We start from the raw sequence: 55645 nt of genomic DNA on the forward strand, positions 1-55645 counted from the left end.
CGCCTTTAGACGCGAGCCCGGAGCCCGTGGGTTATACCCTAAGAGCAAACCACCCTTTTTAAGGGTGGTTCTGATTTGACGCTGCGCGAGCCCCGGGCACCCCATCTTGCCCCTCAATCGTCGGTCGCGTACATAAAGTACGCTTCCCTCCTCTTTCGCGGCAACCTGAGGCACCCGGAGCCCGCTCGCTGTCGTGGCCGGGAAAGTGGGTCTTCCGTTCTTTTCACTAATCGGTCGATTCGTCCCAGGAGGCTTGAACCCGAGAGGGGTCGAGCATTTTGGGTCGTGGCTGTGGCGTTGTTTGCCGCGGATGTCCGCTTTGGGCGTATCATCGTGGGCATCTCGCAAAACCTCGTTGCAAGGGAGACTCATCCCATGTCTACAGAAAAGTCCTCGTCGCGCTCATGGATGTCCGATGCCGCGATCTATCAGATCTACCCGCGCTCGTTTAAGGATTCGACTGGTTCGGGTCTGGGCGATATCGCGGGCATTACCCAGCAGATGGACTATCTTGAGCGGCTGGGTATCGAGGCCATCTGGCTGAGTCCGTTTTACCCATCGCCTCTTGTCGATGGCGGCTATGATGTGGCGGACTACTGCGATGTCGACCCACGTCTCGGCTCGCTTGACGACTTCGATGACATGATCGCTGCGGCTCACGCGCGCGGCATCAAGGTCATCGTCGACATCGTACCCAACCATTCATCCAACCAGCACCCCTGGTTCAAAGCCGCTCTTGCCGCCGGCCCCGGATCGCCCGAGCGCGCCCGTTATATCTTCCGCGATGGTCGCGGCGAGCATGGCGAGCTGCCTCCCACCAATTGGAATGCCAACTTTGGCGGCCCCGCCTGGACGCGTGTTGCGGACGGTCAGTGGTATCTGCACATGTTTACGCCCGAGCAGCCGGACTTTGACTGGTCATGCCCCGAGGTTCACGCGTTCTTTTGCGATGTCCTGGCGTTTTGGAGCGATCGAGGCGTCGATGGCTTTCGCATTGATGTGGCGCACGGTCTCGCCAAGGATCTCGACCGCGATGACCTCGACCGGTGGCATCTCGCCGAGGGCGATGACATGGTTGACGACGGCACCCATCCGCTGTGGGACCGCAACGAGGTCCACGAGATCTATCGCGAGTGGCGCCGCGTGTTCGACCGCTATAATCCGCCGCGCAGCGCCGTTGCCGAGGCGTGGGTGCTGCCCGAGCGCCAGTATCTCTACGCGCGTCCCAGCGAACTTGGCCAGACATTCAACTTTGAGTTCGCCAAGGCCACTTGGACCTATGATGACATGCACGCTGCAATCGAGGAGGGCTTGAAGGCGGCCATCGAATCCGATTCCGCCTCGACCTGGGTACTCTCCAACCACGACGTGCCGCGCGTGGCGACACGCTATGCCCTGCCGCAAATCAAGGCGACGCGCTACCACCAGATTGCGCTCGACTGGCTCTTACGCGACGGGTCGTCTTATGACGAGGACCGTGAACTCGGCGAGCGCCGCGCGCGGGCGGCCCTTTTGCTTGAGCTGGCGCTTCCGGGCTCGGCATACGTGTATCAGGGTGAGGAGCTCGGCCTTTTTGAGGTTGCTGACATTCCGTGGGCTGCACTCGAAGATCCCACTGCGACCAATACGCACGGATCGAAGCGCGAGAAGGGGCGCGACGGCTGTCGTGTGCCCCTGCCGTGGGTGGCGGCGGACGATCCCGCGCAGGGCGGATCGTTTGGGTTTTCACCGGCGGACGCCGATACGGCGCCCCATCTGCCGCAGCCTGCATGGTTTTCCGATTACGCTGCCGATAGGGAAGAAGCGGACCCGACATCGATGCTTGCGCTCTATCGTGACGCCCTTTGGCTGCGGCGCAAGCTGCGCGGGCGCGCCAACGATCTTGCGTGGCTCGATCTTGACGGGCGCACTGGCCTTGCGGATGGTGCCGAGGGCACTGAGGGCGGCGTCATCGCCTATCGCCGCGACAACGGCTGGGCGTGTGTGACGAACTTCGGCGCAGCGCCCGTGGAACTGCCGGCGGGCAGGGTCCTGCTCACCTCATCACCGCTTGCAGACGGCAGGCTCGCGCAGGACAGCTCTGCCTGGATCATGCTCTCTGAGTTGTAGGGGTCTCTTGCGGCGAGTTTGCGTTTGCCTGCGCCTTCCGTGGTGGCTGATGTCTTCGCGAGGTTCGCGAGGGCGTTGCAAAACTTTTCAAAAAAAGTTCTTGCATAGGATGCGGGCATCACGTAAGATTAATCCTCGTAAGCGGACATGGCTCAGTTGGTAGAGCACAACCTTGCCAAGGTTGGGGTCGCGGGTTCGAGCCCCGTTGTCCGCTCCATTTGGGCGTTTAGCTCAGGGGGAGAGCGCTTCCCTGACACGGAAGAGGTCAGAAGTTCAAATCTTCTAACGCCCACCAAATGTTCGCAGCCCAGAGGCTTTGCCTCTGGGCTGTTTTGTTTTGCTACCAAGCACGCCGCCAAATAAGCCACCAAATATTGATCCAAGGTCCGTACGCGATGGTCTTCGCATCCCGTAGAGGTGCCGGCAGATTGCATACGTCCTGGCCGATCGTGACCGCAACATGTTGGTCAAGCATAATCTTTTGGATTCTTTTGGCGTGAGCGGCTTGGTTTTGGTAGGATTTGTCAGCGGCTTGACTAAGGGGGTTTTATAACTGCCATGCAGGTAGCCGTGTTGGTAACGTTTTACCGACTTGCCAAGAACCCCTCATAATTAATGCGTCTGCAAAATGACCAATTGCTTTGACCTGCTGAAACACTATATGTTGTGTTTGAACTAAAAAAAGAATACAGGATATAGATGCGTCTTTGTCGTATGATAGATGGCGGACAGAGAACGAAGACCTTATTCGTCCCATTTGGACACGCCTTTGAGCCGCTTGATCGGCCGCGAGGATTGTCCGCATGAGGACTTATGGTTTATCGAGAACACAGATTGCGCGACGGCGCCGCAAGACAGGGGCAAGCCCTGCCGGGCATCGTTTGGCTCTGAAGCGCAATGAGGCTACGACGCGAAAGAGGCAAGAGGATGAAGATCATCAAGCGCAGCGGCACCGAGGTTGTCTTTGACATCGATAAGATCGTCAATGCCATCCGCGCCGCAAACTTGGAGGTCGAGGAGAGCTCTCGTCTTACCGACCGCCAGGTGGTTTACGCGGCACAAAACGTCGCCGAGGCATGTGAGAACGCGGGCCACACCGTGTCGGTCGAGGAGATTCAGGATCTGGTCGAGGACGAGATCATGCGTCTCGACTGCTACGAGGTTGCCCGCCACTACATCATCTATCGCTATGTTCAGAGCCTGAAGCGCCAGAAGAACACGACCGACGACAAGATTCTGTCGCTGATCGAGTGCAACAACGAAGAGGTCAAGCAGGAGAACTCCAACAAGAACCCGACCGTCAATTCCGTTCAGCGTGACTACATGGCCGGCGAGATCTCCAAGGACCTGACTCAGCGTGTGCTGCTGCCCCAGGAGATCGTGGATGCCCATAATGAGGGCCTGATTCATTTCCACGATTCGGATTACTTTGCCCAGCACATGCACAACTGCGATCTGGTGAACCTGGAGGACATGCTCCAGAACGGCACTGTTATCTCGGGTACGCTGATTGAGAAGCCGCACAGCTTCTCGACCGCCTGCAACATCGCGACGCAGATCATCGCCCAGGTTGCTTCCTCCCAGTACGGTGGCCAGTCGATTTCGCTGACCCATCTTGCCCCGTTCGTCGAGGTGAGCCGTCAAAAGATTCGCGGCGAGGTCGCCCGCGAGCTCGAGGAGCTCGGCGTTTCCGCATCTCCCGAAAAGGTCCGCGAGGTCGTTGAGGACCGTCTGCGTGACGAGATTCGTCGCGGCGTCCAGACGATCCAGTATCAGGTCGTGACGCTTATGACCACGAACGGCCAGGCGCCGTTCGTGACGGTCTTTATGTATCTTAACGAGGCCCGTACGCCTCAGGAGAAGCACGACCTTGCCATGATCGTGGAGGAGACGCTTCGCCAGCGCTACGAGGGCGTTAAGAACGAGGCCGGCGTGTGGATTACCCCGGCATTCCCCAAGCTCATCTATGTACTCGAGGACGATAACGTTCACGAGAATTCCCCGTACTTCTACCTGACCCAGCTGGCCGCTAAGTGCACCGCCAAGCGCATGGTGCCCGACTACATCTCCGAGAAGAAGATGCGCGAGCTCAAGCTGTCGAAGGGCGAGACCGCGGGCAACGGCGACTGCTATACCTGCATGGGCTGCCGCAGCTTCCTGACGCCTGACCGTTCCGGTAACGGATTTAACAACGTGGCCAACGCGCTGAACTATGATCCGAACAAGCCCAAGTACTATGGTCGCTTTAACCAGGGCGTCGTGACCATCAACCTGCCTGATGTCGCACTGAGCTCGCATCAGGACATGGACAAGTTCTGGAAGATCTTCGATGAGCGCCTTGAGCTGTGCCACCGTGCCCTGCTGTGCCGTCATGAGCGCCTGATGGGTACGCTTTCGGATGCCGCACCGATTCTTTGGCAGTACGGTGCCCTCGCTCGTCTGAAGAAGGGCGAGACAATCGACAAGCTGCTCGTGGGCGGATACTCCACCATCAGCCTGGGCTATGCCGGCCTGTATGAGTGCGTCAAGTACATGACGGGCCACAGCCACACCGAGAAGGAGGGCACGCCCTTTGCCATGGCCGTCATGCAGCGCATGAACGACAAGTGCGCGGAGTGGAAGGCCGAAAGCGATATTGACTTCTCGCTGTACGGTACCCCGCTTGAGTCGACGACCTACAAGTTCGCCAAGTGCCTGCAGCGTCGTTTTGGCATCATCCCGGGCGTGACGGACAAGGGCTACATCACCAACAGCTACCACGTCCACGTGTCCGAGGAGATCGACGCATTCGACAAGCTCAAGTTCGAGGGTATGTTCCAGCAACTTTCGCCGGGCGGTGCCATCTCCTATGTCGAGGTTCCCAACATGCAGGACAACCTCAAGGCTGTCATCCGCGTGATGCAGTACATCTACGACAACATCATGTACGCCGAGCTCAACACCAAGAGCGATTATTGCCAGGTGTGCGGCTACGACGGCGAGATCAAGATTGTCGAGGATGACGGCAAGCTGGTGTGGGAGTGCCCCAACTGCGGCAATCGCGACCAGGAGAAGATGAACGTCGCTCGTCGTACGTGCGGCTACATCGGTACCCAATTCTGGAACCAGGGTCGAACCGAGGAGATCCGCGACCGCGTGCTGCATCTCTAATACCGCTCCGGGGCTGAACCGAGAGGGCCGCTTGGGCATTTGCTCGCTATTTCGGACAGTCCTGCGCAAGACGAAGGCCACATTAAGTGGCCTTCTTTGCGTGCGGAACTCATATCGAGCAAATGCCCAAGCGGCCCTCTCGGTTCAGCCAAGTTGACGTAGCTGAGATGCAGCGCGCGGCCTGCTCGCTCCTCGAAGTTCTTAGCGGAAATAATTCGAGCTGCAGCTGCGATTTACTTGCGATAGCGGTTGAGCTGCAACAAAGTTTTTATTGGACCTCGAACCCTATACTCGATGTTCGCTTCGTTCATTGAGTTACCCTTTGCATGAGGCCGGGACATATCGTCCCGCCCGCAGTTTCGCAGGCCGAAGGCCGAGAATGTTTGAGGACGGGATGATATGTCCCGGCCTCCCGGGAGAGTTACCTATGAACTACGCGAACATTAAGTATTTCGACATTGCTGATGGGGAAGGCGTTCGTACTTCTCTGTTTGTGAGCGGGTGCCGTCGCGGGTGCAAGAATTGCTTTAACTCCGTCGCGTGGGACTTTGCTGCGGGCGAGCCGTTCGATCGCGCCGTCGAGGACAAAATTATCGAGAGTCTCGATCATCCCTTTATCGATGGCCTGACGATTCTGGGTGGCGAGCCCATGGAGCCCGAGAATCAGGCGGGGCTTGTTGACTTTATCGAACGCGTGCGTGCGGCCTATCCCGCGGGGTCGGGCAAGACCATTTGGTGCTTTACCGGCGACGTGCTCGAGGAGCTTATGCCGGGTGGTCGTCACCATACCGAGGCGACGGACCGTATCCTTGCCTGCCTCGATATGTTGGTGGATGGCCCGTTTGTTCAGGATCTGTACGATATCTCATTGCGCTTTAGGGGCTCGAGTAACCAGCGTGTGATCGATATGAACGCTACGCGCGACCGTGCTGAGCGCGAGGGCGTTGCGCTTTGTGATGCGGTTGAACTTTGGCGTGATGATCCGGTCTATTCGACCCATACTATGTAGCTTGTGGTCGATGCCAAAGGGCGTGGTACCATAGCGCGAACGTGAAATCGGAAAAGTGAGGCCCAGATGGTCGATCAGGAAAAAGTCGAGGCCGCCATTAAGCTGTTGCTTGAGGGCATAGGCGAGGACCCAACTCGTGAGGGCCTGCTGGAGACCCCGGCGCGCGTTGCCCGTATGTATGGTGAGATCGCCGGCGGTATGGACCAGAGTGCCGAGGAGCACCTGTCCAAAACCTTTGCCGTCGCTTCGAACGACTTGGTTATCGAGCGCGATATCACGTTTTACTCGCTGTGTGAGCATCATCTGCTGCCGTTTTATGGCAAGGCCGCGATCGGCTATATCCCTAACGGTCGCGTGGCGGGTCTGTCTAAGCTCGCTCGCACGGTTGAAGTCTATGCCCGTCGTCTGCAACTGCAGGAGCAGCTGTGTGCGCAGGTTGCCGACGCCCTCATGGATTATCTCGCTCCCCAGGGAGCGATTGTGCTCATGGAGGCTGAGCATATGTGCATGACCATGCGCGGCGTGCAGAAGCCCGGCACCAAGACCGTGACGCTCGCTCGCCGCGGCGTCTTTGAGACCGATCCCGCGCTCGAGGAGCGGTTCTTTAGGATGCTGGGCCGTTAGCATGAGGGTCGTCAACGACTTTACATCGAAGACCGATGAGGGGACGTCGCGTCGCGGCTTTATGGCTTCGGGCCTGACTCCCTTTGGTGCCATGCCTCGCATTGATTACATTTGTGCCAACGGGCTGTTCCGTCGGCACCTGGGCAACATTGCACAGTTGGAATCGGGGCGCATCTTCTGCCGCCACGGCATTAACCATCTTCTCGATGTCGCTCGCATTATGTGGATCAAGAATCTCGAGGAACAGCTCGAATTTGACCGCGAGGTCATCTACGCCACGGCACTTCTTCACGATATCGGCAAAGATGAACAGTATGAATCGGGTATATCCCATGATGTTGCAAGCGAACGCGTCGCTGATGCGATTCTCGGCGGCATGCCCGATGATGTGGCGTTTGATCCGGCCGATGCCGCAGCCATTAAGACGGCCATTCTGGGCCATCGAAAGCTGCGCGTGAACAGCCAACCGCTTGAGCGTCTGCTCTATGCAGCCGACAAAGCGTCGCGCGCCTGCTTTGCATGCCCCGTGCGCAATGCTTGCAACTGGAGCGATGATAAAAAGAACCTGTCGATTCGCGTGTAGTTAGTTGCGCGGTCGGGGTTCTAAACGAAGGAGACGATCGCGATGAGTAACAAGAAACTGCCCGAGAATGCAACCAAGACTGAAGGCGCCGAGCTCGCCCGCCGTGGAAGGGGCGAAATATCCACTGCAACGGCGGTGCCCCACGTGAGCTATGACGATCTTCGCCATGCCGATCGCATTACTATCGACGGTCTCGAGGTCTTTGCCAACCACGGCGTGTATCCCGAAGAGAACGCGCTGGGCCAGAAATTCATCGTGTCCTTGGTGCTCTATGCCGACTTGCGTGCAGCGGGAGAGCACGATGACTTGGACGCCTCGATTGACTATGGCTCGGTGTGCCACGATGTCGATGGCTATCTGCGCGAGCATACGTTTAAGCTCATCGAGGCTGCAGCCGAGGGTGTGGCCTCGATGCTGCTACGTCGTTACCCCCTGCTGCTTGGCGTGCGCGTTAAGCTCGATAAGCCTTGGGCGCCCGTCGGTCTTCCCCTGGCAAGCTGCGGTGTCGAGATCGAGCGCGTGCGCTAACCGGTTCTAATAAATCTCTATGGGTGGCTGCTTGAGCCGCTGTGACAGCGCTCTATTGTTGGGGCAGTACGTGTCGAGCAGGGCGTGAAACCGCTGATTGTGGCTTGGCTCGAGCAAGTGGACGAGCTCGTGGGCGACAACCATGTCGAGGCATTCGACGGGATAGGCGGCAAGTTCTCGTGCGATGCGAACGGCGCCGGATTTGGGCGTGCATGAGCCCCAACGCGTTTTCATGCTGCGTACGGAAACGCGGGAAACGGCGACACCCATTGCGATTTCGTATGCGTGCACCATATCGCGTAGCGCCGATGTGACTTCGGACGTATAGAGCTGGTCGATGTGGGCTTGGAGCTCATCGGACGTTAGGCCGTCGAGGATTGCGTGCCGCTTTGGCTGTGGGCTTTCGTCCGATTCATCGGTACCCATAAAACATGCGAAGGTGGCCTGTTTGGGCCGCGGTGCGGGTGATGCAAAGTTGTGATCGAGCGCATCCTGTACCGTGACGGGCTTGCCCCAAAGTGCAATGATGGACGAGGGACTGAGCGGCTCTCGCGCCGTCGCCTGACGTCGCTCACGCTGGGCAAGTCGGTTGACAATCCAGGCACTGTTGCGCTTTACAAACGCTTCGATGCGCTCGCGGCTGGCGCCGAGCGGTGCACTGGCGTGGACCTCACCACTCGATGTGACGCGTAGGTTGAAGTTCTTGACGCGCTTTTTGGTAACTACGACGGGGATGGGCGTCCCATCCGGTCGGGATACGGAAATCGTAAACTGCTGCGTCAAAAGCGGTCCTTCAGATTGGGGACGGGCCGGCATGTCGACCGTTCGGCATGCCGGCCCGCTCAAGGGATGTGAAATTAATAACGCTCGAAGAAGGCAAGCGCGTTGTCGCTGCAGAGCTTTTGCATCACGGTCTTGCCAAAATGCTTGGAAAGCATGTTCTGGAACTCGGGCATCTTGCTGGCATCGGAGAGGAAAGCGGGCACAGTGGCGCCGTCCCAGTCGCCGCCGAGCGCGATGACGTCCTCGCCGCCCAGGTCGAGCCAGTGCTCGATATGTGCCGCCAGCTGGTCGAAGGTGACGTCTGCGGCGGTCTTGTCGGTTGCGCCGTTGGAAAGGAACTCGCTGCAGTAGTTGAGGCCGACGATGCCACCCATGTCGCGAATGGTGCGGAACTGGTCGTCGGTAAGGTTGCGTTTGGCGCCGCAAACCGCACGGGAGTTGGAGTGGCTGGCGACGAAGGGACGCGTGGCGCGGGCGGCGACCTCGTCAAAGCACTCATCGTTGAGGTGGGAGACGTCAAGTACCATGCCGGCGTGCTCCATCTGCGTAAGCGCCTCGATGCCGGCGGCGGTGAGGCCGGCGTGGGTGTCGTGGCCGCTCGCGAGCGGTCCCTGCGCGTTCCAGCTGAGTGATGACATGAGTACGCCCAGGCTCTTGAGCACCTCGATCAGCGCGGGGTCTTCGGCAAAGAACGTCGCGTTTTCGATGGTGTGGATGCAAGCGACCTTGCCGTCCTTGAGCGCAGGGCGAATGTCTGCCGCGCTGCGTACGTTGACCATGCGGTCGTGGTTGAGCATTGCCTGGCCGCTCATGTGTGCCATGATCTGCGCCTGGAAGCGCGCAGCGTGGGCGGTGGGAATCTCATCGGGGACAAACGTGGCGAAGCACTGTGCCCACGGCGTGTTGCCGATCTTTGCGAGCGAGATGGCGCAGGCGTTGCCCTCGATGAGGTCGAAATCTTGCGGATGCGTTTCGTCGCCGGGGAAATAACCGTCGGTGCCGGCGGTAAAGCGCAGGTCGAGATCGAGCGTGGCCCAGCCGATGCGGTCGGCGGTGTCGCAGTGTAGGTCAAATACGGGATATGCCATGGTTCCTCCGGTTGCAGCGTTTCTTTGCAAACTGTCTTTGAATTGTATGACTAGGGTATAGTTAGCGCCATATGTTCACGGCGGCCCGCGTTGTGCGCCGCCCTTATCACGGAGGTTACCATGTCCAACCAGGGCAAGAAGGTCAAGACTCATTATCGCGGCACGCTCGACGACGGCACGCAGTTCGATAGCTCCTACGATCGCGGCGAGCCGCTGGAGTTCACCTGCGGCGCCGGTCAGATGATCAAGGGCTTCGACGCCGCTGTTGTCGACATGCAGGTGGGCGAGAAGAAGACCGTGCACATTCCTGCTGCCGATGCCTACGGCGAGCACAACCCCGAGATGGTTATTACCTTCCCGGCCGAACAGGTTCCCAACATCGAGCAGATCGAGAAGGGCATGAAGCTTTTCCTGTCCACGCCGAGCGGCATGCCCGTCCCCGCCGTGGTCATAGACGTAACGCCCGAGGCCGTGACGCTCGACGCCAACCACGAGCTGGCCGGCAAGGACCTCAACTTTGATATCGAGCTCGTTGAGGTCGAGGATTAGAGTATGCCTGAACGCTTGGTTTCGACGACATGCTTGGGAAATCTCAACGATCCGTCCTATGAACTCCTGCTTCGCCGGAAGTTGGGCGGCGTCTTTGAAGTTGACGAGCTGCTGCTCGATTGGGACCAGGCTGATGTATGCGCGCTTGTGGGCGTGACGGAGCTGGGGCGCACGGTCGATGTTCGGCTGGATGCTGCCGACGGCGGTCGTTTTACCGACGGCGACGTGCTCGCCATCGACCGTTCGGGCATGGTGCCCGTGGCGGTTGTCGTGCGCCTGCGCAGTGCCGAGGTTTATTTGGTCGAAGTTGACCGCATGGACCCGATTGCGCTCGCGCATGCGTGCTGGGAGATCGGCAATATGCACGCGCCGCTTTTCCGAGGCGATTCGGACGAGTATACCGTGCGCATGTATACGCCGGTGCAGCCTGTTTTGGGCCGCATGCTCCGGGGCGTCGAGGGCGTTCGGCTCTCGGTGGTTACCCGTGAACTCGATGCGGACCGGCGCTTTGCGTCGAGTGCGGCGGATGCCGTCGTGAGCATGGCTCCCGACTTTACCATCGTAAAAAAGACGCGCGGCTAAGCGCGTGTATACGCAAGGCGGGCTTTGAGGGGCGACCAATCAAGGTCCGTCTTGCTGTTGATAGGAGGCTTTGGGGAAGCATATGGGTCTTGAGGGAATCAAGCTGATTGCATGCGATTTGGACGGCACGTTGCTGCATCCGGGGGAGCACGAGCCGCGTTCCGAGGCCTTTGAGCTCATCGATGAACTGCATCGTCGCGGCATCGTGTTTATGCCGGCGAGCGGTCGTCAATATGCGAGCTTGCGCTACCTGTTTGCCCCGGTGGCCGATGAGCTCGCCTATGTATGCGAAAACGGAGCCCTAGTGATGAACGAGGGGCGTGCCGTTGTCAAGCGTTCCATGGAGCGTAGCCTTGCTATGGATATCGCGAATGCCGTGGTTGCGTATCCCCATGCCGACGTGACCCTTTCGTGTGAGGGACACCTCTACACCATGAGCGGCAACGATGCGTTCGTCGACCATTTGCGCTATGAGGTCCACTGCGATGTGGCGGTGGTCGACCGTCCTGAGGACATCGACGAGGACGTCATTAAGATTGCCTTCCAGACGCCCGAGGTGGATCAGCCGGCGGCCCTGGAGTATTTTGAGCGCCTCTTTAGCGACCGTGTCGACGTGATGACGTCGGGAACCGAGTGGACGGACTTTATCGGCTTTGATTCGGGTAAGGGTTCCGCGCTTGCCGATTACGGTCGTGCCCTGGGAATTTCGCCCGACGAGATGATGGCGTTTGGCGATAACGAAAACGACCGCGACATGCTCAACGTCGTGGGCCATCCTTATCTAATGGAGAGCTGCAATCCCTCTATGCGTGGCATCAACGACCGCGTCCGCTACGTGCGCACGGTCGAAGAAGAACTGCGCCGCCTGCTCGCCGAGTAGATATATGTGGCATGCCTAGGAATCTCTTTTTGCTGCAGAGTGCAGAAAGGTGGATTTTAAGGCATGTCCCGAACATCTACCGGCAGTCGGGGCAGAGACCCTCGAAGATGGTGTAGTGCGACGTGACGTGCCAGCCGATTTGCTCGGATGCCTTGGCGTCGAGTTGGGCATCGAAGGGGAGCGGTACGTCGATGACGCGGCTGCACGAGGTGCAGATGATATGCGCATGCGGCTCGATCGTGCGATCGAAGCGGCTGCCGCCCGGCGTCTTGATGGAGAGAATCTCGCCGGCGTCGGCCAAGAGATTGAGGTTGCGGTAGACCGTGCCGCGGCTGATTTTGTCATCCTGCGCGCGCACGACGTTGTAGATTTCGTCGGCGGTGGGATGGTTATAGCTTTGGCGCACGGCGTCAAGAACCAGCTTTCGCTGCCTGGTATTCCTTCTTTGCACCGCCATGCGCCTCGCCTCTTTTCTATCAACGGTCGTAGGTAAATGATACCGTATTTAGCACACAATACTAATAACGAGGCGTGAAACCGTCTTCATTGGCAAGTGGGGCTCGGGCCTGGGCGTCTACGAGGCGAAAACGCGTTCCCATACGCTCGTAGGAGGCATGAAGCGCCTCGAGATGAGATAGGATATTTGCCGGAGCCCCCTGTATCTCCATCTCGACTGAGCCGTCTTCCATGTTACGCACCCAGCCGGTGAGCGCGCGTGCCTGCGCGAGGTTGGTGTTGGTAAAGCGAAAGCCAACGCCCTGGACTTGCCCCGCCCAGCGCAGGAAATAGCGCAGGGGAGTGTCTTGAGTGGCCTCGTCGCTTGCGAGCACAGTAAGCCTGCGGCGCAGCTCGAGCTCGACGTTTGATGGTTTTTGAGGCTCTCGACTGCCGCCGGTGACGCTGGAGAAGAACGTATCGAAGAGACCCATAGCTATGCCTGCTTGCCTGCGTCGGCTGGGAAGGTTATGCCGGCCTGCTGGCGCACGGCATCCATGATGCGCAGTGAGACGAGTGTGACATCGCGGTAGTGGCCAAGCTCGTGGCGTCCCGCCGGGGTCTCCCAAATCTCTTCCTTAACGTTATCGATGCCGCCGATGGCGGTGATAAAGTCTGTGAGTTCGTATTCCATAGTGTTGCTCGATTTGGGCAGGTCGAGCACGCGGCCGTTGTCTCCCTGTTCGCGCGGTGCCTCGGTCGCCGAGCCGCGTACGACGTCGCCGCGATAGTCGATGCGGACGTTGCGGGGCGTGGACAGATGGTCGATCTGGATAGTGCCACGCTCGCCTTCGATCTGCGAGGGCAACAGGTCGTTCGTTATTTTGGAGTGCGCGAGCTCGACGGAGATACGGCCACCGCCGTAGCTGGCGAGGATGGAACCGCAGCCATCGATGGGGCCGTGCGTGAGCTGTCGCGTGGTGGGATCGAGCAGGGTGGTCATGCTCGTAAGGCCGGAGGGCATGCCAAAGATCTCGACCATGGGCTCGACGGTATAGACGCCAATGTCCATGAGGGAACCCGATGCCATATTGCAGTCGAAGATATTGGTGGCGCGTCCCGCGAGAATCTCGTTGTAGCGCGAGGAATACTTGCCAAAGCGCAATGAGGCGCGGCGGATGGGGGCGATCTCGCCCAGGGCGTCCTCGATGGCGTGGAAGGCGGGATCGTGGAGGGGACGCATGGCCTCGAGGGCCACGACACCTGCTGCCTCGGCAGCGCGGAAGACTTCCAGCGCCTGCGCTTCGGTGGCGCAGAAGGGTTTCTCGACGATGACGTGCTTGCCACCGGCGATGCAGGCAAGGGCCTGCTCGTAGTGGAGCGCATTGGGGCTGCCGATGTAGACGGCGTCGACGTCGTCGGCGGACGCAAGCTCGTCAAGTGCGGTGAAGTTACGCTCGCCGCCGTGTTCGGCGGTAAAGGCGGCGCCGCACTCGGCATCGCGCGAGAGCGTGCCCACAAACGCGGCTTGGTCGTTGGCGTTGACGACCTGGATAAAGTCGTCGGTAATCATGGATGTGCCGATGGTCGCTATACGCAGCATGTATCCCCCTCGTGCCGTTCGGTTTACAGGATGAGTGTAGCGCGAGGGGGCAGGAAATAGCGTGCGAAAACGCCGTTACAGGTCGCTCTCGTTAAAGCCGGTATCGATATCGAGGTTGCTGCCGTCGGCCGCCGTGGTGGCGAGCTCATCGCAGCGCTCGTTGAGCTCGTGGCCGGCGTGACCCTTAACCCAGATGAACTCAACCTTGTGCTTGCTTTTGGCGGTGAGTAGGCGCTCCCACAGGTCGCGGTTCTTGACGGGCTGCTTGTTGGCGGTTTTCCATCCGCGCTTTTTCCAGCCGTCGATCCAGTGCTTGTTAAAGGCGTTGACGACGTACTGCGAATCGGAATGGACCTCGACCTCGCAGGGGCGGTTAAGTGCCTCGAGCGCCACGATGACCGCCATGAGCTCCATGCGGTTGTTGGTGGTCTTGGCGTAGCCGCGCGAAAGCTCGGAGGTGAAGGTCTTGCCGGCGGGGTTGGTGTATTTGAGCACGGCGCCGTAGCCGCCGCGTCCCGGATTTGATCGGGCCGAGCCGTCGGTATAGATGATGACCTTCACGGGCTTCCTTTCGTTGGGTACGTTTCGTGTGAGTGACCATTGTAGCGCCATGCCCGCCGGGGGCTAGCAATCTACGATTTCTACCCCGTCTTCCGACAGTTAGTTGGCATGGATGATGCGGTTGAGCTCGTCGAGGTATTGCTGCAAGAGGGGAGAGGGCTTGCGCTCGTCGTGCATGATATAGCCTACGTGCATCGTTGGGGCGTCTGCTAACGGGATCGATGCCATACCCCATTGCATTTCATTGGAGAGGACACCGGTCGACAGGGTGTAGCCGTTCGACGTGATAAGTAAGTTAGTAAGTGTTCCGCGGTCCGAGATTCGTATGTTGCGGTCGCAAGGGATATAGCTAAAAGGTTCCTCGGCGTAATAGAAGGAGTTTGAGGTTCCCTGCTCAAAGCTGTAGCGCGTATATGGTGTGAGGTCGGCAAGGGACAGCTGCGGGCGGCGGGCAAGCGGGTGGCGCTCGCTAACGAAGACGTGGACCGTCGCGTTGAATAGGGGATGGAAGCTCGCGCGCGCATCGGCAAAAGCCTTCTGCAGAACGCGGGCGTTAAAGTCGTCCAGATAGAGGATGCCGATGTCGCTGCGAAATGCGCGGACGTCATCGATGATCTGCGATGTGGTGGTCTCGCGCATGATGAACTCGAACTTGCTGTCGCGGCAGCGCTCGACTACGTTGACAAAGGCCTCGACCGAAAAGGCGTAGTGCTGGGCGGAAATGGCGAGGCGGGCTTGCGGGGTACCGCCGTCCTCGTAGCGGGCCTCGAGCATGTCGGCCTGCTCTACGACCTGGCGTGCATAACCCAAAAGCTCGGTGCCGTCGTTGGTGAGCGTGACGCCGCGGCTGGAGCGCGTAAAGATCTCCAGATTGAGTTCCTGTTCCAGGCTTTTGACGGCGTTTGAGATGTTGGACTGAGCGGTATAGAGGCGCTGAGCTGCGGCGTTAATTGAGCCGGATTCTGCCACGGCGATAAGAAAGCGAAGCTGCTGGAGGGTCATCGGCGCCCGTCCTTTCGATAGCTATCTAAAAAACCGATAACAGGTTAGCGCTTTTAAGTGATTGACCGAGGGAAACAATGCTCGTACTATTCAAAACACACAAAGGCGGTAGGTAATTAAGCCAACCACGGAACCGGGATGCGAAAGGAGGCCCGCATATGAATTGCTTACCAAGACGAATGCCGGGCTCCTGTTTGCGCCCGTCGGCGTGATCAGGAGACAGCGACTTACTTCTCTCTTTTTATTTACTTTTGTTCGATCAAGGAGATCATCATGAGCCTGTTCATCAACAACCCCGAGCACACCTTTGGTTTCGATACCCTGCAGCTTCACGTTGGCCAGGAGAGCGCCGATCCCGCATCCGACTCCCGCGCCGTGCCTATCTACCAGACCACGAGCTATGTGTTCCGCAATTCCCAGCACGCCGCCGACCGCTTTGGTCTTGCCGACGCCGGCAACATCTACGGCCGTCTGACCAACTCCACCCAGGGCGTCTTCGAGGACCGTATCGCCGCACTCGAGGGTGGCGTGGCAGGTCTTGCCGTCGCCTCCGGTGCCGCTGCCATCACCTATACCCTGCAGGCTCTCGCCCAGGCCGGTGACCACGTGGTCGCCCAGAAGACCATCTACGGCGGTTCCTACAACCTGCTGGAGCATACGCTCTCCCAGTTTGGCGTCGAGACCACGTTTGTCGATGCCCATAACCTGGAAGAGGTTGAGGGTGCCATCAGGGACAACACCACGGTCATCTATCTCGAGACGCTCGGCAACCCCAACTCCGACATCCCCAACATCGACGCCATCTCCGAGATCGCCAAGAAGCACGGTCTGCCGGTTGTCGTCGACAACACCTTCGGCACCCCGTATCTGTTCCGTCCGCTGGAGCATGGTGCCAACATCGTCGTTCACTCCGCAACCAAGTTCATCGGCGGCCACGGCACCTCGCTGGGCGGTGTGATCGTCGACGGCGGTAACTTCGATTGGAAGGCGAGCGGCAAGTATGCGCAGATCGCCGAGCCCAACCCCTCCTACCATGGCGTCTCGTTTGCCGAGGCTGCCGGTCCCGCCGCCTTCGCAACCTATGTCCGCGCTATCTTGCTGCGTGACGAGGGCGCCTGCATCAGCCCGTTCAACGCCTGGATCCTGCTCCAGGGCACCGAGACTCTGTCGCTGCGCGTTGACCGTCATGTCGAGAACACCAAGAAGGTCGTTGAGTTCCTGGCTGGTGACAGCCATGTCGCCAAGGTGAACCACCCGAGCCTGTCTGAGCACCCCGATCACGAGCTCTATCAGAAGTACTTCCCCAACGGCGGTGCCTCGATCTTTACCTTTGAGATTAAGGGTGGCCAGGAGGCCGCCTGGAAGTTCATCGATCATCTGCAGGTGTTCTCGCTGCTCGCCAACGTGGCCGACGTCAAGTCGCTCGTCGTGCACCCGGCTACCACCACGCACTCCCAGCTCTCTGCCGAGGAGCTCGCCGAGCAGAACATCACGCCCTCCACGATCCGTCTTTCCATCGGTACCGAGAACGCCGAGGATATCATTTGGGATCTGAAGCAGGCCTTCGCCGCGCTGGACGAGTAAGGCGACTTGTGCAAGGACCCCTTGCGACTCGATAGGTATAACTGCATAAAATGCCTGCTCAAGGCGCCTGTGCGAACAATGGTTGCACAGGCGCCTTTTTTGCATAGAGCGGGTGCAAAAACAGGGTTTTTGACACGCTTTATGCATTTGAGTTGTGGAAAACTCCTGTTGAGAGGATGTGAGTTTTACGCAATTGACGTGCGCCTTTTGAGTAAAACCGCAGGTCGCGATTTGCTCGGGGTACTATGCAGCGCGATCGAATCACACGCAGCTCAAACGCAGCAAAAACGCACTACGGAGGTTTCCAGCTACATGAGGATCGATTCACGAAAACCGAAAGCCGCCGCCCTTTCCGCCGCTCTGACCGTGGCACTTTTGGCGGGCGCCGGTGCAACTGATGCCCACGCCGCAACACTGTCCGATACGGTTGGATCTACTCCGTCCGAGACGACGCTGGTACAGCCCGTTGACTATCGCGGCGATGGTTATGGTTCCATGCAGGAGTGGAACGCCTCGATGGAGGCCAAGCGCGATTCCCTGGAGATGCGCGCTCAGATCATCATGAACATGTACGGTGACTATGCCACCGATGACGAGCGCGCTGTGCTGCAGGGTTGCATCGACGGCGCGGGTAGCCTGTTGACGATGGGGGAGGTTGACGCCAAGTCGACCGAGCTCGATGAGCTGCGCATTGCGCTTGAGGATGCCAAGCGCAATGCGCTCGAGGCTGCCGCCGAGGCGGAGGCTGCCGAGGTCGCCCAGGCTTCGTACTACAACGCCGGTTACACTCCGTCCTACGCGTCTGCCGCGTCCTACGCGAACGGATCGGGCCTGACGCGCTCTGCGGGTGTCAATAACTACAACGGGCGCCGCGAGACCTATTACAGCAGCAATGTGCTTTATCACTATCGCACGGGCGAATGGACTCAGGATTCTGAGGGCTTCTGGCGCGATTCCGACGGCTATTACGTTGTTGCCGCGGGCGATATGGCCCAGGGCTCGACCTTTACGGGCTCCAAGGGTGATTGCAAGGTCTATGACTCCGGTTGCGCTGCCGGAACCACCGACTACTACACCGGTTGGTAATTTTTCTGCATCACGGATATTTGGCGGACGGGCGTCTTTACCGAGCTTTAGGGCAACGTAAGGACGTCCGTTCTATGTATGCGTTTGAGTTAACAGAGCCCTTACCGTGGCGGTACGCTGGGCGTATGGATGCGGGGCACACTGGTTCTTGAGAAATAAGGTCTTTCTCTTGGAGGAAGTGGTCTTGTGAATGCTCGAGATATTGCCGTTGCCGCCGTCGCGTTGATGCTTGGTTGCCTTGGTCCTACGGCCGCGCTCGTCGCGGGTATGCAGGGGTCTTGTGGGGCTGCCTCTATCGTGGTTGGCGTGTTGATCGCGGCCGCGCTGCTGGGAAGTGCGGGTGTAGCCCTTTGTCGCGACGATGAGGACGAGGTGCCGGGGTCGCAACGCTAACTGTTGTGAGATCGGCCGCCGATCGTAGACGAAGATGAAGGCCGCCGCAGGGGGGAGGTTCCCTTGCGGCGGTTTTGCTGTTAAGGCTGTTGAATGCGGCGCGTCGGCGCTACCAGCTTTTCTCGATATCGCGAATGCGTCGATAGAGCCATTCGTTTTGCGGTGCCTGGATATCGTGTTTGGCTGCGAGGCGGCAGATGGTGCCCGCGAACTCATCAACCTCGGTTTTGCGCCTTGCGATGCGGTCTTGAGCCATCGAGGGCATACCGGCGGGGTCGATTCCCTCGATGAGGTGCACCATTTGCGTCAGGTCTGCCTCGGTCAGCTCAACGCCCTCGGCGTTGGCGACCGCAAGCGTTTCGCGCATGGCGGAAACAAAGCAGCGACGCTGCTCGGAGCCCGGCTCCGTGGCGCTTCCGTAGGTCCCGCCGTAGGCCATGCAGGTTTGGTTGATGCCGTCGTTGAGCATGAGTTTGGCCCACATGCGGTGCGCAATGTCGCGCTCGACGGTATGGGCGATGCCGCAGCGCGTGTAGAGCTCGTCGATAGCGGCGACGGTCGCGGGGTCCGTGCCGGCCGCCGCGCCAAAGCGGATCTCGCCCGCATTGGTAAAGGTGAGCGCGCCGTTGAGGAACACGGCGTCCATGCCCTGGCAGATACCAAGAACGGTATGCTCCCAGCCAAAGCGTTCGGCAATCTTTTGCTCGCTCGTAATGCCGTTGCATAGCGAGGCGATGAGCGTGTTGGGTCCCACGACGCGCTCCATAGTCTTGAGTGCTTGGTCGAGACCGGTGGTCTTGACTGTCAGGATGACCAGATCGGCGGGCGTCGCCTCGCTGGCGCGGACGGACGTGAGATCGCAGGGCTTGCCGTTGACAGTGAGCGCATCGCCCGCGTGACGCTCAAAACGGGTGTCATCCATAACGTATTCGACGGCGTCATTGCCGAGGGCCTTGGCAATCATGCTGCCGTAGAGCAGGCCGACGCCGCCCTTGCCGATAAAAGCGACCTTGTTGATCTGCATGTGAATCATCTCCCCATGTAAAAGGCGCCCGCGTAAGGGGCGCCTGATGGATTGTATGCTGCCAGGGTGATTGGTGGGTGCGCGGGGCGGCTGTTATAAAAAAGAAACGTTTGCCTGGACGCTACGCTGCAGGGCAGACCGCAAAGACATGCGCGTGGTCATGCCCGGCTCCTTTCATCGGGCTTTTTGCTGATGTTAAAGCGGTGCCGTGACAGCTCGATTTCTGCTGCGTTACGATACGTTCTCGATTGCGATTCAACGATGTTTCGGCTGCGTGACCATTGTGTTTCGCCTTGCCGGGGCGCTGATGGCGAAGGGAGGGGCCGTGCAATATCGCGTTGACCCCAAAAGCGGCAACCGTATCTCGGCGTTGGGGCTGGGCTGCATGAGGTTTCCCGGTGTGCCGGGACGCCCGGATGCGAAGGCAGCCGACGCCATCATTTCCCGTGCGGTGGAGCAGGGGATTAATTATCTGGACACCGCGTATCTCTATCCCGGTAACGAGGCGTGCGTGGGCGCCTCGCTTGAGCGCTTGGGGCTGCGTGACCGGGTGTTGCTGGCGACTAAGTTGCCGCATGCTTCGTGCAAGTGCGCGGAGGATTTCGATCGGTTCTTCGACGAGCAGCTGCGTCGCCTGCGGACCGACCATATCGACTATTACCTTATGCATAACATTACCTCGCCCGCCCAGTGGGAGCGCGTGGTGGCACTGGGCATCGAGGACTGGATTGCGCGCCAAAAGGCTTCGGGGCGCATTCGCCAGATCGGTTTTTCATACCACGGCAGCGCGGCGGACTTTCTCACGATGCTCGATGCGTATGAGTGGGACTTTTGCCAGATCCAGTACAATTACGCTGGAGAGCGCTATCAGGCGGGAACGGCGGGGCTCATGGCCGCCGCCGAGCGAGGCCTAGCGGTGTTTGTGATGGAGCCGCTGCTGGGCGGGCGTTTAGCGGGCAAACTGCCGCCACGGGCTCGCGCTGTGCTCGATAGTGCCCGTGACCCGCATTTGCGCACTCCTGCCGCCTGGGGTCTTTCGTGGGTGTGGAATCATCCTCAGGTGACGATGCTGCTTTCGGGTATGACCGATACCGCGCAGGTTGATGAGAACGCGGTGTTGGCCGATCGGGCCCTGCCGGATTCGATGACAGCTACTCAGCTCGATGCCATCGCGCACGTGCTGACGGAGTTTGAGAAATCGAATCGCGTGCCCTGCACGGGATGCGGCTACTGTATGCCGTGTCCTAAAGGCATCAACATCCCTGGGTGTTTCGCCGCCTACAACGCAAGCTATGCGCACAGCTGGTTTACGGGCCTGTCGCAGTATTTTACGGCGAGCGCGGTGCGGACGAGCGAGGCCAAGCTGGTGAGCAATTGCGTCAAGTGCGGCAAATGCGCGCGCCACTGCCCACAGCATATCGATATCCCCGAGCGTCTCGATGACGTGCGCCGACGCTTCCAGCCTGGACCCGTGACGGCAGTGCTTAAGGCCTTCGGCAAAACGCGCTCCTCGTGACCCTTTTATAACTTGCGGTGGAATAGTTCCTGTTTGCGGCAGAATAGGGCTTAAACAGGGACTATTCCACCGCAACTGAAGGGGGCTGTCGTGGGCCATCGGGATTCATGTAATGATTCGCGTGGGGTTCGTTGGGGCATTTTGGGCGCTGGGCACATTTCTCATCGATTTGCATCGTCGCTCAAGAAGGTCGACGGGGCACGGCTGGTGGCTGCGGCCGGTCGCACTCCTGCACATGTCGAGGAATTTTGCCGAGCGTTTTCGATCGATGCTGCGCATGGCCATGCCTCGGCCGACGATAACGGCGATGCGGCTTATGACGCGCTGATTGCCGACCCCGATGTCGACGCAATCTACTTGGCTCTTCCGCATGGCATGCATACGCGTTGGGCCTGTCGCGCGCTGCGCGCCGGAAAGGCCGTGCTGTGCGAAAAGCCGGCCGTTTTGAGTGAGGAAGAGGCTCTCTCGATTGCCTCCACCTCTCGCGAGCGCGGCGTGCTGTTTATGGAGGCGATGAAGAATCGGTTTTGCCCGATGCGCGCTCGCGTGAAAGACTTGCTTGCGTCGGGTGAGCTTGGCCGTATTGTCTCGATTGAAAGCGTGCAAAAGCTCGATTACGGCGAGTCTCCTTCGGGCTATCTGCTTGATCCGTTGCAGGGCGGCTGTCTATATGACATGGGCTGTTATGCGGTCGGTTGGTTTGAGGATTTGCTCGCGGGCGCGTGCGAGGTTTCGTCCCGTGAAGTTCGCTGGCGTGACGTATCGGGCGGTCGCGTCGATTGGGCCGACGAGATCCATATGAGCGTCGGCGGTATACCCATTCATATGGTGTGCGACGGCAAAGCAACATATGAAAGCCGCTTAACGATTGCCTGTGAGCGGGGCTCGTTGGAAATCGAGCGTCTCCATCGCCCCGAGCTCGCCCATGTGAAGTACTCCGACGGTCGAGTACTCGAAATCGATGCACCATTTGAGGTCGATGATTTTTACGGTGAGACATCGCATGCGACGCAGCTCATTCAGGCGGGGAAACTCGAAAGCCCCATCATGTGCCTAGCCGCCACACAGCGCTGTGCGCACATCATCGATGCGATTCGCTTGAAACTTTAGGGCGTGGGGGCATGGCGCCAGCGCTTGGAATGCCTGGAGGCCTTTGCTCTTGATGCCCCTTTTATAACTTGCGGTGGAATACGGTCTGTTTGCGCCAAAATAAGGCACCAATAGACCGTATTTTTCCGCAACTGATGAGGAGGGAGCTGGAGATGCTGACGATCGGGTGCCATCTTTCGACGACGAAGGGCTATCGGGCAATGGGGGAGACAGCGTTGTCCATTGGCGCCAATACCTTTGCATTCTTTACGCGCAACCCGCGCGGCGGCAAGGCGAAAGACCTTGACATGGATGACGTGGCGGCCCTGCGCGAGCTTATGGAGCAAAACGACTTTGGCCCGCTCGTGGCTCATGCCCCGTATACCTATAACCCCTGCTCAGCCAAAGAGCGGGCGCGCGAGTTTGCCCTGGAGGCCATGGCAGAGGACCTGCGGCGCATGGAGGCGCTGCCCGGCAACTACTACAACTTCCATCCCGGTGCGCATGTGGGGCAGGGCTCCGACGTCGGCATTCAGATGATTGTCGACACCCTGTGCCAGGTGATGTTTGAGGGCCAGCAGACGACGGTGCTGCTCGAGACCATGGCCGGCAAGGGTACCGAGGTGGGCCGCAGCTTTGAGGAGCTGGCGTGCATTATCGAGGGCGTTGCCGCCAAGTGCCCAGAGCTGTCCGATAAGCTGGGCGTTTGTTTGGACACCTGCCATGTGAGCGATGCCGGCTACGACATCATCCATGATCTGGACGGCGTACTCGACGAGTTCGACCGCGTGGTGGGTATCGATCGCTTGCATGCCGTACACATCAACGATTCGAAGAACCCTTGTGGCGCCCATAAAGATCGTCACGAGTGCATCGGCAAGGGATACCTTGGCAGCGAGGAATTTGGTGGCGGTATGCAGGTTATGCAGAATATTGTATCGAATGGCCACTTGCGTTCGCTGCCGTTTATTTTGGAGACTCCGAACGAACTTGCAGGTTATGCAGGTGAAATTAGACTATTAAGGTCATTGCAGCAGTAATGACTGTCACAAAGTAGAGTATTCCATTCACGTTATGGGTTTGTTTCAATCAGTTTTCTCATTGCAGATTCGTAATTCCGGGTGCATAATAGCCAACAGTTTTTGCAGACCTCTGAATCAAACGAGGTCACCGGAAGGAGACTGATTATGAAGCTGAAGAAGCTTGGCGCATTTGCCGCCACGGGTGCTATGGCACTCGCCCTTGCTCTGACGGGCTGCGGTTCGTCCAACGCCACCTCTGGTTCTGATGCCGGTTCCAGCAGCTCTGACGACGCTAAGGTCGAGAAGGTCGACGGCTCCAAGGAGTACGCGCTCGTCAAGGACGGCACGCTGACCGTCGGCACCTCTGCCGAGTACGCGCCGTTTGAGTACAAGGATGACAACGGCGACTACCAGGGCTTTGACCTTGAGCTCATCAAGGCTATCGGTGACAAGCTGGGTCTGGATGTCGAGTACGTCAACAATGACTTTGACACGCTGGTTCCGGGCGTCGCTTCGGGCGCCAAGTATGACGTTTCCATCGCGGCTATCACCGACACGCCCGAGCGTGAGAAGGAAGTCACTTTCTCTGATTCCTACTACATGGACGATCAGGCTATCGTGACCAAGGTCGATAACACCGACATCACGGCCGACAACTACAGCGAGAAGCTCAACAACGCCGACGCTACCATCATCGTCCAGTCTGGCTCGACCGCCGAGGCCTTTGCCCAGGAGAACTTCCCCAAGGCCAAGATCGTCCCCTACAAGGACGCCACCGAGTGCTTCAGCGCCCTGCAGTCCGATAAGGGCGACGCCGTAGTCACCAACCGCTCCGTTGCCAGCCAGCTGACCGCCGAGCAGTTCAACACCTGCCAGACCATCAAGCAGATCAGCACCGGCGAGGAGTACGCCGTCGCCATCAACCAGGGCAACACCAAGCTCAAGGACGACATCAACCAGGCTATCAAGGACCTGACCGACGACGGTACCGTCGACGCCCTCATGGCTAAGTACAATATCAAGTAAAATAACTACTTGATTGCGCGCGGGCCCTTTCCGTTTTGGCGGAAAGGGCCTTTGCGCTTCTCTTGACGGAGAGCGTTTCCGTCTCGTTTTGCCGGCAACTTCTACGATAGGAGCCACCTTGTCTCGACTGAACAAAGGGGCCGCGGAGCAGCGTTTTCCACTGCCCTCGATGCTCCAAAAGCTGGCCTGTGCCCTGGCTGTGGCGCTCGCCCTGGTATGCGCGGGGGCCTGCGTGCCCACGACCGCTCAGGCGCTTGAGACCGCAAAGATTACCGCCCGACCCAACACCGGTTCGGGCAGCGATGTGGTCGGCGGCACCGAGACGCGCATTACCTGGGAAGTTCAGGCCGATGCCGACGAGGAGCTGAGCGGTCTTTCCTTGACGTTTGTCGACGGCACGACGTTTGGTACCGATGACACGCGATTGACGATGCTCTCGGGCGAGGACCTCATGGATCGTACGCCCATGAAGCCCACGTGCAAGGCTGACGGCCAGACGCTCAAGATTGACTTTGGCGAGACGGCGCCTGCCGGCGGCTTTTTCCGTGTCGAGGTTTACGGCGTGACCTTCCCCGTCGAGGGCGGCGATGAGGCCTTTAGCGGCACCTATACGCTCGCCGACGGGTCGACCAAGAAGATCTCCAAGATTCCGTCGGTGGAGATCAAGGGCGTGACGGCCTTCGATAACTTCCTGGCTGACCTTAAAGAGCAGCCGTGGGTCGAGGCGTGGAACTCCAATATGTTCCTGCGCCTGTTCCTGAACCCGGTCATTTTGGTCCAGAGCCTGCCGATCGTCTTCAAGGGCTTCCTTATGTCGCTCTCGATCGTGCTTGTGGCGTTTCCGCTGGCAATTCCCTTCGGTTTTGCCCTGTCGCTCATGCGCATCTCTAAGTCGCGCATCCTGCGCTGTCTTGCCGGCATCTATGTGAATATCATTCGCGGTACGCCGGCGTTCCTGCAGATCTATATCGCGTTTTTCGGTCTGCCGCTGGCCGGTGTCAAAGTGGACGACTATGTGCTGGGTGTTATCGTCATGGCCATGAACTCGTCTGCGTACTTGTGCGAGATCTTCCGTGCCGGTATTCAGTCGATCCCCAAGGGCCAAAACGAGGCTGCTCGCTCGCTGGGCATGAATGCCTTCCAGACGCTGCTCTATGTCATGATTCCGCAGACGTTCCGCAATGTCCTGCCTACGCTGACCAGCGAGTTTATCTTGCTCTACAAGGACACGTCGCTGCTTGCCGCCGTGGGTGTCGTTGAGATCGTCATGAACGCCCGCACCATCGTGGCCACGACGGGCTCCATCACGCCGTATGTGGTTGCCGCTCTGTTCTATCTGGTCATTACCCTGCCGCTTGCGCGCTTGGTGAGCGGTCTTGAGGCGAGACTTCTGGGTACGACCGAGACCAAGAAGAAGCGTCCCACCAAGAGCGCCGGACAGGTTGTCGCGACGCCCGCCGATCATATCGCCGGTCTGTAAGGAGGTCCTGTCATGAGTGAAACGAATTCCAACGAGGTCGTTGTCAGCATCAAGAACCTCCAAAAGGCTTTTGGCGATAACGTGGTTCTGCGTGATATCGATCTGGACGTGCACAAGGGTGAGGTCGTTGTGGTCCTGGGCCCCTCGGGCTCGGGCAAGTCGACGATGCTTCGCTGCATCAATCGCCTGGAGCATCCCACGAGCGGCTCGATTGTCGTTGAGGGCGTGGATGTGTGTGCCAAGGGCGTCGACCTCAATAAGGTACGTACGCACTTGGGCATGGTGTTTCAGCAGTTCAACCTGTTCCCGCACCTGTCGGTCAAAAAGAACGTCATGCTTGCGCAGCAAAAGGTGCTCAAGCGCAGTAAGGAAGAGGCCGAGAAGATCGCCATCGAGGAGCTGACCAAGGTCGGCCTGGCCGAGCGCATTGATTTTATGCCGAGTCAGCTTTCGGGCGGCCAGCAGCAGCGCGTCGCCATCGCCCGCGCCCTGTCGATGAACCCGCACGTGATGCTCTTTGACGAGGCCACGTCGGCGCTCGACCCCGAGCTCGTCCGCGATGTATTGGGCGTCATGCGCGACCTAGCACGTGACGGTATGACTATGATCGTGGTAACGCATGAGATGGGCTTTGCCCGCGATGTCGCCGACCGCGTCGTCTTTATGGACGGCGGCGTCATTGTGGAAGAGGGTACGCCGAGCGAGGTCTTCGACCACCCCAAGAGCGAACGCACCAAGGCGTTTTTGGGCAATATCTCGTAGCGGCGCGTCGAAGTTGTCGATATAACAAACGGGGACCGGATAGTATCCGGTCCCCGTTTTTGTTTGGGTATGAGCGACTGTTGTTGTGCGGTGCTCGGCTGTCAGTTGCCTTGCGACTTTCTGACGGCTTCGTTAGGCCAGCTCCGCTCCCAGGGCCTTGCAGACCGCTTCGCCCTCATCGTCGGGGGCGTCGTAGCAAATGACGGAATCGACGACGTTGACGCCTGCCTCGTCGGCATCGGCCTTCCAGTTGTCCATCCACTCGCCCTCGGCCCACGAATAGGAGCCAAAGAGGACGACCTTCTTGTCGCCGAGAGTCTCCTTGACCTCGTCCCACATAGGCTGGAACTCGTCATACTCAAGCTCCTCGGAACCCATGGCGGGGCAGCCGAAGGCAATGGCGTCATAGCTGGCGGCCTTGTCTGCGGAGAAGTCGGCGCAGGAGATGACCTCTGCCTCGGCGCCGGCACCGGTTGCGCCCTCGGCAACGAAGTTTGCCATGGCCTCGGTGTTGCCTGTACCGCTCCAGTAGACGACTGCGATCTTGCTCATATGTCTTCCTTTCGGTTGTGCGGCGTGCGGCCGCGTTTTGTATGCTCTATCGGGTTGCCTGGACAAGTTGTCCCAGGGTGCAGCCCTGTTGATAGATGTAGGTAAGGTATTGCGTGCATGTGCGATAGGAATCGAAGGTCGTGAGCGCCTGCTCAACGTTTGTGTATACCTTCCATGCGCCAAAGACCTTATAGTTTTCGCCGTGCTGGACGATAAACTTATGGACATCTTCGTAGGGATAGCCCAAAAAATAGCCAATTTCGTGGGGGAACTCGCACATGCACCCCGTATCGCAGTGCCTATTTCGCGCGAGTGCGCAGACGCTGCCGTCATAGGCGCTTTCTGCGGCATTGCTGCTTGCCAGCGTGATGCGCGCGGCGAGATGCACCAGTGATGCGGGCAGGTTGTGGACATCGTAACCTTCGGCGGCAAGCGCCGTCGTGGCGCGGGGGTCGGAGAGGTATCGCATGAGGTCCGCAGGGCGGTACACATAGATGAGCGCTCCGCAGGGGCGCCAGACCAAAACGCTCATATGGATCCCGAGTGGCTGGAGCTCGCGGTTGCATTGGGCTATGACGGCGAGCAGGCGAGAGCGTCGCCCTTCGATATGGGCGGCGCCGGGTTTTCCGTTTTGGTTGGCGTAAACGCCGGGATAGGTAAAGAGCGATGCCGGCTTGATACCTGCGAGCGTAGGGGAGCAGTTGCGCACGACAGCCGTTTGGTATGTTGGGATGTCAATGGTTCGAGTCACGATGCCCCTTTCGGGTCCTCAGTTGTTAGCCTAGGAAAACTTATACACGAAAGTAAGCCATGGTCAACAAAAAAGTTTGAAGAGGGAAACTAATTGACCGAACAGACATGATTTTGGGTTAAGATGGGGACACCCCATGGGGGTATCTAGATAGGGCTACTTGAAAGGGGAACGCATGAGTGACTTGCTCAGCCCTGCGAATCTCATCGTGCTGGCCGTCATTGCCGTCGGCATGTTTTTTGGACTGCGTCGCATTGCCGCTTCGACACATGGGAAGAGTTGTTGCAGCGATGGTGCGAGCGGCAAGAAGGCCAAAAAGGTTGTTGTGGTGGATACCGATGCGTCACATTATCCCTATAGCGATGAGCTGCTCATCGGCGGCATGAGCTGTGACGGCTGCGCTCAGAACGTAGCCAATGCCCTCAATGCACTGGATGGCGTGTGGGCAACGGTGACGTATGCGGACCACACGGCACGCGTGCGCTCTAAGCAGCCGGTTGATCGTGATGTCCTCGAGACGGCCGTGAAAGACGCGGGCTACTACGTCATGACGCTGTAAGCGTCGCTCTGGATGCGCTTCCTTGGCTAGGCTCGTCCGCGCAGTTCGATGTCTTGGATGCCGTCGAAGTCGATGGCGATGTCTCGGAGCTTGAGGAGCTTGAAGGCGGGGAGCGCCTCGTCGAGGATGCCGGTGCGGCTGCGATAGCCGTATGTATCGTAATAGGTGACACGAACCAAGTCGCCACGTTTGAGACCCTCGAGTTTTTTAGAAAGCACGAGGGCTTTTTCTTCCGTGAGCTCACGTTTTGGCTCGATGGTGATTTCCTGCTTGCGCACGAGTTCGTAGTATCCCGTGAGGGCGGCAAAGGGCATAAACTGTGCGGCGCGGTTGGCGCGCACGGCACCGTTGGCAGTGAGGTTGGGGTCGGCGGCGCGGCGTCTGCCCTCGGGGTCCGCCAAGCGCTCGAAGGCGGTCGGCGGGCGCACGGGCTGTTGTTTGGGTTTAGGCACGGTGTCCTCCAACTTGTTCGTTGCGTTCGCGCGCGGTGGCGCCGGCGGTAAAGCTTAATCCCTTGACGAGCGCGTTCTTGCCGTACTTGCCTTTCACGGCCAGGACGGTGCGCGCCAGGTCGCGCTCGCGCTCATCGGCCTCGATATCGCTGAATAGATCGATGGTGGCAAATTCCTCGGGCATGAGGTTGCCAAATCCCAGGTTGATGCGCTTGACCGGTCGTTTGGGATCGACAGTCTGCGCCCAGAGCTCATCGAAATAGCCCATGATCTTCTTAAACGAATTGGTACGCTCGCTCAGCTTTCGCGAGGCGTTAGAGTGCGCAAAGAGTGCGGCATAGCCACCGCGCGGTTTGCCGCCATGCTCTCCCACAAAGATGCCATCGATTGCCTGCGCTTCGCGCACCAGGCGACGCCGTTCGTCATCGCGCTGGACGGGCTTGGGCGCACGGGGCGCGAGCTCGGGGCCGGCGGTTGCGGTGGGTTCGATACTCGATGTGCTCGAGCGCAGGTGCCCGCATCCGTCCACATACTGCGCTGTACCGCTGGCGTCGAGGCGGCGTATGTCGGCGCGTTCGCTCGCGTAGCCCACAAAGAGCGAGATGCTGTCGCAGACCACGTGCTTATCGACCAAGTCTAAAACGGCGTTGTCGACCATCTCGCGCAAGACGGTATAGGCCTGTTCGTAGGCATAACCCTTCGAGAGCACCTGTCCTGTGGTGGTCGAAGTTGCTTGCGGGCGATAGGCTTGGATATCGGCGATGGTTGTCGGCTCGCGCCCGAAGGCATGGTCGATGAGATATTCGGCATTGACGCCGAGCTCGTCGTAAAGCAGGTTTTCGTCGAGCGCCGCGACGCCCATCAGATCGTAGACGCCGTATTTCTCGAGGCGGGCTGCCACGCCGGGACCGATGCCCCAGATATCGGTGATGGGACGATGGGGCCAGATCTCCTTGCGAAAGGTCTCGTCGTCGAGTATGCCGATGCGGCTGGGTACGTGCTTGGCGGTAATGTCGAGCGCTACCTTGGCCTGGAATAGGTTGGGGCCGATGCCGACCGTCGCCGTGATGCCGGTGCGCGCGAGGACCTCGTCGCGCAGCGTGCAGGCGAACCCTTCCGCATCTGTGTGATAGAGGTCCAGATAGGGCGTCACGTCGATAAAGCATTCATCGATTGAATAGACGTGAATGTCTTGCGGACTTACGTATTCCAGATAGATGCCGTAGATTTGCGCCGACACCTCCATATAGTGCTGCATGCGCGGTACGGCCGTGATGTAGTCGATACCATCGGGAATCTCGAATAGGCGGCAGCGATTGTGAATCCCTAAGTCCTTCATGGCCTGCGTGATGGCGAGGCAGATGGTCGTGCGCCCGCGCGATTCGTCGGCAACGACCAGGTTGGTGGTGAGCGGATCGAGCCCACGGTCGACGCACTCGACGCTGGCATAAAACGTCTTGAGGTCGATGCAGATATAGGTGTGCTGCTCGTGCGCCATCCGTGTCCTTTCATCAAACACATGTTCTTATCGAATACCTGTTCGATAATACCCGCTCGTCCGGACGTCGTCAAAACCTGTCAAAAAGGGACTGGTTTGTTTTGGTAGGTATGGTCGTGCGGTTGGATCGGGTTTTAACGCAGCTCTAAAGAGTGCGAAACAGCTCGGAAAACCTCGCTTCGTAGCATGAGCCTAACGATTGATACCGCCTATACGCACGGAAGGGTTGTGGAAAAGATGGTCAATTATGGGTTTGGTATGCCGACGCGCCTTGTTGCGGATGGAGACGTGGCTCGCTGGTGCGGACGATTGGTCGCTCACTACGGTGGCACCAAGGCGCTGGTCGTGTTGGGCGGTGACAAACATACGCACGATGAGCTCGTCTCGGCGGCGCTCGGCTCGCTTGATCGAGCTCTACTCGAACGCGTGCTTTTTCGCTGCGGCTTGGTCGGGGGCGATGGGGGAGACGATTTGGTCGATGAGGCCGTAGCCCTGGCGACCGACGAAGGCGTGGACTTTGTCCTGGCGATTGGCGATGCCGATACTGCCGGCTTTGCGCGCGAGCTCGCGCGTCGCATGGCGGCGCTCGATGCCGGCGAAGACGGCTTTGTGCCTTATGGATGCATTGTCTCGGAGGGCAAGGTGCCTGCTGTCGTGGGCACCGGCGAGGTTCCCGTTTTTGCCATTATCGCGCCCGAACTGCTGGAGGGCATCGGGTCTCCTCTGCGTGAGTTACTCGGTAGCGTCTGCGCCGCGGCCTAATATTTGCCATAAAAGGACGGGTTATTTTTGGTTGGTAAAGCGTTTGACCTGCCAAAATAAGCCTGTCCCTTTTTGATCGGTTGCCGTTTGGGGGCCGATTGGCAACGCTCGCTGATTGTAGTCTTGACCTGCGCTAGAATAGTGGCATCTGAATGTCCGGGCGCATGGAGGCGTGCGCCCGTATGCTGAGGAGGACTCTATGGCAACTGTTGCCGCACCTATCGATGCTACGTCGACTGCCGCTTGGAAGGCACTCGAGGCTCATCAGGAGAAGCTCGAGGCCGATGGTATCGACCTCAAGGCCTGGTTCGCTGCCGATGCCGAGCGCGTGAACAAGCTGAGCTTTGACGCCGGTGACCTGCACTTCGATCTGTCGAAGAACCTGGTGACCGATGAGACCGTCAAGCTGCTGTGCGATCTTGCCCGCGAGGTGAAGCTCGAGGAGCGCCGCGACGCCATGTTCTCCGGCGAGCACATTAACACCACCGAGGACCGCGCCGTCCTGCACACCGCGCTTCGCCGCCCCGCAACCGAGAGGGGCCAGCTCATCGTCGACGGCCAGGATGTCGTCGCCGACGTGCACGAGGTCCTCGACCGCATGTATGCCTTCGCCGAGCGCGTGCGCTCCGGTGAGTGGAAGGGCGTTACCGGCAAGAAGATCGAGCACCTGGTGTCCATCGGCATCGGCGGCTCCGATCTGGGCCCGGTCATGGCCTACGAGGCTCTGCGTCCCTATGCCGACGCCGGTATCGACTGCCGCTATATCTCCAACATCGACCCCAACGACCAGGCCGAGAAGCTTAAGGGCCTGGATCCCGAGACCACGCTCGTGATCATCGTCTCCAAGACCTTCACCACGCTCGAGACCCTCACCAACGCCCGCGAGGTCAAGACCTGGATGCTCGAGCAGCTCAAGGCCCAGGGCGCCATCGACGGCTCCGATGAGCAGAACGCCGAGGCCGTGGCAAAGCACTTCGTCGCCGTTTCCACCGCACTCGAGAAGGTTGAGGCCTTCGGTATCGACCCCGCCAACGCCTTCGGCTTCTGGAACTGGGTCGGCGGCCGCTACTCCGTCGACTCCGCCGTGGGCCTGTCGCTGATCGTCGTGCTCGGTCCCGAGCGCTTCCAGCAGTTCCTCGAGGGCTTCCACGCTATCGACGAGTACTTCTGCAACACGCCGCTCGAGAACAATGCCGTTGCGCTGATGGGCCTGCTCAACGTCTGGTACGTCAACTTCTTCGGTTCCAAGAGCCACGCCGTGCTGCCGTACTGCCAGTACCTGCATCGTTTCCCGGCCTACCTGCAGCAGCTCACCATGGAGTCCAACGGCAAGCATGTCCGCTGGGACGGCAGCTCCGTGACCTCCGACACCGGTGAGATCTTCTGGGGCGAGCCCGGCACCAACGGTCAGCACGCCTTCTACCAGCTGCTGCACCAGGGCACCGTGGTGGTCCCGGCCGATTTCATTGCCTTCGCCAATACCGCCAACCCTGCGACCGACAGCGGCCAGGACGTGCACGAGCTGTTCCTGGGCAACTTCCTGGCCCAGACCAAGGCGCTCGCCTTTGGTAAGACGGCCGATGAGGTGCGCGCCGAGGGCACGCCCGAGCAGATCGTCCCGGCCCGCTGCTTTGAGGGCAACCGTCCGACGACCTCGATCTTTGGCGACACGTTGACCCCGTTCGCACTCGGCGAGCTCATCGCCCTGTACGAGCACATCACGTTTGTCGAGGGCACGGTCTGGGGCATCGACTCCTACGACCAGTGGGGCGTCGAGCTGGGCAAGCAGCTTGCCAAGCAGATCACTCCAGCCTTCCATGACGACGCCGCCAAGGCCGAGCAGGACGCTTCGACCCAGGCGCTCATCGAGTTCTACCGCGCTCACCGCAAGTAGTCGCTGCTGTTAACGCATCGCGCCTTATAGTCAGGGGCCCGTATCCCATCGGATGCGGGCCCCTTTGCTTTGCCGTGGCCCCGGGGCGCACGGCCTTTAAGGATCTTCGCCGGAGCGTCGCGTGCTGCGAGGGCCCTGCGTCTAGAGCTCGGCCTCCGCATGGCCTCGCTGCGCCTCGGGCAGCTCCCCGTAGAGCGGATGGTCTTCGAGCCTAAAGCGCTCGACCTGTTCGGGAGTGCAGCCGCGCACAAAGAGCCACGAGCGATCGATCGGCGTCGCCATGAGCGTGCTGGGCAGCGCGTCGGCGCGGTCGGAAAACACCCGGGCGCTCTCGGGATCCTGGAACGCCAGCACCAGATGCGTGTCGCAGTTGCCCATGATGGAGCGTGCGCGTGCCTCGCCATAGAGCGCATCGAGCTGGTTGGTCGACTGCAGCAGCAGCGTTGCCCAGATGTTGCGGCTTCGGATAATCGAGAGCACGTTGTCGATCTGGGGGATCTGCAGATTTGCGAAGTCATCGAGCATAAAGCGCACGGGCACGGGCAGGCTGCCGTCGGGCTGCCTATCGGCCTCACGAATGAGGCCCATAAACGCCTGCGAAATAAAGAGGCCGGTCAGCGGATCGAGATTGCGGTCAATATCGCTCACGGTTACAAACAGGGCGCAGGGGGTGTGTCCCATGGAAGCGAAGTCCACCTGATGGCACTCACGATAGAGCTGTGCCGCACCGTCGAATCCCAGACACATGACCTTTTCGGCAAGGATGCCGACGATGCTCGCGTGCATGCGCTCGGCATTTTGCGTAATGGCGTAGCGCCGCCATAGCGAGAGGGCATAGCTTTGGGGGTCGGTCGTGATCAGGTCGTCAAACAATCGACCTGTGGCACCGTCCTGCAGGTGCTCGATCAGCTTGATGACCGAGCTGATCGTCTGCTCGTCGGCGGGTAGCTGTTCGGTGACGTAGGCGATAAGACACGACAGCAGGTTTGCCGCCGCATGATCCCAAAAAGGCTGGTTGTTGTCCTCGATGGGGCAGATGGCCTTTGCCACCGAGAGGATGTCCTGCTGGTTGGGCCTGCCGTCCGCCTTGCGGTGAATGTGCCTCAGGGGGTTGTAGCCGCAGCGCTCGATGCCGGGCGCAAGGGCCGGGACGGTGTTGAGGTCGGCGAAGTTGAGACATTGCACGCGGTAACCGTGGGCTGCCAGCACGGGTCCCACTTCGCGACAGAGCGTGCCTTTGGTGTCGAGCACGATGTAGCTTGCGTTCATTTGCAGCAGGTTGGGCTTGAGGACGTTTCGGGTCTTGCCGGCTCCCGAGGGGCCGATCACAAGTGCATTGTTGTTGAGTCCCGTTTGGCGGGTGTCGCAGGAAAGCGTTCGATCCTTGGCGAGGATGGTGGACGATGCGGACTCAGATGCGGCGAGACGGCTGGCGAGGTTAGACATGGGCGACCTCCTTGGTGGTCGAGAGGATTTCGTGGGCAAAGCCGAGCTCGACGGCGCGCTCGGCCGAAAGGTAGGTGTCTTTTGCAGTGAGGGACTGGATGCGCTTGGGCGTGAGGCCGCTGCGGTCCGAGAGGATTTGCGTGAGGGTCTTGCGGGTCTGCATGAGACGCCGGCTGGTTTCCTGCAGCGCAAGTGCCGAGCCGCCTGCCCCCTGGGGGATCAGCGGGTCGTGAATCATGAGCTCTGCATGGGGCGCCATACGGCGATCGTCGCCGCCCATAAAGATCACGGCGCCCATGGACGCGGCGAATTCCAGGCAGACGGTGCGGATGGGGCACGATGCGAGGCGCATGGCGTCATAGATCGCAAGGCCCGATCGCACGCTTCCGCCGGCGCTGGCGACAAATATGGTGATGGGGCGGCTGGAGTCGGTGGCATCGAGCAGGCGGATCTGCTGGCATAGGTCGTGGGCCATCGGGGTTTCGATGTTTCCCATGACGGAGAGCTCACGACGGGCGAGCATCTCATCGTAAATGCTGGTGAGCGTGATGCCTCGGGCGGATTCACGCATGGTGAGGGGGCTGATGATGGGGGAATGATTGGTGTCCATGAGGACTCCTTTCTGTTGGTTGTGTTGTGGAATAGGATTGTTGCCCGCGGAGGGGCTGGCGGGCTACAGGGTTCGTCCGAGCCTGAGATCGAGCTCGGTTGTGGGGCAGGCTGCCTGTTCGTGCGGCTCGCAAGCGCCAAGGGCTCCAAAGCGATAGAGCGTTGCGGCGGGCGTGGTGTAGGCGAGCCGCAGCTGATGCTCGACAGGGGCACATCCGTCATTTTTGTAATGAGCCGCGTAGTACTGCGCGATGCTGGCGTTCATCTCGCTGCCATTGCGATGGCGCTCAAACTGGCGTCTGCAGGTCTCGATGATCTTTGCTACCGACTTGGGTGCCGTCGCGGGAACAAGGGCGAGATAGCCCTCAAATAGCTCGTTGATGCTCGGGAGGCACAGCAGGTCGATCAGCGTCCTTATGGCTGCTCCCTCGGCAGAAAAATGCGCGGTCATGCGGTTATATCGGTTGCGGTCGACGATGGCCGCATGGGGTCTTGGAGTTTTCTGCCCTGTGGTCCCGGGCTTTTGCCGCGCCTGTGTATTGAGCTCGACGTTGCAGCGCTTGAGGCCGTCCAACGGAAGGAACAGTGCGGTGCGCAGGGTGTTCCGCTTGCTTTCGAGTTCATGACGCTCGTCGGGTTCCCATTCGAGCTTGAGTTTCGTGTCGAGCGCCGTAAGCATATGGGCTAGGCAGCCTACGGTAAGAACGTACGAATCGTTGTCGCGTTTTGGGGCATAGGGGTCTGTCAGCTTGCGAATGTCGGGGTCGCCCATGATCTTTGTACAGCGCTTCAGCAGTTGAGGGTGGTCGGCCAAGATCGTCGCGAGCGGTAGCGACGCGTAGTTCTTGATGGTCGCGGCGGCAAAGGCGGCGTCATATTCGTTTGCATATGCTCGCTCAATGCGGGCATCCAGAATGCTTTTCTTATCGCCGTCTTCAGCGCGGTGGTTTGTCATAGCTTCTCCAATCGGTTGATGTTCGTGCTGTTTGTTGATGTGTTGGTTGTCGTGAGTGATGTGCTTGCCGTGGGTGATGTGCTGACGTTGGGGTGCTATGCGGTTTTCAATGAGCCCGTGAGGCAGTTGCTGCAGGGGCGGGATGGAACGGCCCATGCAAGGCGGAAGGCATCGTGCTCAAAATCGAGACAGCAATGCCCTGGGTGCCTCACATGTGGCAGTTACCTCATTAAGTTGTCATTGCGTTTGGGGTTGTACTTTGCCGATCTTCTTTCTCTTACACGCTAAAAACTGAAATTTCATATGCTCGATCTACTTAAAACCGCAACGGCGGTCTTTTATCAACTTATATGTCGGAACGCGTCTTTGCAAGTACTTTTTTGCGTTTGTTTCAAATGGGGTGGTTTTGCAACCGTCACGCGCCACGCTATGCGAACGTGCCCCTTTTCTGTTGTCGGTCGGATACGATGAGTCGCGTGACGTCGTCAGAGGTCGAATTCGACCGCTAACGACGTTGTGCAGCTCATCATTTCTGGCCGCAAACAGTAAAGGGGCATGAGGGTGTATTGAGGGGGGATGTCTTGCTGTCGGCATCCGCGTGCGGTGCCATTCGCTGTCTGTAAATATACGTTTACAGCTAATTTCATACCACTTGTCGGAATGCGGACGCTGTCCTTGTATGTCGGGCGTACATTGAACGTGGTATTTCGCGTGAAACCACGAATCGGTTGTCAGTCCTGAACAAGGAGGCCCAGCATGACACTTGCCAAACCCATCAATAAATACATCGACTATATCGATGCCCCCGAGGACACGTTTGAGCAGTATGTCGAGAAGGCGTTAAAGTACAACTTTCGCTGCGTATTCGCGAACCTTCAGGAGTACGAGACGGGCCGCGCCATGCTCGAGGGCTCTGACATCATCCTTGCCGGCGCCATCGACTTTCCCCAGGGCACTATGACGCTTGAGGAGAAGCTTGCGAGGTTTGAGGAATACGCTGCGTGTGGCTTTACCGAGATTGACTACGTTTTGAATCAGGGGTCGATCGAGAACCGCGATTTTGATGCCATCGAGCGCGAGATGACTACCATTGCTGATTTTTGTCGCGCGCATGGCATCACTGACAAGGTAATCGTCGAGATGTGCAAGCTGGACGGCGACGACGCCGCCAAGCGCCGTGTATGCGAGATCGCGCTGGAGGCCAAGCCGGGATTCCTTAAGACATCGACCGGCAGAAGCTTTGGCGGTGCTAAGCTCGAGGACGTGCGGCTGATGCACGAGGTGCTCGGCGATGCCGTGGCAATCAAGGCGGCGGGCGGTATCCATAATTACGAAGAGGCTTGCGCATTCATCGAGGCCGGCGCCAGCGCGTTAGGCGCATCGGCGGGCATCGCGATCGTCGAGGGCGCACCGACGGATGAGCGTCGCTAGCAGACGTATTTGACCTGAGCGATAAAGCTTCACGACCACACGCCGTTCATGTTCGAGACAATATGACTTTTTGCCCGTTGTAAACGGAGTCGCGATGGGTGTTCTGTATGATGGCTCAGACAAGGTTGTTCAATGACAGGGAGGCATATATGGCAATCAAAGCCATCGCGATGGATATCGACGGTACGCTCACCAACGATCAGAAAGTGATTAGCCCGCGTACGCGCGAGAAGCTGCTCGCGGCGCAGGAGTCGGGCATTAAGCTCATCTTGGCTTCGGGCCGTCCCGCATGGGGACTGCACGCCTTGGCGCAGGAGCTCGACCTTCAAAACCATGACGGTCTGCTGGTTGCCTTTAATGGCGCGCATGTGGTCGACGCTCAGACCGATGAGGTCCTTTTTGACCAGGCTATGCCGGCTGACGAGCTGCACCGTCTGATTGATCACCTGCGTAATTTTGACGTGATCCCTATGATTTCGCTCGGTCGCGATTTGCGTGTCGTGGATTCGTATCACTGCATGATCACGCTGCCTGACGGCTCGCAGAAAAACATCGTCAAATACGAGCGCGATGCGTGCGATCTTAAGATTCGCGAGGTGGAGAGCCTGCATGAGGTCGCTGATGCTTATCCCGTGGACAAGCTGCTGACGGCGGGCGATCCGGCCTACCTGCAGGCGCATTACGAGGAGATGTATGCGCCCTTTAAGCAGACGCTTTCGGGCATGTTTACGGCCGACTGGTACTTTGAGTACACGGCGCCCGGTATCGACAAGGCCCGCGCACTCGAGGGTGCCCTGCCCAAGCTCGGCATCGATGCCAGTGAGGTCGTATCGTTTGGCGACGGCCAGAACGACAAGTCCATGATTGAGTGGGCCGGCACCGGTGTTGCCATGGGTAACGCCGTCGAAGAGGTTAAGGCTGTAGCCCAGATGGTGACCGCCGATAACAACGAAGATGGCATTGCGGTGGCGCTGGATAAGCTGCTGGGTTAGAATCGCCGATTAATGCATGGCTCGGGCGCCTGCTTGCGGGCGTCCTTTTGCTAGGGAGGGTGCCGTGTCCGCATTTCCGTTCGACGCCGTTATCTTTGACATGGACGGCGTCATTGTCGATACCGAGTATTACTACTTGGGCGAGACTGCCGCGTTTGCCAAGGAGCTTGGACTTAATCTGACTCAAGAGGAGTTGAATGGGCAGGTCGGTACCTCGCATCAGTTCTTCCTGCATATGCTGGTCGATTGGTTTGAGCGCGCCGGTAAGGGACACTTCACTGGCGAGGAGGCGTTGGCCCGTTGGGACGAGTGGGCGCATAAGCGTCCGCGTGACTATCAGGCTTTGATTAACCCAGGCGCCGTGGATACGATTCGAGAGCTGCCGCGCCGTGGCGTTCGCGTGGCGCTTGCCAGCTCGTCTCCCATGGTTAGCATCGAGGAAGTGCTCAACGCATGCGGGCTGTCTGATGCCTTTGAGTATGTGGTGAGCGGCGAGCAGTTTAAGGAGAGCAAACCCGAGCCCGACATCTACCTGCATGCGCTGGACCTGCTGGGGCTGCCCGCGAATCGCTGCTGCTGCGTTGAGGATTCGGTGCCCGGCATCACCGCTGGCAAGCGAGCCGGCCTGACAGTCATTGCCAAGCGCGAGGAACGCTTTGGCTTTAGCCAGGATGCCGCGGACAAGATTATCGACCAGCTGCCGGAGCTGCTCACGCTTTCTTAGGAGCGCGGTAGTTGCGCGTTTTTCGGGTCTGATGAGTAAATAGCCAACATTTTGGTGCGACACCTAGCATACTTTAAGCTAATGCGGGCTTAAGGGCTTGTTGAATGCCCCTGAGCCCGCTTTAGACTTAATCGTGCTTGGAGAGGGTATATGCCACCGACTGAAGGGCTAACTGACGGTAAAGCAGCGATACCGCTGTACCAACAGGTTATCGATATCATTAAAAACGAAATCAACTCCGGCGCCTACAAGGCAGGCGCGCGGATACCCAACGAATTCGAATTGGCTGAGAGCTATAAAGTTGGCCGCGTTACCGTGCGACGTGCTATTGAGGAGCTCGTCCAGCAGGGCTATCTAACGAAGCGACAGGGGAAAGGCACGTTTGTCAATGCCCCCAAGCTCAAGCGCAAGATTCGCCAGAAGGATGACGTTCAGAGTTTTTCGGACGCATGCCGCGTTAACGGAATGGAACCGGGGGCGTGTGTCATTTCGAGAAAGATACTGCCGGCGGATTCCACCGAAGCACATTTCTTTGGTGTTCCCGTTGGAACTGACTTGATTTGCGTTGAGCGCGTGCGTACTGCCGATGGCGTCCCCGTCATGCTTGAGAACAACATATACGTTTACGAGGACAACGCCTATCTATCAACGGCGCCTCTATCTAACCAATCCATTTTTGAGTTCGTGCGCAACCAGACTGGCCGCATGCCCGCGTTTACCGACCCGTGCACGCTCGAGATCGCGTGCGCATCGCCCGAGGTCGCTCGGTTGCTGGCGGTTCCCGTTGGCGAACCCTTGTTTTATATGGAAGCCTTCTTTTTCGATGAGCAACGGCGGCCGTTTATCATCGGTCGTCAGCGGATCGTTGGGTCTCGCTACGTTTTTGACATCTAGGACATTGCGAATGGAAACGCCCGGTGGATCATCTCACCGGGCGCTTCCATACCGTTCACGGCGCGAACGCGACCGTTCAACCGCGTTGCGGCAATCAGTTTGAAATTATCTTGATGACGGGAAAAGCTGCTGGTAATCTATAGAACGTCATAGAACGTTTGCCTTATGCAAGCGTTGAAGCGAGATGCGATGCAGTCTCGAGTTCTTTGGAGGTATCTATGTCAGATACGAAGGCGAAGAAGACAAACAGACGTTTTAAGTTCAAATTACCGCATGTCTATACGATCATGTTCTTGCTGATCGTTGTCTTTGCGGTCCTGACTTGGATCGTTCCCTCGGGTCAGTATCAGCGCAAGACGATTTCGACAGCGGCGGGCGAGCGCGAAGTCGCCGTTGCTGGAACCTATGAACAGGTCGATAAGAACTACACCGATTCCGAGACCGGCGAGACCATCAATCTGGGTCAGGATATCTTCGCGGTCCTGCAAGCGCCCACTAAGGGCATCCAGGAGGCTGCCGACGTCGTTGCGTTCGTCTTATTGATTGGCGGATCGTTCGCAATCATCACCAAGACCAACGCTTTGAATGCCGGCATGAGCCGTGTGATTAAAAAGCTCAAGAACAAGGACATCCTCATCATTCCCATTACGATGACGTTGCTGTCCATTTGCGGCACTACGTTTGGCATGTCTGAGGAAGCCCTGCCGTTCTATGCCATCTTCATTCCCATCATGATGGGTATCGGTTATGACTCGATGACGGCATTCATCATCTGCTTCCTTGGTCCTAACCTGGGATATTGTGCTTCGACCATCGACCCGTTTAATGTTTTGATCGCCCAGGGCATCATTGGCATCGAGGGCAATCCTCAGCTGTGGCTGCGCGCCGTTTCTTGGGTCATCTTTACTGCCGTCGGTATCGCATGGGCCATGCGCTACGCTATGCGCGTCAAGAAAAACCCCGAGTCGTCCATTACGTACGAGGACGACAAGCTCAAGCGTGTTGAGTTTTCCGTGACCGATGCCTCCATCGAGGAAGAGTTCACTACCCGTCAGAAGCTCGTACTTATCGATTTTGCCTGCGGTATGGGCATTATCGTCTGGGGTCTTGTTACCCAGGGCTGGTACATGAATGAGATTTCCGCCGTGTTCCTTGGCATGGGCTTGCTTGCCGGTATCCTGGGCGGTCTTGACCAGCAGACGATCGCTGAGGAGTTCGTTAAGGGTCTCGCCGATTTTGCGTACGCTGCTATCGTTATCGGTATCGCTCGCGGTATTCTGGTCATCGCCGAGGGCGGCATGATCATCGACACCATCCTCCAGGCGCTCGCTACTGCGCTCGCCGGTGCACCCGCTGCCGTCTACACCACGTTTATGTATATCGTCCTTGGCCTGCTCTCTTTGCTGGTTCCCTCGAGTTCTGGACTTGCGGCGCTCACCATGCCCGTCATGGGTCCGCTGACCGAGCTTATGGGCCTCAATCCCGAAGCTGCCGTTACCGCGCTCCAGTTTGCTAATCAGACCATCAACACCATCAGTCCCGTGGCGGGCATGACGGTCGCCGGCCTTGCCGTGGCTAAGATTTCGTTTGGCCAATGGTGGAAGACCATTTGGAAGTTCTTCATTTTCATGGTCGTCTTTGGCCTGATCGTAACGGCAATCTCTGGCATGCTTCCGGTGTAGGTGGTTGTGATGTCTGATCGTTTAACGGTCCTGACGTCTAAGAGCGTCTTTACCGGTACGGGGGACCTGCCGTTCGAAGGTTTCGTAGCGGTCCGTGGCAATCGAATTGAGGCGGTTGGCACCAAGTGTGAGGTAGCTTCGTATTTGACCCAAGCGGACGAGGTAGTTGATCTGGGCGACCGTACCGTCATGCCTGGCCTGATCGATGTGCATACCTTCTATACAGGCTGGGCGCTGCGGACGTTGGGGTCTGATCTGTCCGGCATCGCTGATGCCAAAGAGGCCGTGTCGCTCTTGCGTGCATGGAAAGAAGATCATCCGGATTGCGCGGCGGCTTTTGGCCACAGCCTACCCGAAACGTTGGCATCGGATGCCGAGAACGCAAATACGGCAGCTGTGTTTGACGATTGTTTTGGCGATATCCCTGTCGTCTGCTTTACACCGGGTGCGGAGACCTGCGTTCTCAATGCTGCCGCCAGTGCACGATACGGCTTTACACCCCAGGCGTGCTATGCCGAGAAGATCTGGCGCATGATGAGCGATTTCCTCGCGCTGCCCGAGGTACGTGCGGGGTATTCGGACTACATGAGCATGCTTAACGAGCGCGGCGTTACCGCCATCAAGGAGATGGCGTTTGATGACTACTACGGTTTTGCCGACGAAATGGCTCGCCGTGAGGAATCTGGTGAGCTGACGGTTCGCGTCTCTATGATGTCGCAGCCGGTGGGTGCCGGTGCAAATCTGGCATATGCCCGCGAGGCACGAGAGCGCTTCCGGGGACCGTTCGTTCGTTTTTCTGGCTTCAACCGTATGACCGATCGCGGCGTATGGGCGGGGCTTGCCGAGATGATTGACCCCTATGAGGACACGGCCGATGCGGGCGCTGCCGGCAAGACGGTTGTCGAGGAGCCCGAGTGGGATCTGATTGAGAACGAGCTGCGCGCAATTGATGCTGACGGCTTCCGATATTCCTTGCATTGCCAGGGCGATGGCGCCGTTCGTCGCACCGTGGCGCTCTATGCCTCGCTGCCTCGAGACGAGCATGGACGGTTGCTTCGCCGCCATGCGATTACCGATCTCGAGAACTCTGATCCGACCGATCTTGTCAAGTTTGGCAAGTTAGGTGGAATTTGCGAGGTCTATCCGCAGATTCTGACGCTGGACCGGCGCGAGGATTGCCTGTCGATGATGCGTCGACAAATTGGCAAGACGCGACTTTTGCACAGCTGGAATCGCCGCGGCATGGAAGATTCCGGATGCACGGTGTGCTGTGGTACGGATTTGCCGCTGCTGATTCCGAGCCTGGGCGAGTCAATCTACAGTGCGTGCGGCGGATACTTCGACGATGGACTGCCCGTGAATGAGGCCAACGCGCTGACGCTTGTCGAGCTCTTGCGTGCTTGGACTGCCGGGGGCGCGTACGATCTGATGCGCGAAGACGAGCTGGGTACGCTCGAGGTCGGCAAGCTTGCTGATATCTGCGTGCTCGATCGGGATGTGTTCGACCTCGATTATCGCGACGCACGCGATCTTTCGGTTGATATGACGATGTCGGACGGACAAATCGTGTTCGATCGAAATAAGGAGGCATAAGATGTCTGAATCCAAGCCGACGCTGCGCCGCGAACAGATTGCGGGCATGAATATCCACTACATCATGTGGTCGCTCGATTACTTCCTTGATGTGCAGCAGCGTTTGGGCTTTGAGTCCATTGAGCTGTGGTGTGCGGAGCCGCATGTGACACTCGACCATACGGGCTACTTTGAGGCTGAGGTCCTGGCGAAAAAAGCTGCAGACCGTGGGCTTAGGTATCGTACTCTGTGTCCCGAGAATGTTGTCTATCCTTGGCAATACTGCGCACGCAAACCGCTGCATGAACAGCGCAGCCTGGCGTACTTTAAGCACGGCATTGAGCTTGCCGAGGTACTTGGGTGCGACCGTATGTCCGTCAACTCGGGCTGGGGCGACTGGGACGAGGACCGCGAGGAAGCCTGGAAGCGCAGCCGCGAGCACATGTCCATTCTGGCGGAGTATGCCGGCGAGCACGGTCTGGTGCTTACGATGGAAAGCCTGCGTCCCGAGGAGAGCAACCTTGTGACGACGGTTTCCGATGCGAAGCGCATGATTGACGAGGTCGCGAGCCCGTACTTACAGCCCATGGTTGATACAACCGCGATGGGCGTTGCAGGCGAGACGCTCGAGGACTGGTTTGCCGCCTTTGGTGATGGGGCAATTCACGAGATGCACTTTATCGACGGTGATCCGTATGGCCATCTGGTGTGGGGCGATGGCAAGCACGATATGGACGCCTTCGTTGCCACGCTCAACGCCCATGGTTTCGACGGCATGCTGGGCCAGGAAATCACGGACGGTCGTTACTATGATGACCCGGCGGCGGCAGATGCCAAGAACATGGCCGCATTCGAGAAATATCTGATTGACTAAAACAACTATCGGCCACGCAACCAACGTCATTGATTGTGGACCAAACAAGAAAGGAACTGGATATGAACGCACACGACCTGATCAAAGAGGCAATTGCCGAGAAGGGCAAGTTCGACAGCGTCTACTGGATTGCTTGCGGTGGCTCCATGATCGATTTGATCCCGGCTCATGAGCTTCTGCAGCGCGAGGCAACCACCTTCACTTCGTATATCTATACGGCTCGCGAGTTTGATATCATGCGCCCGCGCCGCTTGGGTGAGAAATCCCTGGTCATTGCTTGCAGCCACAGTGGCAACACCCCCGAGGTCGTCGAGGGCTGTGAGATTGCCCTTGCTGCCGGCGCTACGGTGATCGCCCAGACCGACAACGCTGGATCCAAGATTGACTCCGGCAAGTGGACCACGTGGGTCTACCCGTGGGGCGAGGGCGTGCCGCAGGCCGAGGTCCCCGCTGGCATTTCGCTGTCGCTTGCGGCCGAGCTGCTCGATCAGCAGGAGGGCTACGCCGATCTTGCCGATATGTATGCCGGTATTGCCGAGATGGATAAGATTCTTCCCCCGGCACGCGAGAAGGTAAATGCCGAGCTGGGTGATCGCTTTGCCAAGCTTTGCCAGGAGCACGAGTTCTTCTATATTCTGGGCAGCGGTCCCAACTTTAGCCAGACCTACGGTTTCGCTATCTGCTCTCTTATGGAGATGCAGTGGCAGCACTGCAGCTACATCCACTCTGCCGAGTACTTCCATGGCCCCTTCGAGGCTACTCAGGATGGCGTTTTTTACTTCCTGCAGATGGGCTCCAGCGAGTGCCGTGCTATGGACGAGCGCGCCCTGGCGTTCCTTAAGACGCATACCGATACGCTGATGGTGCTCGATGCCAAGGAGTACGGTATGGAAGCCGTGCCGGCGAGCGTCCGTGCCTATCTGGACCCGGTGCTGTTCTACGCCATGAACTGCGAGCTGCGTGCCGCACGCGGCAAGGTGTTTGACCATGATCCCGATTTCCGTCGCTACATGGGCGTCGTCGAGTACTAGAAGGGGCAAAGGCCATGGCATTTAACGTTAACGCGCTCGGATTTGGCGACAACGTCGTCGATCGCTACGAGCATATCCACACCATGTATCCCGGCGGCAATGCGGTGAACTTCGCCGTTTATGCCAAGAAATGCGGTGCCGCACGCTCTGCATACATGGGCATTTTTGGCAATGACGCCGCTGCCGAGCATGTCATTGCAAGCCTCGAGGATGAGGGTATCGAGCTTGACAAGTGCGAGCAGATGATTGGCGAGAACGGAGCGGCTCGCGTGACCGTCGTTGACGGTGACCGTGTCTTCCTTGGCTCCAACGAGGGCGGTATCCGTGGCGATGCGCGCTATGTCCTCGATCGCTTTGACCTTGCGTACATGAAGCAGTTCGATGTGGTTCATTCGGGCAACTACTGCTTTACCGAGCGCGAGCTGCCCAAGTTGAAGGCTGCGGGCGTCACGGTCTCTTTTGACTTTTCGGACGACTCCACCGACGAGTACTACGAGCAGATTGCGCCCTACGTCGATTTCGCTTTCTTTAGTGCGGCGGATGCCGCGAGCGAGGACGAGATTCGCGAGCGTCTGGCATGGGTGAAGGGTCTGGGTCCGCGTTTTGTGTCGGCTACGGCGGGCGCCGAGGGCTGCATTGCTTACGACGGCGAGCGTTATTACCGCCAGCTGGCTAAACCGGTAACGGACATGAAGGACACCATGGGGGCGGGCGACTCGTTCCTCACCTCGTTTTTGATGTGCTATCTCGATTCCGTCAAGCGTGGTGAGGATGGCGCCGAGGCCATCGAGCGCGCGCTCGACTTTGCTGCCGGGTTTGCCTCGACCGTGTGCGGCATGGAAGGTTCTTGGGGCCACGGAGCACCAATCGTCGAATAGCTTAAGAAAGCGTACGGCGGTCTGGCTACGAGGCCTTGGACGGCCGATGCAAAACAATAAGCGGAATGCGAAAAGGGGGCTCGCCATGTGGTGGGTCCCCTTTTGAACATTGGAGAAGACCATGGGTATTAAAGCGTGCGCGGCTGGTTTTTGCTGTGCGGACGTCTATCAAAACATCGGCGTGTTCTATCCGACTGGCAATGGCATTGACTGGGGTATCCATCTTGCACGAATGGGCGTTTCGGTATCCGCCGTGTCGGTTGTCGGCAAGGACAAGTACGGAGACAAGATGAGAGAGGCGCTGGCCGCTGAGGGGCTCGATATCTCACATCTGCGGGTGGAGGATGGCGACACCTCGGTGATGCTCATGGCATTGAAAGACGGCGTCGATCGCGTGCATCTCGAGGCAATCGATGGCGTAATGGAGACATATCGTCCGAATGAAGATGACCGGGCGTTTATCCTAGAGCATGACATCATTCATACCGACCTGTTTGGCAATTGTTTGGACCTCCTGCCCGAATGGCATGATGCGGGCAAGACGGTGGTTATGGACTTCTCGGTGTTCAGCCAGGATCCCGAATATGCCTGCGAGAATCATTTTCCTTACGTTGACTATGCATTCATGTCGTTTGAAGAGGACACTCCGGAGCTGCGAGACTGGGTACGCCACGTGCAGGAATTGGGACCGCGCGTTGCGGTTGCTACGCTTGGCGAGAAGGGAAGCATTGCCTATGACGGTGAGCACTTCTATGAGTGCGGGATCGTACCGGCGGAGAAGGTCGTTAATACCGTGGGTGCCGGCGACTCGTATATTGCCGGGTTTACCAAGGGCGTGATCGATGGCCTTGATATTCCGGCGTGTATGAAGGCGGGCGCTGAGCTGTCGTCCCGAGTGATTGGTTCGTTTGAGCCGTACTAGGGTCAAATGCCTGGAAAGGAGTACGAAATGGTTATCGACATGTTGGTTCAGCCCATGCTCTACGGCGAGATCTGTACGCCGGGTGATGAGCCTGATGGATTCGGTTTTTGGTCACGAGAATTTGGTATGGGGCATATGGGTCCCATGGATTGGGACGAGCTTCAAGTCGAGATGGACGTCTGCGATGTGCAGAAGAGCTTGCTCATGCCGCTCGATGTAACCACGGCATGCGGAGGGCACTTTGGCACCAACGACCAGATTGCCATGCTGGTTGCCGCGCATCCCGATCGTCTGTGGGGATTTGCGAGCGTAGACCCGCAGGTGAGCGGTGCCGCAGACGAATTGGAGCGCGCCTTTACCGAGTTGGGGGCAAAGGGGCTTTGCCTGCATCCTGCAAAGCAGGGTTTTGCCCCCGATGATGCTGTGGCCGAGCCGCTTTACGAGCTGTGCGAGCGCTATAACAAGTCGGTGGTTTTCCATGCCGGTATGTCTTGGGAGCCTGGCGCAGAGCTCTCGCGCAGTAACCCGCTTGCATTTGAGCACACAATCGCAACGCATCCAAATGTGCGCTTTAGTTTGACTCACTTTGGCTGGCCCTGGGTACGCGAGACCGTGGCGATGCTGCTCAAGTATCCCAACTGCTACACGGACACCTCTATCACTTACATCGATTCGCCCGAGGAGATGATGCAGCGTCTTTTCACGGTCGATATGGGGCCGCTGTGGTATGAGCGCGCGCTATCGCACCAAGTGATGTTCGCCAGCAATACGCCGCGCTTCCGTGCATTCAAACTCAAGCGGGCGCTCGATACCGTGCCCATGCGCGATGATGCGCGAGAAAGGCTCTACTGGGGTAATGCCCTGCGTTTTCTTGAAGGGGATGAGTAAACATGGTGACGCTCGAGACATTGAGCTATCTATCGACTGCTCCGGACCAGTTCATCGATATTACCGAAGACGTGCACGCTGCCATCGAACGCAGCTCGGTGACCAATGGCTTGGCAGCGATTATTTTGTCGCATACGACCTGTGGAATCGTGGTAAACGAGGGACTGCCCTGCGTGGAGACGGATCTTATGGAGACGCTTGATCGCATCGCCCCGCTCGATGCCCCCTATGCGCATGCACACTTCCTGCCGAGCTATGGAGCCACCGGCAACAACTCCTGTGGGCATATCAAGAGCATGATTTGTGGAAACAGTTGCTTCTTTCCCGTCCAAGATGGCCACATCGTGTGTGGAGGTGCCCAGAACATCTATCTTGCGGAGTTTGACGGTCCGCAGAAGCGAAAAGTGTACGTCGAAGTGCTGGGGGAGTAACGTCCCCGCGATAACCCTATGAAGGAGCACGTTATGTCGTTTCTAACCTCGATGTTCAAGACCGAAAAGCCGGTCATCGGAATGCTGCACTTGCGTCCTCTGCCGGGCGATCCACTGTATTACCCGGGCGGAAGCGTGTCGCAGGTCGTGGAAGCCGCCAAGCGCGATCTCGAGGCGTTGCAGCAGGGCGGTGTCGATGGCATTTTGATTACCAATGAGCTCTCGATGCCCTACGAGCAGCACGTTTCTCCCTCAACCCTTGCATCGATGGGCTATGTAATCGGGACTCTATCCCATGATCTGTCGACTCCTTGGGGAGCTGAGGCTATTTACGATGGTGATGCCACAATCGAGCTGTGCGCTGCCGTCGATGCACAGTTCACGCGCTGCAATTTTTGCGGTGCCTGGGCCGGTGATCTCGGGCTGATTAACCGAGATTTCGCGCACACCATGCGTCGCAAGGCGGCGCTGCGCTTGGACGACCTCAAGCTTTTTCACTTCATCACGAGCGAGGGGGAGGTTTATCTCAACGACCGCACGACTGCGGACATTGCCGATTCGCTTCTCTTTAATTGCCTACCGGATGCGATGGTCATCGGCGGTTCGGCTGCCGGTCGTGGCGCTTCGGGCGAGCTTGCCGATGAGGTTCGCGAGCGTGTTGGCGAAGTGCCTATGGTATGCGGCACCGGTTGTCGCGAAAATATCGTGGCTGACGTATTTGCTCACTACGATGGCGCGTTTGTCGGCACGTGCTTAAAGCGCGACGGAAAGCTGGATGCCCCGGTTGATGTTGAGCGGGTAGTTCGTTTTATGGCTGCCGCTCGTGCGGCGCGAGGGGAGTAAGCACCTATGGCGTTCTATCTGGGTATTGATATCGGGACAAGCGCCTCTAAAGGCGTTTTAATCGATGATCGATGCGATATCGTTTGCCAAGCCTCTTGTGGACACGAGACGGACAACCCGTGTGATGGATGGTACCAGCATGATGCGGAGGCAGTTTGGTGGGGCGATTTTTGCCGCTTGTCGCGCGAGCTGGTGGCGCAATCGGGGGTTAACGCGGCGCAGATCGGATGCGTGGGGCTTTCCGCATTGGGTTGCGACTGTGTGCCGGTCGATACCGAGTGCAACGCGCTGGCGCCCGCGATTTTGTATGGAGTCGATGCGCGGTCGAAGCCGCAGATTGACGAGCTTCTTTTCGAATATGGGTCAGATCGCGCACGCGAGCTTTTCGGGCACGATCCCTGTTCGTCAGATATTGCTCCCAAGATCTTGTGGTTTAAGGAGAATATGCCCGAGGTGCACGAACGTGCCGCGAAGTTCCTGACGGCGTCATCGTTTCTGTGCGCAAAGTTGACGGGGCGTTTTACGGTGGACCGTTATTTGGCGGAGGATTTTCTTCCCCTATATGACCGCTACACTTGGAAGGTTGATGCTCGGGAATGTGCTCGTTTCTGCCGGCCTGACCAGATGGCGGAGGTAATGTCGGCTACCGATATTGCCGGGGTGATTACGCAGCGTGCGGCTGAGGCGACGGGGCTCGCGGCGGGGACACCTGTCTTAGTGGGAACGGGTGACTCTGGTGCCGAGGTCATTTCGACGGGTGTATTCCGTCCCGGCGATATGATGGTTCAGTTGGGGAGCACGGCGTATTTCATCTACCTAGCTGATCATATGGTCGATGATGCCCGCCTGTGGCCGGGGACGTTTATCATTCCCGGAACTTACGGGATTTGCGCGGGGACCAATACGGCGGGTGCACTCACATCGTGGCTGCGCCAAGAGCTGTATCGCGACGCCGTAGAGGCCGAGGGCCACGGTGGCCCCGATGCATATTCGGTTATGGCGCATGATGCCGCCGATGTGGCGTCGGGTGCCGATGGGCTCCTGTGCCTGCCGTACTTTGCGGGGGAGCGTACTCCGCTCAACGATCCCGAGGCGCGTGGCGTCTTCTTTGGCCTGACCGGAAGGCATACGCGAGCCCATATGGTTCGCGCCGCCTTGGAAGGCGTCGCGTATACCGTTGCATCCCATGTCGACATTATCGAGCGAGAGCATGGACTGCCAATTGGGCGCATTATGCTTGTCGGAGGCGGAACCAAGAATCCAGTTTGGATGCAGACTATCGCCGACGTATGCGGGCGCGAGGTCTCGGTTGCCAAGGTTACGGTGGGTGCATGCTTCGGTGATGCCATCATGGCAGCTCTCGCAGGTGGCGCCTACGCATCATGGGATGAACTCGCCCAAGTCCTTGGCGTTGCGCAAACAATCGAGCCCGATATGGCTGCCCACGAGTTATATGCGTCGCGTCGTCATATCTTTGACGAATTGTATGCACGCAACCGTGATCTCATGCACGAATTGGTGTAAAGCTGCCGAATTATACTGCCTACCAATAGGGACTGCGTTGTGCGATTCGCATGTCCCTTGGCATTTTTTGCCCACAGGGGTTAGCGAAGGTCAAAAACAGAGTGCGCATTTGTTAAAACTGCCGACTCGATGCGCTTTGCGTCACAGTTTTTGAGTGAGGCAATGCGCATCGAGGTCCTTGTGAGCGATTTGATGAGCGACTGCGCGCTTGTTTCTGTGTTTGGTTCGGCCGGCGCATCGGTCTCGAGCAGTAGGCGGTCGAGTGGAATCTGTCGTGCGTATTCGCGACCGCGCTTGGTCGCGAGCATGCGTTCGTTGACGGAAAAATAACAGCCCGCATTACGCGCGCGGACGAGTTCGTCCGAAGTACCGCTAAACCAGTGGAAGATGATAACGGGGGAGTCGGGGTTTGGGATGAGTAGTCCATGCGATTCGAGGACGTCCAGTACGGCTCCTGCCGAACGAACGGCGTGAATTGATATCACGCGCCCGGTAAGAGGATGCTGCACGAGCGCATCGCAGAGCCGGTTAAGTGCCTGTATTTGTAGCGGCTCACTTCCAGCAAAGCGCGCGGAAAAGTCGAGTCCGACTTCGCCGATGTAGCGTTCTTGGGCAGCAACTTCGCAAAGCAGATTGACTTCGACAAAACCGCAGTGGCCATCGGCGAGCCACCAGGGGTGAAGCCCAACGCCGGCGATGATGCCTGGTTGGCGACAGGCGCGCTCGTTTGCGGCCGAAAAGTCGCGCGGATTGACGCCGCAGTCAAATAGACCCAAGCCCAGCGCCGTCGCCTCATCGGCAACGGCGTCCGGGTAAGTCATCAAATCAAGATGGCAGTGTGCATCAAATAACCGGGGCTCCATCTCGGCGCACTCCGCTAGTCCAGGCGCTGGCCATCAGCGCGCACGCGCTCGGTGCCGCGCCCGCTGATCTGGCGAATGACCTCGCCGGCAATCATTTGGCCCATGATAGGGGGCATAAAGCTGGCTGTTCCGAGCTCGGTGCGCTCGTGGATGTTGGAAGGGTCGCGGGGCTGGGTCTTAACCGACTCCTCGCAGCTAAACAGCACGTGCAGGCTCTTGATGCCGCGCTTCTTACACTCTTTGCGCATGATGCGGCTCATGGGGTCGCGTACCGTATCGAAAATGTCGGCAAAGCGGAGGCACTCGGGATGGAGCTTGTTGGCCCCGCCCATGGAGCTAACCAAACGAATGTCGTGGTCCTGAGCATATTTGGCAATGGTGAGCTTGGCCGAGATGGTGTCGATGGCGTCGACGACGTAGTCGATCTTGCCTTCCGTCTGCTCCAAAACGCTCGCGAAGAAATCATCGATGTTGTCGCTCAGCAGGTATTCGGTGCGCTTGATGACGGTAGCGGTAGGGTTGATGTCGTGAATCATAGCCTCCATGACGTCGACTTTGCGCTTGCCGACGGTGCTGTGAAAGGCGATGGCCTGGCGATTGATATTGCTGGGCGCGATGATGTCCTTATCCAGAATGACGAAATGACCGATGCCGCCGCGGGCGAGTGCCTCGCAGCAGTTGGAGCCCACGCCTCCGCAGCCGAGCACTAGCACCGTAGCATCGGCGAGCTTATCGAGTGCCTCGCGGCCCATGATAATCTCGAGCTTGGTGTCGCGTGTCTCGATGGGAGTTGCGGCTGTGGTTTCGGTCATAAATATCCTCCGATGGGGAAGCAGGTCGTGTTTTAGCTATCGCCATTATAGGTAATCGCCCATAGGTTGCGATGGCGTTTGCTTTGATGTGGTTTGAAGCATTGCGATTAGATAGTTAGACAAACATCTGAATATTGAGTATAGTGTGCACGTCATGAGAGATGATGAGAGGAGGTCTTATGCCGGGAGAGGGTTTTAAGGCGCTTGCCGATCCAACGCGACGGCGCATTTTGGAACTGCTGCGCGAGGGCAATTGCACGGCCGGGGAGCTTGCCGAGCATTTTGACATCAGCAAGCCGTCGTTGAGCCATCACTTGGCGACGCTCAAAAACGCCGGGTTGGTGACCGACGAACGTCATGGCCAAAACATCGTTTACAGCTTAAACACCACCGTCATGCAGGACTTGATCGGTTGGTTTATGGGCTTTACAAACACGGAAGGTGATAAGGATGAATAACGAAAACAAGGGCATTCACGCCACGGGGGTATCGTCGCGCGTGTGGGCCATGCTTGTTGTGGTCTGCGCTATTAATGTTGTAGCGCACCTCATGGTGATGCCGAGCCTGCCTGCACAGATTCCCACGCACTGGGGCGCGAACTGCGCCGTCGACGGTTGGGGTCCTAGTTGGATGGCCTCCGCGCTCGGCGTGCTGCCTCTGGCGCTTCTCGCAATGTTCTGCATGGTGCCGCGCATCGACCCCAAAGGTGAGGCATATCGAACCTCGGGCAAGTTCTACCAGGGCTTCGTAATCGCCTTCACCTTGTTCATGTGCGCCATAAGCTGGCTGGGAGAGCTTACGGTCTGGGGCGTAGTGCCGGCGGTCGGTTCGGTTAACGTGCTGATTTCCGGTGTTGTCGGTTTGCTGTTCATCGGCGTAGGCAACTACTTGCCGCGTGTGAAGCAGAACTATACGCTCGGTATCAAGACACCCTGGGCGCTTGCCGATCCCGAGAACTGGCGCCGTACGCAGCGTTTTGGCGGCGCCTGCTTTATGGTGCTGGGTATTGGCCTGATTGTGATGGGCGTGGCAGGCAGCGTGCTTTCGAGTGAAGTCGTCGCCGCGGTGATTGCGGCTCTGGCGTTTGGTTCGGTTGGAGCCGTTTACGTCTACTCGTATCTGTTGTGGCGCAAATCGCAGCGAGCCGCTCGTTAAGGTTGCGGAAAACTAGCGTACGCAGTTCATAGTATGTTCCGGGGGACTTTTCCCAGGTAGTATTAGGGGGTGTGGGCAACCATGCCCCTTTTTCGTTACGTTTCAGAGCTGGTTTCCTCATTTCGTTTCCACTAAAGCGAATCAAGAATAGGGAAACAGCAGGTAGAAAGGATAGAACAGACATATGGCGGAGTTTATCTACCAGATGAGGCCTATACAAAACCGCAGGTAGATAGCTTAAAAATTTTGCCTTCAGACATTTCCGCAGGTAATTTTTTCTACTAAATTTTCTACTCTTGTTAAAATGGAAGAGAAAGAAATCAGAGGGAGAAGAGGCCTCAGAAATGTTCTACACGTCTTGCGGTATTGATAAAAAGACTTCAAAAGGATGGCGTGGCTACCTTCTTTACAAAGATGAAGAGGGTAAGGCCAAAAAGAAATACAAGACGTTCAATACCAAATACAATCGAGACGCTAAGAAACTAGTGAACGAATGGCGCGATTATGAGGAAGAGCTAAGTAAGCGAGACATTCAATACACCACGGTTGAGAAGGCCATTCGTGATTACGTTGAAGGCCAATATGCTCTTGGGCAAATTGACACAGTCACTTACCAAAGAAATATCAGACAAGGCGAATATGCGATATTCCCCTACATAGGAGAAGAGAGCTTCTATGAGATTAAGTCTGAAACCTTACAAAATTGGATTAATGCTTTAGCAAAACGATATGCCATGAGTTCAGTTCAGGGCTTCTACGCTATTTTCAACAAAGCGTATAAATCCGCATTTCATCAAGGCAAGATAGTTAAAGATGCTAGAGCTGGTTTGATTATGCCAAGAAATACTAGTAAGCATAAAATCGCTTATCTCGATAGCGAAGGTCTTAACAAGCTCTATTCGCTAATTGACGGTGGCGAGATAATAGGCGCTAGGAATAATAACCTCTATATTCCTATCTGCCTTGCGCTATACGGTGGTTTGCGTGCTGGTGAGGTATGTGCTTTAAGGTGGAATGATATTAATCTAGCGACAAACAATATCTATATCACTAAAGCAGAGAAGCAGATTAAAGATAAAGAAGGCAAAAATGTAGTAGTTGAAGGCGATACAAAGACCTATTCAAAAAGAACAGTACCAATGATGCCGCAGCTTAGAGATGCTCTGATAGCTGAGCAAAAACAAAGTAGACCAAACGAAAAGGACTATGTTTGCCATTGGAGAAATCCTAGGTATTTGGGCAGTGCTTTTCAAAAATGGTCAAGCCGCAATAAGCTAGATAGCGTCTTGGGAAAGCCAATTACGTTTCATGGCCTTCGGCACACTTTCGCTACCCTTGGCGTTAAAAGCAAGATGGATATTAAATCGTTAGCATCTATCCTTGGTCATAAAGATGCGGCAATGACGCTGAACATCTACGCAAGCGATGATGAACAGGCCAAGCAGATTAATATTCAGAACTTGGGTAATCTGTTTGCGGAAAAACAGGATAGTGATTTCTAATGCAGCTGAGTGAGCTTTGGGATTACCAATCTAAGGTAATTCAATACAAGGAGTACATGAAAAATAAGATTTCATTAGAAGAAAAGTTTAACCCTGAGATGCTGTTTTCGGCTGAAGAGGGTGCTTACATAGAGTTAAACAGGCTTCAAAAGCAAATGAACAGGGATGGAGGACAGGAGCCAAGCACAGGTGATTTGCTGTGTGTCGTAGAAGCGGAGACGCTTATTGAAATTGATAAAGGTCTACTTCTAAACGATGTAGAAAACTACGTAGGGCCGCAATTCTTTTTTTGGAATCGGATTCTAGACAGAATTGAAGGAGAATCCTACGTAGAGTTCTTCCATTTAGTTATCGTTCCAGCCTTTACGTTCCTGCTCTTAGAGATTCCAGAGTATATGCCAAATTTCTTCGATGAATCCAATTGTCTAGGCGATAGGGAGTGGGCAACGGAGTGTCTTACTTACGCCTATCAACTGTTGAATACTCAAGATAAAGAGCGAATTGAGGTAAGAGACAGGTTTCGCGAACAACTGTGGACAGATGATTACGCTAGGAATCTATTCAAATATATTCAATAGCCATAGAGGTCTAGTTTTCCCTAGATGCCTCAATAGCCCTATAGACAGTGGCCCTACTCAAACCGACAGCCGCACAGATTTCTGCAATGGACATTTCGCCTTT

General features: G+C 57.8%; 57 protein-coding genes and 2 tRNA genes (1 of these 59 cut by a window edge). 41 read left to right on the forward strand and 18 right to left on the reverse strand.

Features of this window, described 5'->3' with window-relative positions:
* The first annotated feature begins 375 nt into the window (after positions 1 to 375).
* The 8 genes from AB5Z25_RS03645 (at position 376) to folB (ending at position 8003) form a co-directional block, all read left to right on the forward strand.
* Positions 376 to 2109, forward strand: coding sequence for a glycoside hydrolase family 13 protein (locus tag AB5Z25_RS03645; RefSeq protein ID WP_368134816.1), 1734 nt, complete (start codon positions 376 to 378; stop codon positions 2107 to 2109).
* Positions 2110 to 2250: 141 nt separating this feature from the next.
* Positions 2251 to 2326, forward strand: a tRNA-Gly gene (locus AB5Z25_RS03650).
* A 3-nt stretch (positions 2327 to 2329) separates the two neighbouring features.
* Positions 2330 to 2404: transfer RNA gene (locus AB5Z25_RS03655), tRNA-Val, on the forward strand.
* Positions 2405 to 3036: 632 nt separating this feature from the next.
* Positions 3037 to 5259: an anaerobic ribonucleoside-triphosphate reductase gene (gene nrdD, locus AB5Z25_RS03660; protein WP_022094397.1), complete on the forward strand. Its 2223-nt coding sequence runs from the start codon at positions 3037 to 3039 to the stop codon at positions 5257 to 5259.
* A gap of 427 nt (positions 5260 to 5686) precedes the next feature.
* Entirely contained in the window at positions 5687 to 6268 is a 582-nt protein-coding gene (nrdG, locus tag AB5Z25_RS03665; protein WP_368134817.1) for an anaerobic ribonucleoside-triphosphate reductase activating protein, read from the forward strand.
* 66 nt (positions 6269 to 6334) lie between these two features.
* Positions 6335 to 6892 carry a GTP cyclohydrolase I FolE gene (gene folE, locus AB5Z25_RS03670; RefSeq protein ID WP_022094399.1) on the forward strand — a complete coding sequence of 186 codons (558 nt, stop codon included), beginning with the start codon at positions 6335 to 6337 and terminating at the stop codon, positions 6890 to 6892.
* A gap of 1 nt (position 6893) precedes the next feature.
* On the forward strand, positions 6894 to 7475 hold the full coding sequence (locus AB5Z25_RS03675; protein ID WP_368134818.1) for an HD domain-containing protein: 582 nt from the start codon (positions 6894 to 6896) through the stop codon (positions 7473 to 7475).
* A gap of 42 nt (positions 7476 to 7517) precedes the next feature.
* Positions 7518 to 8003 carry a dihydroneopterin aldolase gene (folB, locus tag AB5Z25_RS03680; RefSeq protein WP_368134819.1) on the forward strand — a complete coding sequence of 162 codons (486 nt, stop codon included), beginning with the start codon at positions 7518 to 7520 and terminating at the stop codon, positions 8001 to 8003.
* 6 nt (positions 8004 to 8009) lie between these two features.
* Here the strand turns inward: folB and AB5Z25_RS03685 are convergent, their stop codons facing one another.
* On the reverse strand, positions 8010 to 8819 hold the full coding sequence (locus tag AB5Z25_RS03685; protein WP_368134820.1) for a M48 family metallopeptidase: 810 nt from the start codon (positions 8817 to 8819) through the stop codon (positions 8010 to 8012).
* A gap of 41 nt (positions 8820 to 8860) precedes the next feature.
* The gene (locus tag AB5Z25_RS03690) at positions 8861 to 9874 is read right to left on the reverse strand and encodes a dipeptidase (protein ID WP_368134821.1); all 1014 of its coding nucleotides are present in this window, start codon (positions 9872 to 9874) and stop codon (positions 8861 to 8863) included.
* A gap of 120 nt (positions 9875 to 9994) precedes the next feature.
* Between AB5Z25_RS03690 and AB5Z25_RS03695 the strand changes: the two genes are divergently transcribed.
* The 3 genes from AB5Z25_RS03695 (at position 9995) to AB5Z25_RS03705 (ending at position 11885) form a co-directional block, all read left to right on the forward strand.
* On the forward strand, positions 9995 to 10423 hold the full coding sequence (locus AB5Z25_RS03695) for an FKBP-type peptidyl-prolyl cis-trans isomerase (protein ID WP_117640821.1): 429 nt from the start codon (positions 9995 to 9997) through the stop codon (positions 10421 to 10423).
* Between the two features lie 3 nt (positions 10424 to 10426).
* Complete coding sequence (locus AB5Z25_RS03700) at positions 10427 to 11005, forward strand: urease accessory protein UreE (RefSeq protein ID WP_117770167.1); 579 nt, start codon at positions 10427 to 10429, stop codon at positions 11003 to 11005.
* Between the two features lie 82 nt (positions 11006 to 11087).
* Positions 11088 to 11885: an HAD-IIB family hydrolase gene (locus AB5Z25_RS03705; RefSeq protein ID WP_346979407.1), complete on the forward strand. Its 798-nt coding sequence runs from the start codon at positions 11088 to 11090 to the stop codon at positions 11883 to 11885.
* A 76-nt stretch (positions 11886 to 11961) separates the two neighbouring features.
* On the opposite strand, the gene AB5Z25_RS03710 is transcribed toward AB5Z25_RS03705, so the two are convergent.
* The 5 genes from AB5Z25_RS03710 to AB5Z25_RS03730 all read right to left on the reverse strand — a co-directional run bounded on the left by AB5Z25_RS03710 (position 11962) and on the right by AB5Z25_RS03730 (position 15486).
* Positions 11962 to 12342 (reverse strand): Fur family transcriptional regulator, encoded by a 381-nt coding sequence (locus AB5Z25_RS03710; RefSeq protein ID WP_172677978.1) that lies wholly within the window; start codon positions 12340 to 12342, stop codon positions 11962 to 11964.
* Between the two features lie 61 nt (positions 12343 to 12403).
* Positions 12404 to 12814 carry an acylphosphatase gene (locus tag AB5Z25_RS03715; protein ID WP_117583885.1) on the reverse strand — a complete coding sequence of 137 codons (411 nt, stop codon included), beginning with the start codon at positions 12812 to 12814 and terminating at the stop codon, positions 12404 to 12406.
* Between the two features lie 2 nt (positions 12815 to 12816).
* Complete coding sequence (locus tag AB5Z25_RS03720; protein ID WP_368134822.1) at positions 12817 to 13923, reverse strand: Gfo/Idh/MocA family protein; 1107 nt, start codon at positions 13921 to 13923, stop codon at positions 12817 to 12819.
* A 75-nt stretch (positions 13924 to 13998) separates the two neighbouring features.
* The gene (rnhA, locus tag AB5Z25_RS03725) at positions 13999 to 14535 is read right to left on the reverse strand and encodes a ribonuclease HI (RefSeq protein WP_117637459.1); all 537 of its coding nucleotides are present in this window, start codon (positions 14533 to 14535) and stop codon (positions 13999 to 14001) included.
* A 48-nt stretch (positions 14536 to 14583) separates the two neighbouring features.
* Positions 14584 to 15486, reverse strand: a complete 903-nt coding sequence (locus AB5Z25_RS03730; RefSeq protein ID WP_117770163.1) for a LysR family transcriptional regulator — start codon at positions 15484 to 15486, stop codon at positions 14584 to 14586.
* A 273-nt stretch (positions 15487 to 15759) separates the two neighbouring features.
* Between AB5Z25_RS03730 and AB5Z25_RS03735 the strand changes: the two genes are divergently transcribed.
* From AB5Z25_RS03735 to AB5Z25_RS03745, 3 genes are all read left to right on the forward strand, one after another.
* Positions 15760 to 17070 (forward strand): O-acetylhomoserine aminocarboxypropyltransferase/cysteine synthase family protein, encoded by a 1311-nt coding sequence (locus AB5Z25_RS03735; protein WP_346979405.1) that lies wholly within the window; start codon positions 15760 to 15762, stop codon positions 17068 to 17070.
* A 312-nt stretch (positions 17071 to 17382) separates the two neighbouring features.
* A complete protein-coding gene (locus AB5Z25_RS03740; protein ID WP_055251416.1) occupies positions 17383 to 18156 on the forward strand; it encodes a hypothetical protein in 774 nt (257 codons plus the stop codon).
* 186 nt (positions 18157 to 18342) lie between these two features.
* Positions 18343 to 18549, forward strand: coding sequence for a hypothetical protein (locus tag AB5Z25_RS03745; RefSeq protein WP_368134823.1), 207 nt, complete (start codon positions 18343 to 18345; stop codon positions 18547 to 18549).
* 109 nt (positions 18550 to 18658) lie between these two features.
* On the opposite strand, the gene AB5Z25_RS03750 is transcribed toward AB5Z25_RS03745, so the two are convergent.
* Positions 18659 to 19573 carry a ketopantoate reductase family protein gene (locus tag AB5Z25_RS03750; protein ID WP_368134824.1) on the reverse strand — a complete coding sequence of 305 codons (915 nt, stop codon included), beginning with the start codon at positions 19571 to 19573 and terminating at the stop codon, positions 18659 to 18661.
* Positions 19574 to 19898: 325 nt separating this feature from the next.
* On the opposite strand from AB5Z25_RS03750, the gene AB5Z25_RS03755 reads away from it, so the two are divergent.
* The 6 genes from AB5Z25_RS03755 (at position 19899) to AB5Z25_RS03780 (ending at position 26468) form a co-directional block, all read left to right on the forward strand.
* On the forward strand, positions 19899 to 21089 hold the full coding sequence (locus tag AB5Z25_RS03755) for an aldo/keto reductase (protein WP_368134825.1): 1191 nt from the start codon (positions 19899 to 19901) through the stop codon (positions 21087 to 21089).
* Positions 21090 to 21179: 90 nt separating this feature from the next.
* On the forward strand, positions 21180 to 22199 hold the full coding sequence (locus AB5Z25_RS03760) for a Gfo/Idh/MocA family protein (protein WP_368134826.1): 1020 nt from the start codon (positions 21180 to 21182) through the stop codon (positions 22197 to 22199).
* A 152-nt stretch (positions 22200 to 22351) separates the two neighbouring features.
* Positions 22352 to 23218: a deoxyribonuclease IV gene (locus AB5Z25_RS03765; RefSeq protein ID WP_368134827.1), complete on the forward strand. Its 867-nt coding sequence runs from the start codon at positions 22352 to 22354 to the stop codon at positions 23216 to 23218.
* Positions 23219 to 23365: 147 nt separating this feature from the next.
* A complete protein-coding gene (locus AB5Z25_RS03770; RefSeq protein WP_368134828.1) occupies positions 23366 to 24226 on the forward strand; it encodes an ABC transporter substrate-binding protein in 861 nt (286 codons plus the stop codon).
* Positions 24227 to 24344: 118 nt separating this feature from the next.
* Positions 24345 to 25706, forward strand: a complete 1362-nt coding sequence (locus tag AB5Z25_RS03775) for an ABC transporter permease subunit (RefSeq protein ID WP_368134829.1) — start codon at positions 24345 to 24347, stop codon at positions 25704 to 25706.
* 12 nt (positions 25707 to 25718) lie between these two features.
* Entirely contained in the window at positions 25719 to 26468 is a 750-nt protein-coding gene (locus tag AB5Z25_RS03780) for an amino acid ABC transporter ATP-binding protein (protein ID WP_128620108.1), read from the forward strand.
* A 132-nt stretch (positions 26469 to 26600) separates the two neighbouring features.
* On the opposite strand, the gene AB5Z25_RS03785 is transcribed toward AB5Z25_RS03780, so the two are convergent.
* Together AB5Z25_RS03785 and AB5Z25_RS03790 are read right to left on the reverse strand one after the other, a co-directional pair.
* On the reverse strand, positions 26601 to 27020 hold the full coding sequence (locus AB5Z25_RS03785; RefSeq protein WP_368134830.1) for a flavodoxin: 420 nt from the start codon (positions 27018 to 27020) through the stop codon (positions 26601 to 26603).
* A gap of 46 nt (positions 27021 to 27066) precedes the next feature.
* Positions 27067 to 27771 carry a DUF3793 family protein gene (locus AB5Z25_RS03790; RefSeq protein ID WP_368134831.1) on the reverse strand — a complete coding sequence of 235 codons (705 nt, stop codon included), beginning with the start codon at positions 27769 to 27771 and terminating at the stop codon, positions 27067 to 27069.
* A gap of 175 nt (positions 27772 to 27946) precedes the next feature.
* Here AB5Z25_RS03790 and AB5Z25_RS03795 point away from each other — a divergent pair, with 175 nt between their 5' ends.
* Positions 27947 to 28330 (forward strand): heavy-metal-associated domain-containing protein, encoded by a 384-nt coding sequence (locus AB5Z25_RS03795; RefSeq protein ID WP_138112100.1) that lies wholly within the window; start codon positions 27947 to 27949, stop codon positions 28328 to 28330.
* Positions 28331 to 28356: 26 nt separating this feature from the next.
* Here the strand turns inward: AB5Z25_RS03795 and AB5Z25_RS03800 are convergent, their stop codons facing one another.
* Complete coding sequence (locus AB5Z25_RS03800) at positions 28357 to 28782, reverse strand: hypothetical protein (RefSeq protein WP_343001042.1); 426 nt, start codon at positions 28780 to 28782, stop codon at positions 28357 to 28359.
* A complete protein-coding gene (locus AB5Z25_RS03805) occupies positions 28775 to 30280 on the reverse strand; it encodes a Y-family DNA polymerase (protein ID WP_368134832.1) in 1506 nt (501 codons plus the stop codon). The genes AB5Z25_RS03800 and AB5Z25_RS03805 overlap by 8 nt, the downstream gene beginning before the upstream one ends.
* Positions 30281 to 30517: 237 nt before the next feature.
* On the opposite strand from AB5Z25_RS03805, the gene AB5Z25_RS03810 reads away from it, so the two are divergent.
* Positions 30518 to 31042 (forward strand): iron-containing alcohol dehydrogenase, encoded by a 525-nt coding sequence (locus AB5Z25_RS03810; protein ID WP_158558624.1) that lies wholly within the window; start codon positions 30518 to 30520, stop codon positions 31040 to 31042.
* Positions 31043 to 31241: 199 nt separating this feature from the next.
* A complete protein-coding gene (gene pgi / locus AB5Z25_RS03815) occupies positions 31242 to 32936 on the forward strand; it encodes a glucose-6-phosphate isomerase (RefSeq protein ID WP_368134833.1) in 1695 nt (564 codons plus the stop codon).
* A gap of 141 nt (positions 32937 to 33077) precedes the next feature.
* On the opposite strand, the gene AB5Z25_RS03820 is transcribed toward pgi, so the two are convergent.
* The 3 genes from AB5Z25_RS03820 to AB5Z25_RS03830 form a co-directional block, all read right to left on the reverse strand.
* The gene (locus AB5Z25_RS03820) at positions 33078 to 34382 is read right to left on the reverse strand and encodes a VirD4-like conjugal transfer protein, CD1115 family (protein ID WP_346979390.1); all 1305 of its coding nucleotides are present in this window, start codon (positions 34380 to 34382) and stop codon (positions 33078 to 33080) included.
* Complete coding sequence (locus AB5Z25_RS03825) at positions 34375 to 34992, reverse strand: ATP-dependent Clp protease proteolytic subunit (RefSeq protein ID WP_368134834.1); 618 nt, start codon at positions 34990 to 34992, stop codon at positions 34375 to 34377. The genes AB5Z25_RS03820 and AB5Z25_RS03825 overlap by 8 nt, the downstream gene beginning before the upstream one ends.
* A 63-nt stretch (positions 34993 to 35055) precedes the next feature.
* Positions 35056 to 35946 carry a hypothetical protein gene (locus AB5Z25_RS03830; RefSeq protein ID WP_368134835.1) on the reverse strand — a complete coding sequence of 297 codons (891 nt, stop codon included), beginning with the start codon at positions 35944 to 35946 and terminating at the stop codon, positions 35056 to 35058.
* 756 nt (positions 35947 to 36702) lie between these two features.
* On the opposite strand from AB5Z25_RS03830, the gene deoC reads away from it, so the two are divergent.
* The 14 genes from deoC to AB5Z25_RS03900 all read left to right on the forward strand — a co-directional run bounded on the left by deoC (position 36703) and on the right by AB5Z25_RS03900 (position 50632).
* A complete protein-coding gene (deoC, locus tag AB5Z25_RS03835; RefSeq protein ID WP_022094433.1) occupies positions 36703 to 37377 on the forward strand; it encodes a deoxyribose-phosphate aldolase in 675 nt (224 codons plus the stop codon).
* Positions 37378 to 37526: 149 nt separating this feature from the next.
* Complete coding sequence (locus AB5Z25_RS03840) at positions 37527 to 38369, forward strand: Cof-type HAD-IIB family hydrolase (protein ID WP_368134836.1); 843 nt, start codon at positions 37527 to 37529, stop codon at positions 38367 to 38369.
* A gap of 64 nt (positions 38370 to 38433) precedes the next feature.
* Positions 38434 to 39093 (forward strand): HAD family hydrolase, encoded by a 660-nt coding sequence (locus AB5Z25_RS03845; protein WP_308196326.1) that lies wholly within the window; start codon positions 38434 to 38436, stop codon positions 39091 to 39093.
* A gap of 150 nt (positions 39094 to 39243) precedes the next feature.
* Positions 39244 to 39987 carry a GntR family transcriptional regulator gene (locus AB5Z25_RS03850; protein WP_271739977.1) on the forward strand — a complete coding sequence of 248 codons (744 nt, stop codon included), beginning with the start codon at positions 39244 to 39246 and terminating at the stop codon, positions 39985 to 39987.
* A gap of 218 nt (positions 39988 to 40205) precedes the next feature.
* Positions 40206 to 41669: a YfcC family protein gene (locus AB5Z25_RS03855; RefSeq protein ID WP_349077086.1), complete on the forward strand. Its 1464-nt coding sequence runs from the start codon at positions 40206 to 40208 to the stop codon at positions 41667 to 41669.
* A 9-nt stretch (positions 41670 to 41678) separates the two neighbouring features.
* Positions 41679 to 43262 (forward strand): amidohydrolase, encoded by a 1584-nt coding sequence (locus tag AB5Z25_RS03860; protein WP_271739980.1) that lies wholly within the window; start codon positions 41679 to 41681, stop codon positions 43260 to 43262.
* A gap of 1 nt (position 43263) precedes the next feature.
* Positions 43264 to 44115: a sugar phosphate isomerase/epimerase family protein gene (locus AB5Z25_RS03865; protein ID WP_161194583.1), complete on the forward strand. Its 852-nt coding sequence runs from the start codon at positions 43264 to 43266 to the stop codon at positions 44113 to 44115.
* Between the two features lie 62 nt (positions 44116 to 44177).
* Positions 44178 to 45146, forward strand: coding sequence for an SIS domain-containing protein (locus AB5Z25_RS03870; protein ID WP_022094440.1), 969 nt, complete (start codon positions 44178 to 44180; stop codon positions 45144 to 45146).
* A 14-nt stretch (positions 45147 to 45160) separates the two neighbouring features.
* The gene (locus tag AB5Z25_RS03875; protein ID WP_161194581.1) at positions 45161 to 46024 is read left to right on the forward strand and encodes a PfkB family carbohydrate kinase; all 864 of its coding nucleotides are present in this window, start codon (positions 45161 to 45163) and stop codon (positions 46022 to 46024) included.
* Positions 46025 to 46145: 121 nt separating this feature from the next.
* Complete coding sequence (gene frlD, locus AB5Z25_RS03880) at positions 46146 to 46946, forward strand: fructoselysine 6-kinase (protein ID WP_368134837.1); 801 nt, start codon at positions 46146 to 46148, stop codon at positions 46944 to 46946.
* A 27-nt stretch (positions 46947 to 46973) separates the two neighbouring features.
* Complete coding sequence (locus AB5Z25_RS03885; protein WP_368134838.1) at positions 46974 to 47834, forward strand: amidohydrolase family protein; 861 nt, start codon at positions 46974 to 46976, stop codon at positions 47832 to 47834.
* A gap of 2 nt (positions 47835 to 47836) precedes the next feature.
* Positions 47837 to 48265 carry a secondary thiamine-phosphate synthase enzyme YjbQ gene (locus AB5Z25_RS03890; RefSeq protein ID WP_117735290.1) on the forward strand — a complete coding sequence of 143 codons (429 nt, stop codon included), beginning with the start codon at positions 47837 to 47839 and terminating at the stop codon, positions 48263 to 48265.
* Positions 48266 to 48298: 33 nt separating this feature from the next.
* Positions 48299 to 49108, forward strand: coding sequence for a BtpA/SgcQ family protein (locus AB5Z25_RS03895; RefSeq protein ID WP_368134839.1), 810 nt, complete (start codon positions 48299 to 48301; stop codon positions 49106 to 49108).
* Between the two features lie 6 nt (positions 49109 to 49114).
* A complete protein-coding gene (locus tag AB5Z25_RS03900; RefSeq protein WP_368134840.1) occupies positions 49115 to 50632 on the forward strand; it encodes an FGGY-family carbohydrate kinase in 1518 nt (505 codons plus the stop codon).
* An 80-nt stretch (positions 50633 to 50712) separates the two neighbouring features.
* On the opposite strand, the gene AB5Z25_RS03905 is transcribed toward AB5Z25_RS03900, so the two are convergent.
* Both AB5Z25_RS03905 and AB5Z25_RS03910 read right to left on the reverse strand, forming a co-directional pair.
* On the reverse strand, positions 50713 to 51495 hold the full coding sequence (locus tag AB5Z25_RS03905; protein WP_368134841.1) for a TatD family hydrolase: 783 nt from the start codon (positions 51493 to 51495) through the stop codon (positions 50713 to 50715).
* 14 nt (positions 51496 to 51509) lie between these two features.
* On the reverse strand, positions 51510 to 52307 hold the full coding sequence (locus AB5Z25_RS03910; protein WP_368134842.1) for a tRNA threonylcarbamoyladenosine dehydratase: 798 nt from the start codon (positions 52305 to 52307) through the stop codon (positions 51510 to 51512).
* Between the two features lie 179 nt (positions 52308 to 52486).
* On the opposite strand from AB5Z25_RS03910, the gene AB5Z25_RS03915 reads away from it, so the two are divergent.
* The 4 genes from AB5Z25_RS03915 (at position 52487) to AB5Z25_RS03930 (ending at position 55542) form a co-directional block, all read left to right on the forward strand.
* Positions 52487 to 52765, forward strand: a complete 279-nt coding sequence (locus tag AB5Z25_RS03915; protein WP_022094448.1) for an autorepressor SdpR family transcription factor — start codon at positions 52487 to 52489, stop codon at positions 52763 to 52765.
* Positions 52758 to 53462 carry an SdpI family protein gene (locus AB5Z25_RS03920; RefSeq protein WP_368134843.1) on the forward strand — a complete coding sequence of 235 codons (705 nt, stop codon included), beginning with the start codon at positions 52758 to 52760 and terminating at the stop codon, positions 53460 to 53462. The genes AB5Z25_RS03915 and AB5Z25_RS03920 overlap by 8 nt, the downstream gene beginning before the upstream one ends.
* Positions 53463 to 53806: 344 nt before the next feature.
* Positions 53807 to 54964 (forward strand): tyrosine-type recombinase/integrase, encoded by a 1158-nt coding sequence (locus AB5Z25_RS03925; protein ID WP_368134844.1) that lies wholly within the window; start codon positions 53807 to 53809, stop codon positions 54962 to 54964.
* Positions 54965 to 55020: 56 nt separating this feature from the next.
* The gene (locus AB5Z25_RS03930) at positions 55021 to 55542 is read left to right on the forward strand and encodes a hypothetical protein (RefSeq protein WP_368134845.1); all 522 of its coding nucleotides are present in this window, start codon (positions 55021 to 55023) and stop codon (positions 55540 to 55542) included.
* A gap of 10 nt (positions 55543 to 55552) precedes the next feature.
* Here AB5Z25_RS03930 and AB5Z25_RS03935 read toward each other — a convergent pair whose 3' ends face one another.
* Positions 55553 to 55645, reverse strand: the 3' end of a protein-coding gene (locus tag AB5Z25_RS03935; RefSeq protein WP_368134846.1) for a recombinase family protein. The gene runs 471 nt beyond the window's last position; the window shows 93 of its 564 coding nt (coding positions 472–564); its start codon lies off the right edge, out of view — the gene reads right to left on this strand; the stop codon is at positions 55553 to 55555.

The organism is Collinsella aerofaciens, from assembly GCF_040910325.1.
Taxonomy (GTDB): Bacteria; Actinomycetota; Coriobacteriia; order Coriobacteriales; family Coriobacteriaceae; genus Collinsella; species Collinsella aerofaciens_BL.

Coding starts and splice junctions, on each gene's coding strand:
- AB5Z25_RS03645 (WP_368134816.1), top strand. CDS start 376: ATGTCTACAGAAAAGTCCTCGTCGCGCTCATGGATGTCCGATGCCGCG.
- nrdD (WP_022094397.1), top strand. CDS start 3,037: ATGAAGATCATCAAGCGCAGCGGCACCGAGGTTGTCTTTGACATCGAT.
- nrdG (WP_368134817.1), top strand. CDS start 5,687: ATGAACTACGCGAACATTAAGTATTTCGACATTGCTGATGGGGAAGGC.
- folE (WP_022094399.1), top strand. CDS start 6,335: ATGGTCGATCAGGAAAAAGTCGAGGCCGCCATTAAGCTGTTGCTTGAG.
- AB5Z25_RS03675 (WP_368134818.1), top strand. CDS start 6,894: ATGAGGGTCGTCAACGACTTTACATCGAAGACCGATGAGGGGACGTCG.
- folB (WP_368134819.1), top strand. CDS start 7,518: ATGAGTAACAAGAAACTGCCCGAGAATGCAACCAAGACTGAAGGCGCC.
- AB5Z25_RS03685 (WP_368134820.1), bottom strand. CDS start 8,819: ATGCCGGCCCGTCCCCAATCTGAAGGACCGCTTTTGACGCAGCAGTTT.
- AB5Z25_RS03690 (WP_368134821.1), bottom strand. CDS start 9,874: ATGGCATATCCCGTATTTGACCTACACTGCGACACCGCCGACCGCATC.
- AB5Z25_RS03695 (WP_117640821.1), top strand. CDS start 9,995: ATGTCCAACCAGGGCAAGAAGGTCAAGACTCATTATCGCGGCACGCTC.
- AB5Z25_RS03700 (WP_117770167.1), top strand. CDS start 10,427: ATGCCTGAACGCTTGGTTTCGACGACATGCTTGGGAAATCTCAACGAT.
- AB5Z25_RS03705 (WP_346979407.1), top strand. CDS start 11,088: ATGGGTCTTGAGGGAATCAAGCTGATTGCATGCGATTTGGACGGCACG.
- AB5Z25_RS03710 (WP_172677978.1), bottom strand. CDS start 12,342: ATGGCGGTGCAAAGAAGGAATACCAGGCAGCGAAAGCTGGTTCTTGAC.
- AB5Z25_RS03715 (WP_117583885.1), bottom strand. CDS start 12,814: ATGGGTCTCTTCGATACGTTCTTCTCCAGCGTCACCGGCGGCAGTCGA.
- AB5Z25_RS03720 (WP_368134822.1), bottom strand. CDS start 13,923: ATGCTGCGTATAGCGACCATCGGCACATCCATGATTACCGACGACTTT.
- rnhA (WP_117637459.1), bottom strand. CDS start 14,535: ATGGCGCTACAATGGTCACTCACACGAAACGTACCCAACGAAAGGAAG.
- AB5Z25_RS03730 (WP_117770163.1), bottom strand. CDS start 15,486: ATGACCCTCCAGCAGCTTCGCTTTCTTATCGCCGTGGCAGAATCCGGC.
- AB5Z25_RS03735 (WP_346979405.1), top strand. CDS start 15,760: ATGAGCCTGTTCATCAACAACCCCGAGCACACCTTTGGTTTCGATACC.
- AB5Z25_RS03740 (WP_055251416.1), top strand. CDS start 17,383: ATGAGGATCGATTCACGAAAACCGAAAGCCGCCGCCCTTTCCGCCGCT.
- AB5Z25_RS03750 (WP_368134824.1), bottom strand. CDS start 19,573: ATGCAGATCAACAAGGTCGCTTTTATCGGCAAGGGCGGCGTCGGCCTG.
- AB5Z25_RS03765 (WP_368134827.1), top strand. CDS start 22,352: ATGCTGACGATCGGGTGCCATCTTTCGACGACGAAGGGCTATCGGGCA.
- AB5Z25_RS03770 (WP_368134828.1), top strand. CDS start 23,366: ATGAAGCTGAAGAAGCTTGGCGCATTTGCCGCCACGGGTGCTATGGCA.
- AB5Z25_RS03780 (WP_128620108.1), top strand. CDS start 25,719: ATGAGTGAAACGAATTCCAACGAGGTCGTTGTCAGCATCAAGAACCTC.
- AB5Z25_RS03785 (WP_368134830.1), bottom strand. CDS start 27,020: ATGAGCAAGATCGCAGTCGTCTACTGGAGCGGTACAGGCAACACCGAG.
- AB5Z25_RS03795 (WP_138112100.1), top strand. CDS start 27,947: ATGAGTGACTTGCTCAGCCCTGCGAATCTCATCGTGCTGGCCGTCATT.
- AB5Z25_RS03805 (WP_368134832.1), bottom strand. CDS start 30,280: ATGGCGCACGAGCAGCACACCTATATCTGCATCGACCTCAAGACGTTT.
- AB5Z25_RS03810 (WP_158558624.1), top strand. CDS start 30,518: ATGGTCAATTATGGGTTTGGTATGCCGACGCGCCTTGTTGCGGATGGA.
- pgi (WP_368134833.1), top strand. CDS start 31,242: ATGGCAACTGTTGCCGCACCTATCGATGCTACGTCGACTGCCGCTTGG.
- AB5Z25_RS03820 (WP_346979390.1), bottom strand. CDS start 34,382: ATGTCTAACCTCGCCAGCCGTCTCGCCGCATCTGAGTCCGCATCGTCC.
- AB5Z25_RS03825 (WP_368134834.1), bottom strand. CDS start 34,992: ATGGACACCAATCATTCCCCCATCATCAGCCCCCTCACCATGCGTGAA.
- AB5Z25_RS03830 (WP_368134835.1), bottom strand. CDS start 35,946: ATGACAAACCACCGCGCTGAAGACGGCGATAAGAAAAGCATTCTGGAT.
- deoC (WP_022094433.1), top strand. CDS start 36,703: ATGACACTTGCCAAACCCATCAATAAATACATCGACTATATCGATGCC.
- AB5Z25_RS03840 (WP_368134836.1), top strand. CDS start 37,527: ATGGCAATCAAAGCCATCGCGATGGATATCGACGGTACGCTCACCAAC.
- AB5Z25_RS03850 (WP_271739977.1), top strand. CDS start 39,244: ATGCCACCGACTGAAGGGCTAACTGACGGTAAAGCAGCGATACCGCTG.
- AB5Z25_RS03855 (WP_349077086.1), top strand. CDS start 40,206: ATGTCAGATACGAAGGCGAAGAAGACAAACAGACGTTTTAAGTTCAAA.
- AB5Z25_RS03860 (WP_271739980.1), top strand. CDS start 41,679: ATGTCTGATCGTTTAACGGTCCTGACGTCTAAGAGCGTCTTTACCGGT.
- AB5Z25_RS03865 (WP_161194583.1), top strand. CDS start 43,264: ATGTCTGAATCCAAGCCGACGCTGCGCCGCGAACAGATTGCGGGCATG.
- AB5Z25_RS03870 (WP_022094440.1), top strand. CDS start 44,178: ATGAACGCACACGACCTGATCAAAGAGGCAATTGCCGAGAAGGGCAAG.
- AB5Z25_RS03875 (WP_161194581.1), top strand. CDS start 45,161: ATGGCATTTAACGTTAACGCGCTCGGATTTGGCGACAACGTCGTCGAT.
- frlD (WP_368134837.1), top strand. CDS start 46,146: ATGGGTATTAAAGCGTGCGCGGCTGGTTTTTGCTGTGCGGACGTCTAT.
- AB5Z25_RS03885 (WP_368134838.1), top strand. CDS start 46,974: ATGGTTATCGACATGTTGGTTCAGCCCATGCTCTACGGCGAGATCTGT.
- AB5Z25_RS03890 (WP_117735290.1), top strand. CDS start 47,837: ATGGTGACGCTCGAGACATTGAGCTATCTATCGACTGCTCCGGACCAG.
- AB5Z25_RS03895 (WP_368134839.1), top strand. CDS start 48,299: ATGTCGTTTCTAACCTCGATGTTCAAGACCGAAAAGCCGGTCATCGGA.
- AB5Z25_RS03900 (WP_368134840.1), top strand. CDS start 49,115: ATGGCGTTCTATCTGGGTATTGATATCGGGACAAGCGCCTCTAAAGGC.
- AB5Z25_RS03905 (WP_368134841.1), bottom strand. CDS start 51,495: ATGGAGCCCCGGTTATTTGATGCACACTGCCATCTTGATTTGATGACT.
- AB5Z25_RS03910 (WP_368134842.1), bottom strand. CDS start 52,307: ATGACCGAAACCACAGCCGCAACTCCCATCGAGACACGCGACACCAAG.
- AB5Z25_RS03915 (WP_022094448.1), top strand. CDS start 52,487: ATGCCGGGAGAGGGTTTTAAGGCGCTTGCCGATCCAACGCGACGGCGC.
- AB5Z25_RS03920 (WP_368134843.1), top strand. CDS start 52,758: ATGAATAACGAAAACAAGGGCATTCACGCCACGGGGGTATCGTCGCGC.
- AB5Z25_RS03925 (WP_368134844.1), top strand. CDS start 53,807: ATGTTCTACACGTCTTGCGGTATTGATAAAAAGACTTCAAAAGGATGG.
- AB5Z25_RS03930 (WP_368134845.1), top strand. CDS start 55,021: ATGAAAAATAAGATTTCATTAGAAGAAAAGTTTAACCCTGAGATGCTG.